This is a genomic window from Gilliamella sp. wkB7, from assembly GCF_001693435.1.
In the GTDB taxonomy this organism is placed as follows: Bacteria; Pseudomonadota; Gammaproteobacteria; order Enterobacterales; family Orbaceae; genus Gilliamella; species Gilliamella apicola_N.
Genome location: NZ_CM004509.1, coordinates 2191514 through 2249184, shown reverse-complemented (window position 1 = coordinate 2249184; position 57671 = coordinate 2191514). Strand labels below are relative to the sequence as shown.

The window sequence follows — 57671 nt, the reverse complement described above, 5'->3', positions numbered from 1 at the left end:
AAACATTAATGACCGTTTCTGATAGTGAAGATCCAAATTTTGATGGTTATTTATTTGATTCTATTCCAGTTAGTATTGTTAACCAATAGACAATAAAAAATCAGCATTGTTTATAGATCTTTTCGTTTAGAAAATTAAGTAAATAAAAATCATTGAGGAGATTTATATGGAACAAACGATGCGTTGGTTTGGACCAAATGACCCAGTATCACTAGATGATATCAAACAGGCTGGAGCAACTGGAATTGTTACAGCTTTGCACCATATTCCAAATGGCGAAATATGGACAGTTGAAGAAATACAAAAACGAAAAGCAATTATTGAAGAAAAAGGATTAATATGGTCTGTTGTTGAAAGTATTCCTGTTCATGAAGAGATCAAAACGCATTCAGGAAAGGTTAAACAGCATATCGCAAATTACCAGCAATCAATTCGTAATCTAGCAGCTTGTGGCATTGATACTGTTTGTTACAATTTTATGCCTGTGTTAGATTGGACTCGCACCGATCTTGCTTATGAGCTACCAGACGGTTCAAAAGCTTTACGTTTCGATCAAACTGCATTTGCTGCATTTGACCTTTATATTTTAGAAAGAATTAATGCCGAAAAAGATTACTCAAAAGAAGATATCGATTTAGCAAAAGCTTATTTTGAGAAAATGACTCAAGCAGATAAAGACAAACTAATTGCTAATATCATTGCAGGTTTACCTGGGGCAGAAGAAGGCTATTCTTTGGAACAATTTAGAGCACATTTGGCGACGTATGATGGCATCGATAAGGCCAAATTACGCGAAAATTATGCCTACTTTTTAAAAGCTATCGTCCCCGTTGCTGAAGAAGTAGGTGTGGTATTAACGGTGCATCCAGATGATCCTCCTCGACCAATTTTAGGTTTACCGCGTATTGTGTCAACCATCGAAGATATGCAATGGATAAAAGATACGGTAGATAGTATTCATAATGGATTTTGCTTTTGCACTGGTTCTTACGGTGTGCGAGATGATAATGATTTAGCCATAATGGCTGAAAAATTTGCTGACCGTGTTCATTTTATTCACTTACGTGCAACGGTTCGCGAACAAAATCCACTTTCTTTCCACGAAGGTGACCATTTAGGTGGTGATGTGGATATGTATGCAGTAATCAAAGCACTCGTTACTGAAGAACAGCGCCGTAAAAAAGCAGGAATTAAACGTTCTATTCCCGTTCGTCCAGATCATGGACACCAAATGTTAGATGATCTTAAAAAGAAAACCAATCCAGGTTATTCGTGTATAGGTCGCTTACGCGGTTTAGCAGAAATTCGTGGTATTGAATATGCCATTAAGCGTGCATTTTTTGAATAATATCTATTTCTCTGTATTAAAAAACACTCATTTTAAATGGGTGTTTTTTTTTACATAATAATGAATAAAGTCTAGTTATGTATTGCATCTAGATAAATATAATTAAGAATCCTCTATACTGCATACAAATGCTGTATTAATCCACGTAATGATCCTGTGGCATTTAACACGGCGCGAATAATAATTTACAACAGTAATTTAATTATTTAAATTTAATCATGCATTTAATAAACAATTTTAATCGGTCAAATAATCAAATCAATCTTATGATATTTAAATTTGCCTATTTTTATAATATGGTTAAAAAACTAATATAACCAATTTAATAGAAATACTATTTAAAAAAGTTAAATTGAATGTATAAAAGCAAAATAATTATTAAAAATGCTAAGTAATATTTAAAATAATCTTATTATTGAAGATGATTAGAGAAAATCATGAACCTAAGTTTTAAATTATAAAATGCTATCAAAATTTTACTGTTTTGACTTTTCCTCCCATTCCGCGTTATATTAATAACGATATTATCTACATCTATATCGTTAAGCAGTCTTTTCAAAAGCAGTTTAAACATAAGAGGTGTAATATGGGTATCTTAAATAGTATTTTTTCTAAAATATTTCCAAGTGCACAAGCAGCAGTAGGTAATGTTACTGATGCTGTAAAGAATCAAGTCAATAATATTACTGGTAATAACAAAGATACAGCATCAACTAGTCAAGATCAAAATCAACAGAACCAGCAGAATCAACAAAACCAAACCAATCAACAAAGTACAGGAAATCAAACATCTGCATCAAATGTTGATGTTATGACAATTCTTGAAGACTTAGCTAAAAAATTCCCTGAAAAACTAAACTGGAAGACATCAATTGTTGATCTTTTAAAACTTTTAGGCTTAGATAACAGTTTAGATGCGCGTAAAAAATTAGCTAAAGAGCTTGATTATACAGGGAGTACCGATGATACAGCAGCTATGAATACATGGTTAATTAAAGCTGTAATGAAAAAAATTGCAGAAAAAGGCGGGAATGTAGCTCACCTTTTCTCTTAAAACTGAAGACAAAAATACGCCAAATCCACCTGCTAATATAGGTGGATTTTTTATTAAAAACGCTATGTTATCGGTCAGATAATCATCAAGCCTATTCACTAGGCTTTAAAAGCATGCAATCGATTCATCGCAGCTTCAATACCATCAGATAATAAAATTTCAGTACAACGCACTGACTCATCAATCGCTTTATCAATCAACTCTTGTTCAGATTTAGATGGCTTGTTTAAAACATAGCCTACCACTTTATTTTTATCGCCAGGATGACCGATACCAATTCTTAAGCGATAAAAATTCAAATTATTACCTAATTTACTGGCAATATCTTTCAAACCATTATGCCCACCATGGCTGCCACCAAATTTGAATTTGGCAATACCTGGATTAAGATCAAGTTCATCATGTGCAACAAGAATTTCTTCTGGTTTAATCTGATAAAATGTAGCCATAGCCTGCACTGCTTTACCGCTTAAATTCATAAAGGTTGTTGGCACTAATAAACGTACATCATGACCAGAAAGAGTTATCCTTGAACTGTAACCAAAAAATTTGGGTTCATTTTTTAATGATTGATGATATCGTTCTGCCAATTGATCAACAAACCACGCACCCGCGTTATGGCGAGTTGCAGCATATTCATTGCCTGGATTAGCAAGTCCTACAATAAGTTTAATAGTTGTCATGATAATTCGATAATATGTGTTGCTATAAGTGAAAAAGCCCCAAAAAAGGGGCTAGTAACCATAATGCTAAAATCAATTAGTAATGAAACATTGCTGAAATTGATTCTTCATTGCTGATGCGACGAATTGCCTCAGCAAGCATACCTGATAAAGTTAATTGGCGCACATTTTTCAATGCTTTAACTTCAGCAGTTAATGGAATTGTGTCACAAACAACAATTTCATCAATAGCACTGTTTTTAATGTTACTGACGGCTTTGCCTGAAAAAATTGGATGCGTTGCATAAGCATACACTCTTTTAGCTCCGCGCGCTTTCAAAGCATCGGCCGCTTTACAAAGTGTACCTGCGGTATCAATCATATCATCAACTAAGATACAATCTCTATCAGCAACATCACCAATAATATTCATCACTTCTGCTTCATTAGCACGCTGACGACGTTTGTCAATGATGGCCATGTCTGTATCATTTAAAAGTTTTGCAATCGCACGCGCACGAACAACACCACCAATATCAGGTGATACCACAATTGGGCGTTCAAAATCACGTTGCAACATGTCTTCTAAAATAACTGGACTACCAAATACGTTATCAACAGGCACATCAAAGAAACCTTGAATCTGTTCAGCATGAAGATCGACTGTCAATACTCTATCAACACCAACGGTTGATAAAAAGTCAGCGACGACTTTAGCGGTAATAGGCACACGAGCAGAACGAACTCGACGATCTTGCCTCGCATAACCAAAATATGGAATAACAGCAGTAATACGACCCGCAGATGCACGACGCATTGCATCAATCATTACTAGTAATTCCATTAAATTGTCATTGGTTGGCGCGCAAGTTGATTGAATAATAAAAACATCTTCACCACGGACATTTTCATTAATTTGGACATTTACTTCACCATCACTAAAACGGCCTACGACAATGTCACCAAGAGAAGTATAAAGACGATTAGCTATACGTTTTGCTAGTTCGGGTGTGGCATTACCAGCAAAAAGCTTCATATCAGGCACGAGAAATCCTCAAGCATGTTATTATGATTACTTTATTCGTAATCGGTTAAATCGGAGCCATAATTATATAATTATTTATCCATCATGCTCAACCATAATATAAAAATTTAACAAAAATATTTGATATATATATCAAAATTGCGAATTAAAAAAATTTGCCTTTAAGATACTTTGGCTGAGAACCCAAAATCGAGTAAACTAACACTCAAATCCATTAATAAATTTTACAAAATTCCACAATCTAAGTAGATAACGTGATGAACGAAAAATTAAATAGCAATAACCCAGAAATCAAATCCAAAAGAACTATCCGAAGTTTTGTATTACGACAAGGTCGTTTAACTAAAGGTCAAGAACAAGCATTAAACAATTTATGGCCACTATTTGGCATTGAATATCATTCAAACTCACCTATATGCTTTGATGAAAATAAACCTGTCGTTTTAGAAATAGGATTCGGCATGGGCGCATCATTAGTTGAAATGGCTCGAAATGCACCAGATAAAAACTTTCTAGGCATTGAAGTTCATAAGCCAGGTGTTGGCGCTTGTTTAATGGCTATTGAAGAAAACCAATTATCTAATTTAAAAGTAATGTGTCATGATGCGGTTGAAGTTTTAGAAAACATGATCCCTAATCATTCATTAGACAAAGTGCAAATCTTCTTTCCCGATCCATGGCATAAAGCAAGACACAACAAACGCCGCATTATTCAGCCACAATTTGTACAATTAATTCGGCAAAAATTAAAAGTAGACGGTATATTACATTTAGCGACCGACTGGCAAAATTATGCTGAACATATGTTAGAGGTTTTAACCGAAGCTGAAGGTTTTGAAAATTTATCAGCAACAGGCGACTACATTCCGAGACCCGAAGAGCGCCCTATTACCAAATTTGAAAAACGTGGCCAAAATTTAGGTCATGGCGTTTGGGATTTACAGTTCAGAAAAAAATAGCGTAATAAGGAGCCATTATGCAAAATAAAACAATTAATTTAATTTGTCATCGTCGTTCAATTCGGTCTTACCAATCAACGGCATTAACCAACGAGCAGATAGAATCACTTGTTCAAGCTGCACAATCGGCTCCAAGCTCCAATTTTTTACAATGCGCTACAATAATTAGAATCACTGATAGCGAGAATCGCTCAAAACTAGCACATTATTCGGGGGATCAAAGCTATATAAATCAAGCTTCTGAATTTTGGGTATTCTGTGCCGATTTTAATCGGCATTTTCAAATTGATCCAACTATTCCTCTTGAAAAAGCAGAACAACTTTTAGTGGGTTGCATTGATACTGCTTTTATGGCACAAAATACCGTTATTGCAGCGGAATCATTAGGTTTAGGCACGGTTTATATTGGTGGATTACGCAACAATATTGAGAAAGTAACACAATTACTTGCCTTACCTAAATATGTTCTTCCGCTTTTTGGGCTTTGTATTGGTTATCCTGACCAAAATCCAGATATAAAACCAAGATTACCGAAAGAATTAGTTTTTTTTGAAAATCACTATCAACCAATCAATCATCAATTATTAGCACAATATGATACTCAGATGCGTCAATACTATGGTCATCGACTGACTAATCAAAAAACAAATGGTTGGAGTGATAAAATTGCAGAAACAATTATCAAAGGGCAACGAGATTTCATTTTAAATTATTTGCATAAACAAGGATGGATAACTAAATGAACAACAATCAATACCAATTAGACAAAGTCGTTATATTAAGTCGTCACGGTATACGCACTCCGTTACAAAACACACTAGCATTTTTAGAAAAGTCCAGTCCATTAAAATGGCCTAGCTGGGATCATGCTTATGGTTATTTAACGACACGAGGTGGTGTATTAGAAGCTTTCTTTGGACATTATCTATCACAATGGCTTGAACAAAAAAATATTAATATTGAACCAGAAAATCCAGATATCTATGTTTATGCTAACAGCCTTCAAAGAACGGTAGCAACAGCCCAATTCTTGGTTAATGGCGCTTTTGCGGGTTATGATATTCCTATCCATCACAAATATACCATTGAAAAAATGGATCCGATTTTTGATCCAAGTGTGCAAGATGATTCTCCAGAACTAAAACAAGCTGTATTAAACGATATTGAAGAGGCTGATAAAGCTGGGGCAATTTTTAAAAATTTAGCGCCTGCTTATCAAATGGTTTCAGATATATTGGAGTATCCGCATTCACAATTATATGCTCAATATCAATGTGATTTTGCTGATATTCCTTATGAACTCTATTTTAAGAAAAATGAAGAACCTGAATTACATGGCCCATTAGCTATCGGAATTTGTGCTGTTGATGCTTTCTTATTACAATATTATTCTGCATTTCCAAAAGATCAGATTGCGTGGGGAAAAATCACCAGCCAAGAACAATGGCAACAAATAATACAAATTCGTAACCACTATATTGATTTAGTATTTCATTCGAAAACCATTGCTCAACATATTAGTAAACTATTAATCAATAAAATAGATGATTTACTGCATAATAAACAGCACAAGGTGAACTTACTTGTTGGTCACGATAGTACCATTGCAGCATTGCTCGGTGCTTTAGATTTTGCACCATACCAACTACCAAACCAATGTGAAAATACCCCAATCGGAGGAATGGTTATCTTCCAACGTTATCGCCATATATCATCTGGCAAATACTTTTTTAAAGCCGAATACGTTTATCAAAGTTTTGAACAACTTTATACTGGCCAGGCAATCGATATCAATAATCCACCACAACACTATCAATTACAATTGGAAAATGCTTCTTTCAATAGTGATGGTTATTATGATTGGGTAGATTTTGCAAAACGTTTGAACAATAATGAGTAGTCTATTAATTTTCTACAAGAAATAGATTCCACCGACACCCATCGGTGGAAAATTTGCTCTTTTTTCTGAGTGAATGCTCACAGATATAATCGCCTACTTTTATGAATTTTTCTTACAATAATTAAGTTAAAATACCCCAATAAAAGATTTCTAACAATAAGCTGTTCCCAAAAACATACTGAGACAGAATATGCATAGCATATTTACTGAAAACTGCTTATTTTTCAAATTGAAATAAAATAAACACAAATTTAAAATTAGCTTTTACTATGATTCAATACAATACTAAGAAAAAATTTATTGATCATTAGGTTGAAAAAGTCCATCTATTTAGTTGAATCAGATCATTAACTATCACAAGTACAATAGTAAATTGAGTATATTCATATCACAACGATTTTAAATTCATTTTTAATCTTCGCATAAAGAAGTTTGAAATCAATCTAATAAATGATAATCCATTAAATATCTTTTTCGTTAATTATTGTAATCGATTTCATAAATTATTTTTTTTTGAGTAAATCAGCGAGCGAAAGGATTAACAAAATTTATTATATTCGCATAATTATTGATTGAATTCCTACTATGTTAGTTATCATTACCTTAAACAGAAAGAAATTTAATATAAAAATATACTGAAACATTAGTGTAACCTGAAACTTTTTAACAAATAACAGAAAAACCCGAAATGTAATCGATTTCATAAAATGTTATCTAGATCACTTTTTGGGAATATATAAAGTGATAGTATCAATTTAAAACAATAACTTTTTAGATAAATAAAAGTGTAAATGATGCTAAATCATTTAAAGCTAAACAAAGGAAGTTCATTATGAATCAAAACATTACCTCATCACTGTATAATAAGAATTATTGGGTGTTTAGCCTCTACTTTTTCCTCTACTTTTTTATTATGGGAGCCTATTTCCCATTTTTTCCTGTTTGGTTGAAAATGGTTGGACTAGATCAAGCAAGTACAGGATACGTTTTTTCATTTATTTCATTATTTGCGTTAGTTTTCCAACCTATTTTTGGCTTGATTTCAGATAAATTGGGATTAAAAAAGCATCTTCTTTGGATTATTACCCTGCTATTAGTATTGTTTGGACCATTCTTCATTTTCATATTTGGCCCTCTACTCAAATTTAATATCACACTAGGCGCAATTGTGGGTGGATTTTATCTAGGTATAGTGTTTAGTGGTGGGGCACCAGCAATAGAAGCTTTAGTTGAAAAAATTAGTCGTCGTAGCGGTTTCGAATTTGGTCGCAGTCGTATGTTTGGTTGTTTTGGATGGGCGATTTGTGCTTCGTTTGTTGGGATTATGATATCAAAAAACGTCAATGCTGTTTATTGGTTATGCTCTGGATTTGCACTGATTCTTCTAGTTTTAGTCAAGATCGCCGATCCAGCAAAAACCTCAACAACTGATGTTGTTGAAAAAATGGGATTAAATAAGCCTGAACCTTTCAATCTGAAACTGGCTTTAGATTTACTCAGTATGCGTAAAACATGGTTCTTTATGCTTTATATTGTTGGAGTGGCATGTACTTATGATGTGTTTGACCAACAGTTTGCTAACTTTTTTACTTCATTCTTTTCTAGTGAACAAGTTGGTCGTGAGGCATTTGGTTATGTCACAACACTTGGTGAATTTTTAAATGCTACGGTAATGTTTTTTGCGCCAATAATTGTGATGAAAATCGGCAGTAAAAACACCTTATTGATTGCGGGTGCAATCATGTCAATTCGTATAACCGGCTCAGCGTTTGCTAGCACTGCAATTGAAGTAATAATATTAAAAACATTGCATATGTTTGAAGCACCATTATTACTTGTTGGTGCCTTTAAATATATCACTACACATTTCCCTATCCGCTTATCAGCAACCGTTTACTTAATTGCATTTTGTTTTGCAAAACAATTATCTATCATGTTTATGTCTACTTTTGCGGGTTTGATGTATGTTAAAATCGGTTTTGAAGGGGCTTATTTAGTCCTTGGCTTCATCGCATTTAGTTTTACACTGATTTCTTCTTTTACGTTATCAGGATGTGGACCATGGGATGTTTTTAAATATACAAGAAATCAGGAATCAGATAATTAATCTAGATTCACTAAACATAATTAGCTTAAATTAAGGTATTTAGATGAAAATATTAGTAACTGGTGGTTGTGGATATATAGGTAGCCATACTTGTGTCCAACTAATTCAATCAGGCTATACACCAATTATTATTGACAATTTATTCAATAGTAAAGCCTCAGTATTAGAAAGAATACAAACTATCACAGGGAAACCTGTTGTCTTTTACCAAGGGGATGTTTGTGATGCAAAATTATTAGCAACAATTTTTAAAGAACATGACATCAAAGCCGTTATTCACTTCGCTGGTTTAAAAGCTGTTGGTGAATCGGTATACAAGCCACTTGAATACTATAAAAATAACGTGTATGGCAGCATTGCTTTAATGGAAGCGATGCGTGATGCTGGCGTGAAACAATTGGTATTCAGTTCTTCAGCTACCGTCTACGGTGAATTAGCACCTGTTCCTTATGTTGAAACGTTACCGCAAGGATTACCTACTAGTCCATATGGTAAAAGTAAACTTATGGTAGAACAATGTATGATGGATTTAGCCGTTGCCGAACCTGATTGGTCACTAACACTGCTACGCTATTTTAACCCAGTTGGTGCTCATCCTAGTGGGTTAATGGGTGAAGATCCTTTAGGCATTCCAAATAATCTGATGCCTTATATTACTCAAGTTGCAGTGGGTAAACGAGAGTCACTCGCTGTATTTGGTAATGATTATCCAACTGAAGATGGCACTTGTGTACGTGATTTTATTCATGTTGTGGATTTGGCTGACGGGCACATTGCCGCTCTAAAGGCTGATCAAAATAAAGCTGGAATTCATATTTATAATTTAGGTTCCGGTGTTGGCTACAGTGTTTTACAAGTTATTAAAGCTTTTGAAAAAGCCTCTGGTAAACCACTTAATTGGCATTTTGCACCTCGCAGAGCAGGTGATTTACCGGCTTTCTGGGCTGATGCTAACAAAGCTAAGCAAATATTAGGCTGGAAAACCAAACTTACGCTTGATGATATGGTAAAAGATTCATGGAATTGGCAATCTAATAATCCACAAGGTTATCCTGATTGAATTATAGTTTGAGAATAATAGCAGCAAAATCATAATTGAAGAGGTAAAAATGGATATTTTTAACCCAATTGATCATCCTCATCGTCGTTATAATCCATTGACGAATCAATGGGTACTTGTTTCACCACATAGAGCAAAACGCCCTTGGCAAGGACAACAAGAAGAGATAAATGAGGAGCAAAAACCAAGTCACGATCCAACTTGTTTTTTGTGTGCAGGTAACAAGCGAGTCACGGGTGATATCAATCCTGATTATAAAGGGACATTTGTATTTACCAATGATTTTGCTGCGTTAATGGAAGATACGCCAAATTCACCAATTAACGATGATCCACTGTTCCAAATGCAAAGCGCTAAAGGCACCAGCCGTGTTATCTGTTTTTCACCAGATCACAGTAAAACTTTGCCAGAACTGGATTTATCTGCCATTGAAAGAGTGATTAAAACATGGATCACTCAACAGCAGGAATTAAGTAAAAAATATCCTTGGGTACAAGTCTTCGAAAATAAGGGGTCAGTAATGGGGTGCTCTAACCCTCACCCGCATGGACAAATTTGGGCAAATAGTTTTTTACCCAACGAAATTGTACGTGAAGATCTCAATATGCGTAATTATTATGAAAAATATCAACGTAATCTATTAATTGATTATGTTGAAAAAGAACTAATAAATCGTGAACGAATTGTCGTTGAAACACAATATTGGTTGGCGGTGGTTCCTTTTTGGGCAATCTGGCCATTTGAAACACTTCTGTTACCCAAAACACATATTCCACAATTAACTCTGTTAACAAGCGATCAACAAAGTGATTTAGCTATTGCACTCAAAAAATTAACTAGTCGTTACGATAATTTATTTCACTGTTCTTTTCCTTATTCAATGGGTTGGCATGGTGCACCATTTATGGAAAATAAAAATGACTATTGGCAAGTTCATGCTCACTTTTATCCGCCTTTGTTACGTTCAGCGACAGTCAAAAAATTTATGGTCGGTTACGAAATGCTAGCCGAAGTACAACGAGATTTAACGCCAGAACAGGCAGCCGAAAGACTGCGTAATGTAAGTGATGTTCATTTATAAATGATATAAAGGATAAGTAGATGAAAGAATTAATTAATAAAACTTCGCAAGCATTTGAAACTAAATTTGGCTATAAACCAGATACGTTGATACAAGCACCAGGACGCGTAAATTTAATCGGGGAACATACAGATTATAATGACGGATTTGTGCTACCTTGCGCTATTAATTATCAAACAGTAATCAGCTGTCATAAACGTTCAGATAACCTGATTCGGGTCATTGCGGTTGACTATAATAATGAGCAAGATGAATTTTCATTGGATTTTACCATTGAAAAACATCCAAAATACCAATGGGCCAACTATGTACGCGGCGTAGTCAAACATCTAAAAAAACATACTGATAATATTCATGGCGTTGACCTCGCCATTAGTGGTAATGTACCACAAGGTGCGGGATTAAGCTCATCAGCATCCCTTGAAGTTGCTGTAGCTAAAATGTTCCAAGTTTTATATGATTTGCCATTAGATGGCACTCAATTAGCTTTGATTGGTCAAGAAGCCGAAAATCAATTTGTTGGTTGTAATTGCGGTATTATGGATCAACTTATCTCTGCACTGGGACAAACACAACATGCCTTATTGATTGACTGCCGATCGTTAGAAGCATTCCCTGTATCAATACCCGAAGATTTTGCAGTAGTAATTATTAACTCAAATATCAAACGTGGTTTAGTCGATAGCGAATACAATAGTCGCCGGCAACAATGCGAAGCAGCAGCTAAAGCTCTTGGGGTAAAAGCGTTACGCGATGTAACGTTAGATGAATTGAAAAAAATTGAAAGTAAGCTTGATCCTATTGTTTTTAAACGCGCTCGTCACATAATCACTGAAAATGAACGTACCTTAAAAGCCGCTTCAGCGTTGGCAAACAGCGACTATACATTTTTATCAAATCTTATGGCGCAAAGCCATAACTCTATGCGTGATGATTTTGAAATCACTGTGCCCGCCATTGATTATCTGGTTGAAATAATTCACAATAAACTTGGTGATCAAGGTGGTGTCCGCATGACAGGTGGCGGTTTTGGCGGTTGTGTCGTCGCACTCGTACCAAAAAATAAAGTTGATGATATCAAAGCAGTGGTTAATGATAATTATGCTAAAAAATTTGGTATCAAAGAAGATTTTTATGTTTGTAAACCAAGTAAAGGAGTGCACGCTTTATGCCTATAAAACAGATTATTAAACTTTCAAATAAACAGGGTATGAGCATTAAACTCTCAAACTGGGGAGCAATTTGGCTTTCATGTGAACTACCCGTTGCAGGACAAAATCGAGAAGTCTTACTTGGTTGTAAAACCTTTGAACAATATGCACAGCAAGATGCCTATCTAGGCGCGACCATTGGGCGATATGCTAACCGAATTGCAAACGCGACCATCAAGGTCAACAAAAAAAGCTACTCACTGACTGCAAATCAAGGAGTAAACCAACTGCATGGTGGCAAATTAGGGTTTGATAAACAACTGTGGCACATCCAATCTCAAGCTGACAAGCAGGTCACCTTTGCATTGATTTCTCCAGATGGAGATCAAGGATTCCCTGGTGAGCTCAAGATCGAAGTAACCTATAAACTCACTGATGACAATCAAGTTATTATCTCTTTTAATGCTATCACGACCAAAACAACCCCAGTCAATCTAACCAATCATGCTTATTTTAATTTGGATGGAGAAACTAGCAAAGATATCCTTAATCATACCTTACAAGTGAATGCTGACTTTTATTTACCCGTCGATCGCGACGGTATCCCAAACAGTGATTTAGTTAGCGTTAGCCAAAACGATATGGATTTACGTATACCAAGGCTAATCTCTGATAAATTACTCCAAAGCCCAGAAAGACAAATCACGAGTGGTTATGATCATGCTTATTTATTAGATAAATCACAACCCATTGCCGCTTATCTACTATCCGCCGATAAAAAAGTGAAGATGAATGTGACAACGACCCTACCTGCACTACAAATCTATACGGGTAATTTTTTACAACATACACCGAACAGGCTTAATGGTGAATATCATAATTTTGCGGGTATCGCGTTAGAAGCGCAGTTTCTACCAGATAGTCCAAATCATCCCGATTGGCCACAACCCAGCTGTTTTTTAGAACCTAATCAAACTTATCATCATCAAATTTGTTACCAGTTTATGATAGATAAGTTATGAGATAACTAATTACGGATGAACGATCATTGTGTTCATCCATAAAAAATAGTGTAAAAGTTTTTTAGTTTTAAAAACAATATATATGGACGGATTGTTATTGAATTTTTATATTTAAAACAAGATAACAAATCCTTTAAATTTATTTATCTGAATTAAGAAAATCAATTACAGAAGAAACAAATAAACTTCTCCCTTTTTCAAGCACTAGCTATATAGGGTAAAATTAACAACAAAATTATCATACCTCTTTTAATTAGTCTAATTACTTCAATATCCTTTATTTCTATCAATAACTTCTAAAGTTAACAATATTCAATTACTTTATTTTAGATTACCGCTAAATTTAAACAAGATTTTTGGCTAGTTTACTAACAATCCAAGCTAAAATTAGGTATGATATTCACATCTTTGCTAATGGATTAACTAATAAATGAAAAGCAAAACTTTAACCGCTATCTTTCCTGGAACTTTTGATCCAATTACTAATGGGCATATTGATCTCATTACTCGAGCATCATTACTTTTTCCTCGTTTAATTGTTGCAGTTGCAGAAAATCCTAATAAAAATACCCTTTTCACCTTAGAAGAACGGGTTAATTTAGCTTCGACTGCGGTTGAACACCTACTAAATGTTGAAGTAATTGGTTTCGATAATTTAATGGCTAATTTTGCTCAAACACATAATGCGACCGTGGTTGTTCGTGGTGTGCGTACAACGCATGATTTTGAATATGAAAGGCAATTAGCTGAAATGAATCGCGCATTAAAGCCAGATTTAGATACTATATTTTTGATGCCATCAATTGCAATGGGCTTTATTTCATCAACTATTGTTAAAGATGTGGCTTACCATGGTGGCAATATTACCAATTTAGTGCCTGTCCATGTTAAAAAAGAATTGTTACAACGACTTACTTAGATTTTAAACTTACGATTATGGTTAAATTTTACACCCCACCTAAAAAAAAGCTCACCTCACAAAAATTGACCGTTACTGTTTCGTCGCTTGATGCCTTTGGACAAGGCGTTGCTAGCCATAACGGAAAAACAATTTTTATCAAGTCAGCCTTACCTGATGAAACGGTTGATATTAAGTTGACTGAAGATAAAAAAAATTACGCAAAAGCGACTGTCATAAAATATTACAATCAAAGTAACGAACGGGTTAAACCTCAATGTGAGTATTATCAAAAATGTGGAGGTTGTGAACTACAACATATCTCATCGCATTTACAACAGCAAGCCAAATATTCAGCGCTTATTAACTTATTACAAAAAGAGGGTGGACAAAATTTAGCTAGTGTCATTAAAGATTCGCCCCAAATTATTGCAGATCAACCTTACCATTATCGCAGGCGGGCAAGATTAGCAATTAATCTAGTTAAAGGTGAATTATTTATTGGATTTCGTCAAGCTGAATCAAATCAAATAATCAATATTGCGCATTGTCCGATATTAGTTGAACAATTAGATATATTACTTGCCCCATTACAAAATTGCTTACGCAAAATTACCCAAAAAAAAGCGCTCGGCCACATTGAATTAATTGCCGTTGATAGTGGTGTGATTATTGTATTAAGGCATACCTTGCCAATGACATCTCAAGATACCGAGTTATTGAAACAGTTTGCTCAAGAGCAGAACATTTCACTCTATTTTTATGGTGAAGAGTTAGTCCATATTACTGGAAACAAAGAACACTATTATTTAATCAATCATTTAAAGTTAACCTTTAGTCCACTTGATTTTATTCAAGTAAACAGCAAAATTAATCAAAAAATGATTAATCAAGCTTTGGAATGGTTAACATTAAAACCAACAGATAATGTATTAGATCTATTTTGTGGAATGGGTAATTTTTCATTGCCAATGGCAACATTAAGCAAATCGGTTACTGGGATTGAAGGCATCGGTGCACTGGTTGAAAAAGCCAAATTCAATGCACAATTAAATAACAAAGAAATTTGTGCCAAAACACATTTTTTAATCAATAACTTAGATGATAAACAGCAATTTAACACATGGAATCATGCTACATTTGAAAAAGTATTATTAGATCCTGCAAGAGCAGGCGCTTATAATGCTGCAGCAGAAATTGTGAAGATAGCACCCGAAAAGATTGTTTACATCTCGTGCAACCCTGCTACTCTAGCAAGAGACTGTAAGCAATTTATTGATAAAGGATATAAAATTGCTCAAGTTGCTATTTTGGATATGTTTCCGCAAACTAAGCACATTGAATCAATGTTGCTGCTAACGAAGTAGGATAGTAATTATGGTATCAGTTAGAGGAGCCCATCAACACAGTGAAGAGCATTATTCTCTTGCACAATTTGATATTGAAAGATGGACCAGTCAAGAATTATTATTAACCAATCCGACCTCTTATAAAAAGTTCAAAGAAGTTTGGGATTTTTGTTTTGAAAACAGTGCTGGTGCGCCAGAACAGATCCACTGCTTTCAAAATGCGATTGAAATGGTCGAAATTTTATCAACGCTCAATATGGATATTAATAGTCTATGTGCCGCGTTATTACTTCCTTTTGTTGATACCAAAATTATTCGTCGAGAAGATATTCCTGAAGATTTCGATCGCGAAATTTCAAATATTATTTCCAGCATCGTAAGAATGAAAGAAATTCGCCATTTACGAGCAATTCGTAATGGCAGTGCGACAACTGAACAAATTGATAGTATTCGTCGCATGTTATTAGCTATGGTCAATGATTTTCGTAGTGTCGTCATCAAATTAGCTGAACGCATTACTTATTTACGAGATTTAATCTCTGCACCACAAGAAGAGCAGGTTTTAGCGGCTAAAGAGTGCTTTAATATCTATGCACCACTTGCAAATCGTCTAGGTATTGGTCAACTCAAATGGGAACTTGAAGATTTTTGTTTCCGTTACTTATATCCTGATGAATATCGCCTTATCGCTAAAAAGCTACATGAAAAGCGCCTAGATCGTGAGCTGTATATTGATCAATTTGTTGAACACCTACAAGATTTAATGAATAAAGATCACATTCGTGCAGAAGTCTATGGTCGCCCTAAACACATTTATAGTATCTGGCGCAAAATGGAGCGTAAGCATCTGCAATTTGAAGATCTTTATGATATTCGTGCAGTAAGAATTATTTGCGATCGTATTGAAGATTGTTATAACGCTTTAGGTATTGTTCATAGCCATTATAAACATATCGCCAAAGAGTTTGACGACTATGTTGCCAATCCAAAACCTAATGGTTATCAATCCATTCATACGGTTGTTTATGGACCACAACATAAAACGATTGAAATTCAAATCCGAACAGAACAAATGCACAATGACGCAGAGCTAGGTGTTGCTGCGCATTGGAAATATAAAGAAGGCAGTACCGATAAAATGACTGCTTATGATCAGCGAATTTCTTGGTTACGTAAACTTCTAACTTGGCAACAAGAGATGTCTGAAAGTGGTGAAATTCAAGAAGCTGTACGCAGCCAAATTTTTGATGATCGAGTCTATGTTTTTACACCGAAAGGCGATGTCGTGGATTTACCCGCTGGTTCAACTCCGCTTGATTTTGCTTATCATATCCACAGTGATGTCGGCCACCGCTGTATTGGTGCTAAAGTAGGTGGTCGCATTGTACCTTTTACCTACAATTTAAAAATGGGCGACCAAGTTGAAGTTATTACCCAAAAGCAACCTAATCCAAGTCGCGATTGGCTGAATCCAAATACAGGATTTGTTAACAGTAGTCGTGCAAGAGCTAAAATTCAGGCATGGTTTAAAAAACAAGATCGCGATAAAAACATCGCCTCCGGCGAGCAAATTTTACAAAATGAACTTGAGCCGTTAAATATTACTTTAAAAAGTGTCGAAAAAATACTGATCAATAAATACAATGCCCACTCATTTGTCGAAGTACTTGCAGGTATTGGCAGTGGTGATATTAGAATTAACCAGTTAGTTAATTTTATTAATGCTCAATTTAATAAACCGACTGCGGAACAAGAAGATGAGGCTGTCTTAAAACAAATTGCCCAAAAATCAACTACACAAGCTAAGAATAACAACAAAACGGGGAATAAAAAAGGCAGTGAAATCATTATTGAAGGTGTAGGCAACTTAATGTATACCATTGCTAATTGCTGTCGCCCTATCCCTGGTGATCCTATTGCTGGTTTTGTAACGCAAGGCCGCGGCATTTCAATCCACCGCGCAGATTGCGAGCAGTTACAAGAATTAAAAAATCATGCTCCTGAACGCATCACTAACGCCGTTTGGAATGATAATACTCACTCAGGTTATACCATGGTTACCCAAATCGTTGCCAATGACCGCAGCGGTTTATTAAGAGATATCACCACCATATTGGCTAACGAAAAAGTTAATGTTCTTGGCCTAATAAGCCGTTCTGATATGAAGCAACAATTAGCGACCATTGAGGTAGACATGGAAATCTTTGATCAGGATTCTTTAAATCGTATACTCAATAAAATTAAGCAACTACCTGATGTTATTGAAGCCAAACGTTTTCAAAGCTAGCAACTAATCAATCGCCACGCTTAAGTGGCGATAATGCATTACACGTTATTTTCGTTGTAAAATTTCAAATTGATATGGATAGCTATTTTTTTCATCAGTTTGATGATCTTGTTGATAAATTACTTGCCATTGCTCGGGTAAATAATCGGGAAAATAGGTATCCCCTTGCAATTCAGCATCAATATGCGTTAAATAAAGCCGATCAATTAATGGCAAGACTTGCTGATAAATATTACCTCCGCCAATAATAAAAACTTCATCAGGTTGTTGCGCTTGGGCAAGAGATATTGCCTCATCAATCGATTTTACCCAGCTTACATTAGAAATTTTATTATCACTTGGCTCTATTTGTCTTGAAATAACAATGTTGTGACGATTAGGAAGTGGTCTACCAATTGATTCAAACGTTTTTCGCCCCATAATAACAGGCTTATTGAGCGTGTTTTTTTTAAACCACGCCAAATCAGCAGGTAAATGCCAAGGCATTTGATTATTTAGGCCAATAACACGATTATGTGCCATAGCAACAATAACACTTAAAATCATAGTAATTACACGTATCCTAAAGATTTAATTCGTTGATTCACATTTTCTGGAAAAATAGTTTGACTCCAAAGCCTACGGCTTAGAGAAAGTAAAGGTTCTGTCTGTCCGGAAACTATCCAATTCGCTAATTCAGTTGCTACATCAGGATATATTGTTGGTTTAGGAGAAGGTAAGCTCAACCAATACTTAAGTTTAATACTATTCAAATTCTCCATAACAGTAGCCATATCTAAAGTGTGTAAACACTGTGCATTATAGATTTGCTCAAATTGCCCTGATACAGGCTTAGTCAAAATCTTTTTACCTAATACTAACGCTTCAGAAATTAGGGCAAAACCTGTGTTGGAAATAATACCAGAACAACTCACTAAAGCATGGGTAAAGTTATCACGACCAAGAGGCTGAAAAGTGATATTCTTTTGTTGAGACTGTTGCTTTATATCTGGATGAAAACAGATAAATTGATGATCTGGGAATTGTTGTAACAATTGTGTAATTTCATCTAATGCCTCAAATGGCAAATAAACAATGATATTTCCATCTTCGGTAGGTGTAACGTCAAAGGTGTCAATCATTGGCGGAATCAATTTATGCCCAAAATGAAACCAATGTAAGCCAATAGGATTAGTGACAGGCGCATAATACTTCATAATCACATTCGCTATCAAACCATATTCTTTAGGCTTGAGATATTGGCATACGGCTTGATTACTGATACCTAAGCAGTTTCGATGCTGATAGTGAGCAGCCCATGCACTAACTGGTTCAAAATCACTAATAATACAATCATATTTGGACAAATCAAGTTCACGCACATCTTTTACGAGTCGAAAAGCTCGAATTCGTTGTACCGTTTTACGAAAGTTGATTTTACCATTCAATGTTGCAAAAGAGACACCACGATAAGTAGTATAGTTGCCAAAGGCTTGCATATCAAAATAGTCTTTAGGATCACGACCGCTGAAAATATAGTCAACATCAGCACCAGCTACTTTTAAAGCTTTTGCTAACGTTCGGCAACGACTGACATGGCCATTTCCTGTTCCTTGAACGCCAAAGAGAATTTTCATATCAATATTTTTTGATGATTGTAATTGACAAATATAATAACAGAACACTTAATTATTAGCTCCATTATTTTAAGCAGATAGTACAAATAATTATAATCAATCACCATTAATAGCAATTTTGATTAAAAATTTGAAAAACATTTGTAAAATTTATTTATAAATCAATTAACTGATAAATATTTAGTGGTGATAAGTCACCTCTTTTTGTTATAAATAACAACTTCTAAAATTTATTCTTACTAATAAAAAATCCATTAATTCATTTCGGTAACAATCAACAAATCAATTGGAATATTTAAAAAATTAATCAGTTTTTACCTAACAAATACGATTATTTATTTCCGTTATTAATAACAATTATCTTATTAAAAAAGATTGCCTTTTGATGAAAGTTTATTGATTAGCATAATTTTTAGATTAAATTATTTAACAATCCCCTAACTCATCAAATCTATGCAATAAATTTCAATGCGATACAAATGATTGTAAAAATAGTTGATCATTGATAAATGATTCAGCATTTAATAATGGTTTTCTGTATGAATAATGTTAATGATGGCTCACCCTAAACTGCAATTAATATTTTAAATATATTGGATTTTTATTTTCTTATGAGCCATTAGCATTTTCAATATATGTAAAAATGGTATAAATCAGATACTTTTTTAAGTAAAATAAGTGTATATATTATCCATTTGATGAATAGTGAGATTTTACATGTCATTAAGATTCATCCATAAACAAACATATCTTATTGTAATAATAGCAATAATTTTATTTCTATTTGTTTATTCTGTAAGACATTTATCTATCATCATAAATTCATCTTTGCCTGTTGCTGTGGTTTCACAACATAACTCATCCATGTTAGAAGTCAGTAATAACCATGATAGTTGTTATCTTTTAACAAAAAAATCAGAATGTTTATCAAATTGTACCGTTTTTAGCCATTGTTCACTCTGTAATATGCTTATACCAAATATTGTATTGAATGTTGAGTTTTCACCACACCGTGAACAATATCTTTCATATAACTTTGCTCCACAATTTAAAGAATTTATTCCTGAATTAAAACCACCAAAAATTGCTTAATTAAATGATTCAGTTGCATTGGCAACAAAAATTAGTTTAAACAATTATCACAAAAATGACTGTTTTTTGTTATTAATTCTATCATTAATAACAAAATGGCCTTATTTATCTTAAAAATGATGAAAGGAATATTATGAAGCGTCGAATTTTTTTATTAAATCTTACTGCAGCTATAAGTGGTTTAGCCGTTACCAAAGCCTTTGCCAAAATGGATCACTCTGCGATGAGTAATACCATATGTGAAACCAATTCTGATGAATGTCAAAAGGGGGATAGAATGCACCACGAACATATGAATATGAATATGAATATGAACATGAGTCATAACAAAAAGTCACAAAAACTTTTACCTACTTCAGCATTACCACAAGGTCAAGATTTACCAGAGTTAGTTCGTTTAAAAAATACAAGTGACCAGCCAGGAACATTCGAAGCAAATCTGGAAGCAAAACCTGTTAAAATAAAATTAACACCACAATTAACAACAGAATTTTGGGCATATAATGACACTATTCCGGGCCCTGCGATTGAAGCTTTCGAAGGCGATAAAATTAAAATAACCGTCAAAAACAGTATACCGCAAGCTACAACGGTACATTGGCATGGTTTACTCATTCCATCCAATCAAGATGGTAATCCACAAGACGAAATCCCTGCTGGTAGTAGCCGAACTTATGAATTTACTATTCCAGAAGGCAATGCAGGTACATATTGGTACCATCCACATGGGCATGAAACTGTTTCCGAACAGATTGCACGAGGATTAGCCGGAATGTTTATTGTACGCAGTAAAAAAGATCCACTGGCCTCTTTTCCTGAACAAAACTGGTTCTTTTCTGATTTAAAATTAACCGATAAAGGTGAAATTGCCGATAATTCAATGGTTGATTGGATGAATGGACGCGAAGGTCAATTTGTATTAATTAATGGTGCTTATCGTCCTAAAATTACCGTAAAAAGTGCAACTAGAGTGCGTATTTGGAATGCGTGTTCTGGACGTTATCTTAATTTATCAATTCCTGGCTGTGATGTTTACTTGGTTGGCACTGATGGAGGATTGATGCCTAATCCTGTTCAACTAAATTCACCACTATTATTGTCACCAGCTGAACGCGCTGAATTGGTTATTGTTCCTAAACAATCAGGTACAGTATATTTACAATCAATTGGATATGATCGAGGCAAAATGGGCAATGTACCACCTGAGCAAGATATCCTACTTGGCGAATTAGCTTTGACAGAATCATCCCCTATAACCTTACCGTCAACGTTACGAGAATTGCCAAAATTAGGACAAGCAACTGCCCATAAAACACTTGAATATACCGAAGTTATGGATGTAAAAGAGCCTCGAGGAGGTATGCTATTTTTAATTAATGGCAAACGCCATGATATGCAACGAATTGATTTAGAAAGTAAAATTCATGAAGTTGAAGAATGGACAATTTTTAATAACTCTCACATGGATCATAACTTTCATATACATGGTGCACAGTTTACCATCGTTTCACATGAATTAAATGGTAAAAAGAATCCACCTAAATATGCTGCATTAAAAGATACCATTAATCTGCGCCCACATGAAAAAATCACCATAAAAATTCAACAAAATATGCTTGGATTACGCATGTATCATTGCCATATAGTTGAACATGAAACACTTGGTATGATGGGCCAATTGATGGTGAAATAATTTGATCAACTTTCCCCCTCTTTTTTTAACTATTATTTATTAAAATTAGAGGTGGGATATTTTTTTAATACAGAAAAAGGCAATAGACAAAGTTTAAGGATTAGAATAATTTCTTTTTAATCTATTTTAATTAATAGCTATTAAGGTCTAGTTTATTCCCATTTGGGCTTCGATCAATTTAAATCCATTTATCATAAGTTTTTCGATGGGTGGATGTTATACTATTCCTCGTTAAATATTACTTTATTTATATAAATTACCTCTTATTTATAATTGGGCTTATTAACTTTATTTGCTTATCATTTCATTGCCTACAATAATCGCTTAACTTGTTGTAATAATTGTTTTTGATTTTGACAAAAAATGCTAATATACTCCCGAAATGATCATAATTAATTATTGGCAAAAAATCAGCAAACGCTTGATTATTAACACGGCTTTATCGCACTTATTATTAGGTGTGATTGCTGCTGGGTTTGGATTGTATCAAGAAAACGCTTTACCTGCGCAATCGTCAGCGTCCCAAGTTGGTATTATTACCATTACCCGAATTGTACAAGATCATCAAGCTCCAATAACAACAACATCACAAACATTAGTCTTAGCGCAAAAAAGGCAATATTATAGGTTAATTACACCATTAAATTACCGTGATGTTAGTCCAAATCCAATTATTCGATTATCACCTAATAATGGCATAAGAGCTGGACCTAACACTACTGCTTAATGAGCTTACCACTTAATTAAATTAAATTTTTATAAAGGCATAAGCCTTACTATTTCTATTAAAAAGAACAAGAGAAAAATCATGTTATTAAAACTATTAACCAAAGTATTTGGTAGTCGAAATGAACGCGTATTAAAAATGATGCGTAAACGCGTTGAAAGAATTAATGCACTTGAACCGCAAATTGAAGCCTTAAGCGATGAACAGTTAAAAGCTAAAACTACAGAATTTAAACAAAAAATCGCTGAAGGCGCTAAGTTAGATGATATTTTAGAAGAAGCCTTTGCTGTTGTACGTGAGGCAAGTAAACGTGTGTTTGGTATGCGCCATTTTGACGTACAACTTATTGGTGGTATGGTATTAAATGAACGTTGCATTGCTGAAATGCGTACAGGTGAAGGTAAAACTTTAACTGCAACCTTACCTGCTTATTTAAATGCGTTAACAGGTAAAGGCGTACATGTTGTGACAGTAAATGATTACTTAGCACAGCGCGATGCTGAAAATAATCGTCCATTATTCGAATTTTTAGGATTATCTGTTGGTATCAATCTACCTAATATGCCACCGCATATGAAACGTGAAGCTTACAATGCCGATATTACATATGGGACCAATAATGAATATGGCTTTGACTACTTACGCGATAATATGGTATTTACTAAAGATTCTCGTGTACAACGCCCTCTGCATTATGCTTTAGTCGATGAAGTTGACTCAATTCTAATTGATGAGGCAAGAACACCTCTTATCATTTCAGGACAAGCTGAAGATAGTTCTGACCGATATGTTAGTGTTAATAAAATCATTCCATATCTAATTCAACAAGAAAAAGAAGACTCCGATCAATTTCAGGGTGATGGTGACTTTTCTATCGATGAAAAAACACGTCAAGCCAATTTGACTGAACGTGGATTAGTGAAAGTTGAAGAATTACTTATTAAAAATGGAATTATGAAAGGTGACGAATCACTTTATGCGCCAAGTAATATTGTATTAATGCATCATGTCAATGCAGCATTACGTGCTCATCACCTATTCCATAAAGATGTGGATTACATTGTCAGAGATAATGAAATTGTTATTGTCGATGAGCATACTGGTCGTACAATGGATGGGCGACGTTGGTCTGATGGTTTACATCAAGCCGTTGAAGCTAAAGAGCATGTTAAAATCCAAAATGAAAACCAAACATTAGCATCAATTACTTTCCAAAACTATTTCCGTTTGTACGAAAAATTAGCAGGCATGACAGGGACTGCTGACACTGAAGCATTTGAGTTCAACCAGATTTATGGTTTAGATACCATTGTTATTCCAACCAATCGTCCAATGATACGTAAAGATCAACCTGATCTTGTTTATATGACAGAAAAAGAGAAGATCAATGCGATTGTGACTGATGTACAAGCTTGTGTAGAACGCGGACAACCCGTTTTAGTTGGTACAGCCTCAATTGAAAAATCTGAATTAGTGTCATCCGCATTTAAAAAAGCGGGTATCAAGCATAACGTACTTAATGCTAAATTCCATGCTCAAGAAGCAGAAATAATCGCTCAAGCAGGTAGTAAAGGTGCAGTAACCATTGCAACAAACATGGCTGGTCGTGGTACCGATATTATGCTTGGTGGTAACTGGCAAAGCGATATAGCAAAACTTGAAGCACCTACTCCTGAAGATATCGAAAAAGCCAAACAAGAATGGCAAGCAAAACACGAAGAAGTGATTGCACTTGGAGGACTTTATATTTTAGGTACCGAACGTCATGAATCACGTCGAATAGATAACCAACTTCGTGGACGTGCCGGTCGTCAAGGAGATCCAGGGGCATCACGCTTTTACCTATCGTTGGAAGATCCATTAATGCGAATTTTTGCTTCCGATCGTGTGGGTAACATGATGCGTAAACTAGGTATGAAAGAAGGTGAAGCCATTGAGCATCCTTGGGTAACCAAAGCCATTGCTAATGCTCAAAAGAAAGTTGAAAGCCGAAACTTTGATATTCGTAAACAATTACTTGAATACGATGATGTTGCAAACGATCAACGTAAAGCAATCTATCGCCAACGTAATGAATTACTTGATAACTCCGATATTAAAGAAACGATTGATTCAATCCGTGGTGATGTCTTTAATGCATTAATTGATCAATATATTCCACCACAATCTATTGAAGAAATGTGGGATGTTGCAGGCCTTGAAACAGCACTTAAAAGCGATTTTGATTTAGATTTACCTATTACTAAATGGTTAGATGAAGAACAAAATCTTCATGAAGAAACATTACGTGAACGTATTTTACAAATAGCTCAAGATACCTATATCGCAAAAGAAAATACTGCTGGTTCTGAAGCATTCAGACAGTTTGAAAAAAGCGTTATGTTACAAACACTTGATACTTTATGGAAAGAACATCTAGCAGCGATGGATTATTTACGTCAAGGTATTCATTTACGTGGCTACGCACAAAAAGATCCAAAACAAGAATATAAACGTGAATCATTTAATATGTTTGCTAGCATGCTAGAAGCATTAAAATATGATGTAATAGGGATATTAAGTCGCGTTCAGATTCGTTCTCAAGAAGAAGTCGATGAAGCCGAACGTCAACGTTTAGCCGAAATGGAAAAATTAATGGCAAGACAACAAGCCAACCATGAAGAGGTAACAAATATGGGCAGTGAAAGTAAAGAACAATCAGCAGGAACTTCATCACAACCAATAGTAAGAAACCAAGCTAAAGTGGGACGTAATGACCCATGTCCTTGTGGTTCAGGTAAAAAATATAAACATTGCCATGGCGCTGTTCACTAAGGCAAAAATTTAGTATCATCAAGCAATATTGATATTAAATAACCGACTAAACTCGGTACTAAAATTACTAGGGAAAGTACCAACTTTCCCTGATTTTAATCACAAATAGACAGGATTATGAAAAAACATACTGAAATTGCCGTAGGTATTATTCGTTCACAAGATTGTCAAATCTTTATAACTCAACGCGGTGAAGACTCACATCTTGCTGGTTTTTGGGAATTTCCAGGTGGAAAGATTGAAGTAGGTGAAACCCCATTTCAAACCTTGCAACGTGAAATAGCTGAAGAAGTTGATATCCAAATTCATCAAGCCCAATTTTTAAATATTTTTAAACATAGTTATGATGATCGTGACATCACCATTCATGCTTATCTTGTTGAAGAATGGGACGGTGTGCCATTTGCTAAAGAAGGCCAACCTAGCCGTTGGGTTGCACAAGAAGATCTTAATGCTGACGAATTTCCTGATGCTAATAGACCGATTATCGAAATGCTTAAAAACTTAGATAAACAGATTTAATTCATTTGTCAGGTCACTTTAAATAGCTTTGAAATATTTTAAAGCCAGAGTACTTTATGTTTTTTTGTCACATTAAAGTAAAACGCTAAGTTATTAATTCCCTCTAATTTACTTATCAACTCTTGCCAAATGGTGTCATAAACGTTACCTATTATCTTAATATTCATTTGAATTATAATTTTTATACGGAAACGTATGCATTACCTGAAACTTTTTGACAAAACTTACGTTAAATTAGTTAGTTTTCATTATTATAAGTTTAATTGTTTGTTTGACTGGTTAAAAAAGGTATAATTTCTGCCTATTTTTTAACATTATAATCAAAAAAATTACTATTTTTGTAAAAGGAATTAAGGTTTAACTATATGAAAGAATATAAAGTAATAATTTATCAAGAAAGTGCATTATCCTCATTACTTTTAGGTACCGCTAACGCTGATCCTTTAAAGTTTTCTACTTTTTTAAATAGATATGCGGCTCAAGGTTGGCGAGTGGTTACGATGGAAAAAGATATACGCCGTTTATATCTATTTTGGCGTAGAGAAGCTTACTTGGTTATACTGGAACGAGAACACGATAATATTAAACCAAACTTTTTCTAATCCAGTAATTAAAAAAGGAATCAATATTTCTATTAACTTTATTGATTCCTAATAATAAATAGATCGAGTCAATAATTAACCTAAAAAGTAAATAAGAAAAATTTTTGTCAAAAAGTTTCAGGTAATGCATACGTTTCAGTATAAAAACCTATTTTTTACATTGTAATTTTTGCTCAGCCAAAGCTAAAAATACAATACCAATAATAATACATAATCCACCCAATAAACGAGTTAATGTTATTTGTTCATTAAAAACGATCACTGAAACTAGCATAACGGTCAGTACTTGTAGATGTGAAGCAGCAAACGCTGGTCCTACAGGCGCTTTTTTCAATAAAACCATCCAAGTCATAAATGCGCCTGTATAGCCTAAGATGACTAAATATGCCCAACCATGACTAAAAATACGGATTAACCAATCGAAACTAATTTCGAATGGTAAAGCTGATAATGCGGTTAATTTGAAAGTAGTTTGACCAAATGTATCAAAAAATAACAATAAGATAAAACCGATGATATAAAATTTTTTCATTAGGTAAGTCCTACTAATATCACGCCGACAGTAATAAAAAATATACCAATAAGACGAAATGCTGTTAGATGTTCTTTAAATAAAATTCGCCCAGCAACCATAACTGTGATGATATTAAACGATCCTAATAGAATACCTTGCGATAATGGAACTTCACTTAAAAAAGCCAGCCAAAAAATAAAGCCAACAAAATAGGTACCAAACCCCAACCAAAGCCAAAAATTACCAAACAATTTTTGCCAATAGTGTAAACCTTGTTGATGTTTTGAAGTTATTGCAGCATATTTAAATGCAATTTGTCCGACAGTATCACAAAATAGATTTACTAACCAAAGAGTAATAATTAAGGCTGACATGGCTGACAAATTCCATGGATTTCAAGCACACTGTGTTTTATCAAGAAGTCACTTTGTCGCGCTAATTGCTTAAGTTGTGTTTCGATATCTTGAGAATGTTTTTCAATGATCTGTTGACACTTGTCACAAATAAACAGTATTGAAATATGCTCTGGATCATGAAAATGTGGGCAAATAATAAAACTATTCGACGATTCAACTTTATGGATAAAACCTTGTTCAAGCAAAAATTCTAACGCACGATAAATCGTTGGCGGCTTTGCTTGTGGTTCACTGATTTTAAGCAAATCTAAAAGATCATATGCACTCATTGCTTTATTTGCTTTCAACATAATATCTAACACTGTTCGACGCTGTGTTGTCAATTTAATACCACGCTTCTTGCATAAAGTTTCAATTTTTTCAATTAGCAGATTATGCATTCTGTTTCCTTTGCCTCAATAAATTATTTTTTTGCTGCTCTTCTTCGTCTTATTTCTTTAGGATCATTAATTAATGGACGATAGATTTCAATACGATCGCCATTTTTCACTAAATCATTAAGATCACAACGTTTACCATAAATACCAATCAAGTGTTCATCTAATTTTATCTGACATATCGATAAGATATTGGATTTTGTGATTGCTTGCAAGACATTCGTTTGCTCATCAACATCACAATTAATTATTGTTGGATTATTAGGTAGTGCATAAACAATTTGAATACTGTTCATCTTAATAAATCTGCCTTGCTCTTTGTGAAAATGCATTAACCATATTAGACATCACCTCTTTAAATACTGGAGTGAAAGCAATATCAAGTAACTTATTTTTGAATTCAAAATTCAACTCAAAACTAATTTTACTTTTATTTTCCCCTAATGAAGTAAACTGCCATTTTCCCGATAGGTATTTAAACGGGCCGTCTAACAAACTCATTTCAATAGAATGAGGCTGATTAATTTTGTTTAGTGTTGTAAAAGATTTCTTAAAACCTAATTTTTCAACTTCAATAAATGCCGCCATTAAATTATCTTGTTTTCTAATAATGCCAGTTGCGATACAATCAGGTACAAATTCTGGATAGAGAGTAATATCATTGACCAAAGCAAACATTTGCTCAATTGAATAAGGCTCGATAACCTCGTGAAAAACATGTGCCATAATAATAAAATAAAAGTTAAAATTAGTGGCATATAGTACCACGTAACTTTATAATATCGCACATTATGACTAAGAAAAAATTACACAAGCCAGGTTCGGCAACTATAGCATTAAATAAACGCGCACGCCATGAGTACTTTATTGAACAGGAAATTGAGGCAGGATTATCCTTGCAAGGCTGGGAAGTAAAATCATTGCGTGCAGGTAAAGCCAATATAAGTGATAGTTATGTATTACTTAAAGATGGTGAAGCATGGTTATTTGGTGCAACAATTACACCGCTGAATGTTGCGTCAACACATGTGGTGTGTGAACCTATGCGCAATCGAAAATTATTATTAAATGAACGTGAGCTTAACTCATTATTTGGTCAAATCAATCGTCAAGGTTATACCGTTGTTGCCCTTTCTTTATATTGGAAAAATGCTTGGGCAAAAGTAAAAATTGGTGTTGCTAAAGGTAAAAAAGAGTACGATAAACGCACCGATATCAAAGAACGTCAATGGCAAGTTGATAAAGCCCGTATTATGAAAAACGCTAATCGTTAATCATTGTGTAATTCATCACTCAATGATCAATTTAATGATGGCGTATTATTTGTGGTTTGATAAAAATTTCATGGTTTTTTAACTCTTTAAAGTTAAGTAAATCATCGATCACATCAACACAAACATGCGCCATACTTTGAAAATCCTGTGCAATGGCATCAATTGGATAATAAGAGTAATCTAGATAGATGTTGTAGTCATAAGAACATATGCAAATTTCTTTCGGATCTAACTTTATTTCCACTAAATAACTAAGCACTTCTTGTAACAGATTCCCTGACGGTGTAAAAATCGCTTTTGGTAAACGCCCTAATTTGTTATGCAGATTTTTAAGCAAATCGTATCCTTTATTTGGACAGTAGTCATCACTCACTAACCATTCTGGATTAACGGCTAAACCAGCATTCTTAAGTCCTTGTTTAAATCCTTTAAGCCTTGCATCAATCGATGTGAGTTGCGTGTCACAACCAATAAAATAAAATTCATCTAATTGTTTGGCATAAGGTTGAATTAATTCAGCGACCGAATCCAATGATTCACTTGTGATAAAAGGTAAGGAGGTATCTTTAAGATAGCGGTCAAAAAATAGTACCGGGGTATGTTGATTAATACTTACATAAAAATCATCACTGTCTAAAGATGTCACCACAATCATCGCATCTACTTTGCGCTCAACTAAATTTTGAGCGACGTTAACTTCGACGTCTTTATTATAATGACTACAAGTAATTAATAATTGGATGTTTTTTTGCCTAAACGATGCCTCTAAATGATGCAAAAACATTGAAAAAAAAGAGTTCGACATATCAGGAACAATAACACCTACCGTATTGGTACTATTGGCTTTTATCAAATATTGGCGAATATGCGATTGATCACTGTATTGTTGAGCAATGGCTAATACCCGTTGCCGTGTCTGTGGTGAAATACGATATTTTTTATCTCGTTTATTAAAGATATGACTGACGGTCGTTGCCGACACGCCAGCCAAACGAGCAATATCATTGATTTTTAATTTATTACTCGCCATTTACTGCTCTCTTAATTATCGTGGTGTACGTTGTTGTTTATTCGGGAATACCGGATTATGGTTTTCCGATGGGCTCTGATACCAATAAGCAACACTGGCAATATCATCGCAACGTTCATATAATCTTATATCATCATTACCAATTTGTTGAAAAGCAAGTTTGATATTTTTATGGAACGCAATTGGATCTGGTAAATGCCAACGATATAAGCCATGCATTGGTAAGCTATCATCACCAAAACCGTGTACTGGGTTAGAATCTCCAGTTTGGAAAAAATCACGTGTTGCATCACGATTGGTTTGATATGGATATCCCATAAACAATGTTTGGAAACATTTCGCTTTTGGCCGACCTTGACTATCGCGGTTATGAAATGCCCATGCGCCACCAAAATAGTCTTCTGAGCCAGTTGAATGCTGAGTTGGATAATCGCTATCGCCATCTAGATAGAATTTAAACTCACCTTCCCCCCACCAATAACGCTCAAGAGCGGTCAATGCTAAGTAAGTACCAACATAATAGCCATGACCTTCAACATTGTCTAATATTACATAGTCTTGTGCATAATTAGTGACGCGCTGTCTACGCCATTGTGCATGGAAATAAAGCGGTGCTTCAAACGGTTTTGGCATGATTGCATAATTAATAGTAAAGAAGAAATGCTGTAAATCAGCTTCATGCTCATTTTGAATTTCAATGCGCGCTTTTTTATTAAATGGCATTCTAAAATAGCTATTAAAACCACCTGTTGGATTAACAACAATTGGCACTGAATTAATATCACACCTTGCTCCAAAACCATTACAGAAAAAATCACCAATTGGGCTTTCAACAGAAGGAACCTTTTCATCATCCCAATAAATACGAATCACTACATCACGAAGTACAAAACTACCGCGATGCGTTCTGTCGGTTAAGGTAAACCACATATGACGAATTTCAGCTGGACCTGTGATCTCAGCAATTGTTACCGTTTCACCTGCTGGAATCGAAATACAACCTTGTCCTTTACGGCTTGGACCTAATGCACTGCCTTTCATACAAGATTTACCTTTTTCACCGGTCATATTTTCTGGCGAAATGGTTCGAGTTTGTTCAAAGTGAAATTGTGTTACAGAATTATATATGTTCATTGTGAATCCTTACTAACGTTATTAAATTCTATTAATGAAAATTGAAAACAGTTTTAATTTATTTAACTTCTGGCTTATCTTCAATATTGACACTTTTTCTATCACGACTTAAGAAGAAGATAGCAAAAATCATAAAGCCTAATACAACTAAACCAAGATTATTAAATGTTGTTGCTGCACCTGCTTTATCATAAAAATCACCAACTAAAGTTGAAAATAAAATGACCCCTACTGAACCTGCAACCTGATAGCCAATTAAAAAAACAGTCGCAGATAATCGAGCATTAAAGTTATTATCAATATATTTGAACACTGAAACCAAAATGGTTGAAATTTCTAAGCAGTGCATAAGTTTAATCACTGAGATAATTGCAATGCTGCTTACATGACCCGTTAAGAAGATACGAGAAGCCGAAACAAATGCGGCAAAAATCAATGCATTTTTTGCACCGACACGATTCACCACAAATGGTACACAAAACATAACTGCGGCTTCTAAAAAGACTTGGAATGAATTTAAAACACCATACAAACGATATCCATCATTGACATCTTCAAACTGTTGTGTGAAATAAACAGGGAATAACTGTTGATCATAAATATTATAAAGGCTGTAAGTTCCGAGTACATAGATAACAAATATCCAGAATTTTTTAAGGGTAAAAACAGAGAGGATCTCATTAAAACTGAGTTTATCCTTTTTCTGGAACACGGCTTCGGTTGATTTACTTAAATCAGGCTTGAAGTTGAGATTAAGAATCATGAAACAAACACCAACACCCGATGCTGCCCAAAAATTTAGGTGAGGATTAATACTAATCAAAATACCCGCAATAAAGGTACCGACAGCATAAGCAATACATCCCCATGTTCGACACTGACCAAACTCAAAACCAAACGCCCGGCTGATTTTTTCGCAGTAGGAATCAATTAGCCCCATGCCAGCAATCCAACCAAATCCTAAAAAGAAACTACCGAAAATCACACCAAGATAAAAATTATGGCGCAATAATGGTTCATACACATAAATTAATGCTGGAGCAGCGCAAGTAATAATAATACTTTGAAACCAGACAAGGTGTTTTTTTAGCACTAATTTATCTTGATAAATACCATACAGAATCATAATGATTAACGAAATAAAGTAGTTAAACGAATAAATAATGCCGGTCTGTTTTGCGCTTAAGCCTATCTCCTTACTTAGCCATATAGCATAAAAGGAAAAAACGAAACTTCCCGCTGCGTAATACATAATGCTATAAAACGAGGCAAACCAATAAGTTGGTTTTTTATAAAATGCACTAGTCATAATTTATCCTATAAAGAGTTAAGTACACATTTGAGTATGAATAGCTAAAAATTTAGCTTTAACGGCTTTATTAGATAAATGTGATCAACTTCAAAGTTATTTTACTAAAGTAATGTAAATAAGAATTACAAGCGACCTTGTTATTAAAGCTCTGCTGAGTTTATTGTTGACTAATTAGGCAATATAAAAACACTTACAGACTCTGTAGTTTGGCGATCATTAGCAGCAAAATTAGCCACACTATTATCTATTGGTTCCCATTTACCATTTCAATAAAGAAGATTTGTTGCATACCCATGCGCAGCAGGATTTATCAACAATTAAGTCAATTTCAATCATTCAAATAACAATGCGGTATAAATTTGTAATGAATATTGAATGGATTTTAATGTACTTATCAGTGGGTGGAATAAAATAGCTAAATAGCTAAATTGCTAAATTGCTAAATTGCTAAATTGCTATAATGGATTATGGATGTAATTATTACCACTGATAAATAGTAAATAATTATTTTATTGTATTATGCGCTATCTATTTTCCAATGGAATATTATTAATTAACGTTTTTTTATAAAAAATAACCGCTACAAAAGCGGTTATTTACCAAGAATCAACTTTCTTTCAAATAGAATTTGAAAGATCATCTATAATGTGCTCAAACTTTCAATTTAATTAATTTGCCATCCTGCTTCACAAATGACTGATTGACGTAAACATCACTACTATTTTTAACACAAAGCGGCTCACTTACAACATTATCGATAATAACGTTATTAAATAAAATACTCTGTGCATTTTCGATAAAAAATCCTTTACCAGCCTCAGGTTTAACATCCTTAAACATATCAACTTCACCTGCTTCAGCATTGATTTGCATTGATACTCGAATATTATCAAACGAAATATTGGCAATTGGCGATTCAGGAATGCCATATAAAAAACCAGCATAGGCACGCACATTTTTGGCGATAATGTTTGAAAAACTAATATTATGGCAAGCTGGGGTTGCTTCATTTATTGGCAGAGGATCTTTATTCCAAACAATTGGATCGTTACCTTTTGGTCCGCAGTAATAGTAATAATTCATTACAAAGGCTGATAGTACTTCATCCATAACAATATTACTAAAAGTAATATCTGAAATGGTACCACCGCGACCTCGACGTGTTTTGAATCTCACACCACGATCCGTTTTTTGAAATACACAATTAGTAATAGTGACATTACGAATACTACCACTCATCTCACTACCCAATACTACCGCACCATGACCATGAATCATGTTACAGTTAGTAATTAAAATGTTTTCGCAAGGGCTTTTATCTGCTGTCTCCTCAGTACCCGCTTTAATTGCGATGCAATCATCACCCACATCAATATAACAATTTGAAATTCTGACATTACGGCAAGACTCAGGATTAATACCATCGGTATTAGGTGAATCTGCTGGATTTAAAATCGATATATTATCAATCACCACATTATTTGACTCCATTGGATGGACCGTCCAACTTGGAGACTGGGTTAAAAACACTTTTTCAATAGTTATACGTTGGCAAAAATCAAAACCAATCAAGTAAGGTCTTGGATACTTTAGGGTATCACGATTATGACGGAAAGTATGCCACCATTTAGCACCATTGCCATCAATTTTACCGCCACCGGTGATAATGACATTTTCAAGATCTTGACCGTAAATACAAGGCATATAGACATCTTGTTTTACCCCCTCCCAACGTGAATGCACGATTGGGTAATCTTGTTCATTATCTGAAAATAATAAAGTCGCATTCTGTTCAATAACTAAAGTTAAATTACTGCAAAGCTTGATTGCGCCTGTTAAATAAGTTCCCACTGGAACGATAAGCGTTCCTCCACCTTGTTGTTCAATATGTTGTATTGCATTGGCAAAAGCAACTGTATTAAGTGTTTTGCCATTACCTATTGCACCAAAATCTTCAACAGATACCATTGTCATTGTTGCTTCCTTTTGCATTTTAACGCGAACTGTCGCCCATTATAGATTACAGTTCTCATTGTTATTTGGATAAGTAGGCTGGTTAATTTTAGCCTTGAGTGGATAGTTTTAAAGAGTTACACCACTTTTTAATATCGCTAGATTTCTGAAATTATTTATCTCATTGCGTGTTTGCTGACCATTAGCAACCAGTACGATATAATCAATAAATTCAATTAATAACTGTTGCATAGAAGTACCCTCAATGAGTTTGCCAGCATTAAAGTCAATCCAATTTCCTTTTTTGTTTGCTAATTGTGTATTAGTAGCAATTTTTACCGTTGGTACGATTCCACCATAAGGAGTTCCGCGACCTGTAGTAAATAGCACCATATGACATCCTGCTGCTGATAAAGCCCCTGTAGCCACGGCATCATTACCAGGCGCACTGAGTAAATTGAGTCCATGCTTTGTTAGTCTTTCACCATATTTCAAGACATCAATCACTTCACTTCCGCCAGCTTTTTGCGTACAACCAAGGGATTTTTCTTCTAAGGTTGTTATCCCTCCCGCTTTGTTACCTGGAGACGGATTTTCATAAATAGGCTGATTGTTTGAGATAAAATACTGTTTAAAATCGTTGATCATAAGCACGGTTTTATCGAAAGTAGGCTCGTCAACGCAGTGAGACATCAAAATATTTTCTGCACCGAACATTTCAGGTACTTCGGTAAGAACACTGGTTCCTCCATGGGCAATGACATAATCCGAAAACAACCCTAGCATCGGATTAGCAGTGATTCCTGAAAAACCATCTGATCCGCCACACTCTAAACCAAATTTTAATTCGCTTAACCGCCCTACTTCGCGTTTGTCTTGCTTCATAATGGCATAAAGTTCTCTTAGCAGCGTCAATGCACAAGCAACTTCATCGGCTTCTTGTTGAGCAATCAGGAATCTAACACGCGACTCATCATAATCACCAAGATCGGCTTTAAATTCTGAGATTTGATTATTTTCACATCCAAGTCCAATAACTAATACAGCCCCCGCATTAGGGTGTTTAACAAGATCTTGTAATATTATTTTGGTGTTTTTATGATCTTGTCCAAGTTGTGAACAACCATAAGGATGTTCAAGTACGGTAATGCCATCAATTTCTAATTGATTATTGAGTTCATCACAAAACTGTTTAACAATTTGCTGCGCAATACCATTAATACATGTTACCGTTGGTATAATCCAAAGTTCATTACGGATACCAACTTCACCGTTTTTTCGGCGGTAAATGTTGACTGGCTTATCAGCTATTTCATGCAGCGACTGATTTTTGGATAAATTAGGTTGATACTTATAATTATTAATATCATTTAGATTGGTTTTTAAATTGTGTGAATGAATATGTTCACCCATTTTAATTAAACAAGTGGCATGACCTATTGGTAAACCATATTTAATAATATTTTCATTAGGCTCAATATCTTTAAGGGCAAATTTATGCCCTTGTTTGATCGCTTGTGGTAAATCGATGGTGTTTCCATCGATTATAATATTATCTTCATGTGCTTCTATATCAGATAATGCCACAGCGACATTATCTTCATTATTAATTTTTATAAATTTTACCATTGCTCCACTCATTTTATTTGCTACCAGTAACACATTTTTCAATTGCACTGCGCATACCTTCTTGAGTAATGACAGTTAAATATTGTGTCAATGTTTGTGCTAATTGCGGAATATTTAGCAAATCGCAATCCCAATGAGCACTATCACTAAGTACTGTTTCCACTAATTGCGCAAGTGTTTCATTACCACTACTGACATTGGACCAGCCAGTACTAAAGCGCTCTAACCAAATTGCATCGTCTTGTAATGGATAATTTTGGTTATTTCTTACACCTCGATAAAAAGCAATTAAAGCTGCAAAAGAGAAGACTAAATGCTTAGGTAACACACTTTTTGCTTTTTGATAAGCGAGCAATTGCGGAAGTATACGTGTTTTAAACTTGGTCATACTATTTAGAGCAATTGACATTAATTGGTGCTCAATAAATGGATTTTTAAAACGATTGATAACTGACTGCGCAAAATCAACTAATTCTTGATGTGGCAAATCTAAAACTGGAATAATTTCATCAAAAATTGTCTCTTTGATATATTCTAAAATTTGCGAATCATTCATTGATTCACCAACCGTATCAATTCCTGCTAGATAAGCTACTGGAACCAGTGCTGTATGCGCACCATTTAAAATTGCAACTTTACGCTCTTTATAGGGTTTAATATCATCGACAATTTTGATATTAATGTTGCATTTATCCAAATTCAATTTTTGCGCTAGCCATTGTGGGCCTTGGATAACAAAAAGATAGAAATATTCTGCTGAATCAATAAAGTTATCTTTATAACCTAATTCCGATTCTAATTCAGCAATTTGAGCTTTAGGATAACCTGGGACAATCCTATCAACCAATGTTGAGCAAAATACATTATCGTTTTCTAACCAAGCAATAAATTTGTCTGACAAATTCCACTGGTTAGCATATTTTAAGACCAATTTTTTTAGTGCATCGCCATTATAATCAATTAACTCACATGGAATAATGATTAAACCACTCTCTTTGCTTCCAGAAAAATGGTTAAATCTTTCATATAAGAAAGCCGTTAATTTAGCTGGATAGCTTGTAGCAGGTTGGTCTGTAAGTTTATCGCTTTCAACATAGCTGATACCGGCTTCAGTGGTGTTAGAAAAAATAAATTGAATATTAGGATCTTTGGCTAATGCAAAATACTGGTCATACTGTGTATAGACATTTATCTCACTATTAACGGAACGAATCATCCTAAATTCTTTTACTGTTTCATTGCGTTCATTTAATCCACGAATTAATGTGGTATATAAACCATCTTGAGTATTTAATGATGGTGGAAAGTCTGTATTAAGTGGGCGAATAATTGCTACACCCGCATCAAGATCGGTTTTTTCATTTAAAATATCCAATTGCCAATCTAAAAATGCACGTAAAAAATTACCTTCGCCAAATTGTACAACACGCGTGGTGTATTTAGCGCCGGGAAAATCAATTCTGTTCAATGTTTTCATTACTATTACTCTAATATATTAATTTAATTCGATACCAAAATAGTTTTTCGCATTATCAAAACTAATATTTTTGACCATTTGACCTAATAACTCGATATCACGAGGTGCTTCACCATCTTCTACCCAGCGACCAATCATACGACATAAAATGCGTCTAAAATATTCATGACGAGTATAAGAAAGGAAACTGCGGCTATCGGTTAACATTCCAACAAAACGACTTAATAAACCAAGCTGAGCCAGTTGGGTCATTTGGCGAATCATGCCGTCTTTTTGATCGTTAAACCACCAACCTGAACCAAATTGCATTTTGCCTTGTATTCCTTCTCCTTGGAAATTACCTATCATCGTTCCCAAAATCTCATTATCAGATGGATTTAAGCAATAGAGAATTGTTTTAGGTAGAGCATTTTGTTTAGCTTGTGCATCTAATAGTCGAGATAATGGTTGAGCAATGGGTGAATCATTAATAGAATCAAAACCAACATCAGGCCCCATTAGATTAAACATTCTTGAATTGTTATTACGTAAAGCGCCAATATGATATTGCTGAACCCATCCACGTTTGTTGTATTCGCTGCCTAAATAAATAATAACCGCAGTCTTGAATTGAGCGACTTCTTTCGAAGTTAGATTTGCTCCAGTTAGTCGTTTAGTTAAAATTGCATCTAATTCTTTTTCTGTCGCTTCTTCATAAACGACCGTATCTAAGGCGTGATCAGAAACTTTACAACCATGTGCAGCGAAATGATCCATACGTTTTGCTAACGCCTGACAAAGTTGGTGGAAACTTGAGATATTAATATCCGAAACAGTTGATAATTTTTCGATATAGGCTACAAAAAATTCAGAATCTATATTAAACGCTTTATCTGGTCGCCAGCTTGGCAAAACTTTAATATCAAATGAACTATCTTGAGAAATGGTTTTATGGTGAACTAAATCATCAATTGGATCATCAGTTGTGCCGACCATTTTTACATTCATTTTTTTCATAATGCTACGTGCAGTAAATTCTTTAGTTTCAAGCATTGCATTACATTTATTCCAAATGGTTTCAGCGGTGGCTGGTGATAGTAAAATATCATCGATACCAAATGGTCTACGTAATTCTAAATGTGTCCAATGATAAAGTGGATTACCGATTGTATGAGGCACCGTTTCAGCCCAAGCTTTGAATTTTTCAAAATCATTTACCTCGCTGCCAGTACAAAACTTCTCCGGCACACCATTAGTACGCATGGCACGCCATTTGTAGTGATCACCTTTTAACCAGATGTCGTACAAATTTTTAAATTGATAATCTTGTGCAATTTGTTCTGGTGGTAAGTGGCAGTGATAATCAAAAATCGGCTGTTGTGCCGCATAATTGTGATAAAGTTGACGAGAAAATTCAGTATCAAGTAAAAAGTCTTCAGTTAAAAAACGCATATTATTCTCCATAAACCGTGTTTATCTATTTAATTGCACATGCCAATAACATGCGCAACTCGATTAATTTATTGTTGCTCAGTTGTTGATGGTGCTTTTAAAATTGTCCATACCGCTAACGCAGCTAAAAGGTCAAGACAACTTAAAATGACAAATAATGGGCTAAAACCAACAGATTCCGCAAGCGCGCCCACAATTAAAGCAAAGATAGTACTAGCAAGCCATGCTGCCATACCTGTAAAACCATTAGCAGTTGCAACTTCATTTCGACCAAATACATCGGATGATAATGTAATTAATGCACCAGATAATGCTTGGTGAGCGAATCCACCAATACAAAATAAGAAGATAGCAACATAAGGATTTGCAAACAGCCCAATTAACCCAGGTGCAATCATTAATACGCCACCAACAGTAACAACTAATTTGCGCGAGTTAATCAAACTGACGTTAAAATATTTTTGGAAAAATGGCGCCATATAGCCACCGAGTATACAACCAAAATCAGCAAACAACATTGGCATCCAAGCAAAAATCGCAATCTGTTTTAAGTCAAAACCATAAACCGTAGACATAAATAATGGGATCCATGCGTTAAAGGTTCCCCATGCAGGTTCAGCTAAAAACCTTGGGATGGCAATGCCCCAAAAGCGACGAGTACTTACGATTTTATACGCAGGTAATTTGGTAGTGTTTGATGTTTGGTGACTAACTTCTTGCCCTGATAAAATGTATTTTCTTTCTTCTTCTGATAATCGTTTTTGGTTAGTTGGATGACGATAAAGAGCAAACCAAAATAACCCCCAAATAAAGCTAAGTAAACCACAAATAACAAACGCTAATTGCCAACTGTGTAACCATATTGCTCCGGCAACTAATGGCGGTGCGATCATTGCTCCAACGGATGATCCTAAATTAAACCAACCAACAGCGATTGATCTTTCTTTTGCCGGAAACCATTCACTTGTTGCTTTTAAACCAGCAGGTATCATAGCCGCTTCGGCAGCTCCAACAGCGCCACGCGTAAACGCAAGCCCCACCCAACTGCCAGAAAATGCGGTACTGATACAGAAAACTGACCATAATAAAGCAAATACCGCATAACCTACGCGTGTGCCAAGTAAGTCAAGAACATACCCCGCTACAGGTTGCATTACGGTATAACAGGCTGAATAAGCTGCAACAACATATGAATATTGTTGAGTTGTCATACCCATGACTTCATTAAGCACTGGGGCAGCAACTGCAATTGAATTTCGAGTTAAATAACCAAGAATTGTGCCAATAGTCACTAACGCTATCATATACCAGCGAAGATTTTTTATTGTTTTGTACATTTTATGCTCCATACACATTATGAATTTTGGCGCATATTAACATGTCAGTCAACTTAAAAAGTTGACATACATCACAGAACATAGCAAATAACCACAATAAAAATCCGGTTGTTCATTTGTCCGTCTTATTGAAAAATTATCTGACAAGATTATAAAATTTTAATTCAAGCTTGTTTAACTCTAAGCAATTAGATGTTATTTTAAGTACCAAACTTGAATTATGGAACTACTCAAAAATTATTATGACCCAAGAACAGAATGAACATCAGCGTCTTTATCAAGTTATCGCTACAGAATTAAAAAACCGAATTATCAATGGCGTTTATCCTGTAGGCAGCAAATTACCGTCAGAAAGACTCATTTGTGAAGAATTAAAAGTCAGTCGTTCGGTGGTAAGAGAAGCGATTATAATGTTAGAAGTTGAAGGTTTTGTTGATGCTAGAAAAGGGTCTGGTATACATGTTATTGCCAATAAACAGCAAACTATAAATATGATTGCTGACTCACACGGACTCAATTTTGCTACAACAGGACCATTTGAGTTATTACAAGCTCGTCAATTAATCGAAAGTAATATTGCTGAGTTTGCTGCAACTCAGATCACAAAAGATGATATTGTTAAACTATTAGAAATTCAGCACAATGCAAAAAAAGAAGATCACTATCGGGACTCTGATTGGGATCTAAAATTTCACACACAAATTGCCATGATTACGCGTAATACGGCTTTAATAACCATTGTTGAAGAAACATGGCGACAGAGAACCCTAAATCCTTTATGGAAAAAACTCCATGAACATGTACAGCAACAAGATATCGAAAGCTGGTGGGAAGAACATGATAAAATTCTTGAAGCATTAATCAATCGCGATCCTAAAGCAGCCAAATTAGCGATGTGGCAACATTTAGAAAATACGAAAAAAATGTTATTTGATGCAGCGAGTGAAGATTTTGAAACTAAACGCGATCACTATCTGTTTTCAGATAATCCAGTTGTTAGTATTAATGAAAATGAATTTGAATAATTATTGTACTTATTTATACCTTGTTAAATTATAGGTTTTATCAACTGATCTTATATTTTATATGACAGGCGAATAATAGGATCAGGTACTCTGTTTAATTTAAACATAACAAATAAATACCAAAAAAACCTTTTTTATATTTGATAATCGAAATTGGTCAAACCAATACGACATTAAGATACTTCAAAAATGTTCCGATAAAATAATGAAGAAAGTTATTTTATCGGCCGTTTTGGCGACCGCAAATCAATACTATTTTTTTACCCTAAATTATTCAATATTGATGCTAAACAAGCTGATAGTATTTTGAAAATTAATAATATTTTTCATAAAGATTCTACTGAAAAATTGAATAGGCATAACTGAGTTCAGATAAAAGACATTCACTAACATTTTACATAGTAATAATCTTTTATCTGATATCATTATTAAAGATCTATAACTTTTATGATATTCATGACTAACTTTATTAATAACGGTCAAACATAAAAAAACTAACTAGAAGTATGAATGATAAATATCTACACATTCTAATTATCTCTATATAGAACTAACGTTGATCATCAATCGCTATACCCGCTGGTGGCGTAAATTTAAATTTGCCTAAGTCAACTTTGCCAAGTTTTTGGCTAGATAATTCATAGTAGCTACGTTGTCCATCTTCTTCAATAATGGAAAAGTTAGAAATCATGCCAGTTGGTAATACCGAAATAACAAAATCCTGATTAGATCCATCTGTTGGTTTTAATGTAAATGAATCTTGTTTACGAGTCACATTATAAACATTCCAAATAGCATTGTGACTATCAGTTATCAGTAGCATCAATCGATTATCCACTGCTTTTTTTAAATCCATGACACTTACTTGATCAACCGCCGGCGTATATACCCACATATCTGTTCCATCAGATATAATTGAAGTTTCATCCGGTTCATTCATTGTCCAATTAAAATAATAAGGTCTTGTAACCCAAAGTTCTCCTCTCCCCTCTTGTACCAATTGGTTATCAGCTGTTTTCACTTCTTGAGAAAAATGTGCATAAAATCCATCAATTTTATTAAGGCGTTGTTGTAACAACTCTTTATCGCCGGCCCATACTGATACGCTAATCAACAATCCCATTAATAATAAAAACTTTTTCATAACTCATCCTTATGTACTTTATTTGGCAATATTCAAATCAACTTTGATAATTGAATTTGCTTAAAATATTACTGTTTTTTAGTTAGGGGGAAAAGATATTTTCTTTTCTTTTTCACTAATTTCATCTAACAAGTATATAATACCCATAACTTTCTAAAACTGGACTCAATGTGTTATGCCTAGTATGTCTTTTGAATTTACGACAGAAGAATTTAAGCCTTTAGCGGCAAGAATGCGTCCTCGTACGTTATCAGAATATATTGGTCAAACACAGCTTTTAGGTGCAAACAAACCACTACCCAAAGCAATTGCAGCCGGTAATTTACATTCGATGATTTTATGGGGGCCGCCTGGTACAGGTAAAACGACTCTCGCTGAAATTATTGCCCATCATGCTAACGCAAAAGTCGAAAGAGTTTCAGCAGTAACGTCAGGGATCAAAGATATTCGCGAAGCTATTGAAAGAGCAAAAATCAATCAGCAAGCGGGGATTCGTACTATTTTATTTGTTGATGAAGTTCACCGTTTTAACAAAAGTCAACAAGATGCATTTTTACCTTATGTTGAAAATGGTACTGTAACATTTATAGGTGCTACCACTGAAAATCCTTCATTTGAATTAAATTCTGCATTATTATCGCGTGCTCGTGTGTACCTGCTCAAATCATTAACCACAAATGACATTGAGTTAATTTTACAACAAGCAATGGACGATCCACAGCGCGGATATGGTAAGTATAGCATTGAGCTACCCAATGAAACCAAAAAACAGATTGCTGAATTTGTGGGTGGAGATGCTAGACGCGCCCTAAATACCCTTGAACTTTTAGTAGATATGTCTGACGGACAACCTCTTACACCTACATTACTTAAAGAAGTGATAGGTGAACGTAGTGCCCGATTTGATAATCAAGGAGATCGTTATTATGATTTAATTTCTGCTGTTCACAAATCTATTCGAGGTTCAGCTCCTGATGCGGCACTTTACTGGTATGCGAGAATCATTTCAGCAGGTGGTGATCCACTTTATGTTGCCCGTCGATTATTAGCCATAGCGTCAGAAGACGTGGGTAATGCCGATCCAAGAGCAATGCAAGTTGCACTCGCTGCATGGGATTGCTTTACACGTGTTGGTCCGGCTGAAGGTGAACGTGCTATCGCCCAAGCAATTGTCTATCTTGCTTGTGCACCAAAAAGTAATGCCGTGTATTTAGCTTTCAAACAAGCTATGCTCGATGCACAATCAAAGCCTGATTATGATGTTCCAGAACATTTACGTAATGCACCAACAAATTTAATGAAAAAGTTAGGGTACGGAGCTCAGTATCGTTATGCTCATGATGAACCTAATGCGTTTGCAGCAGGAGAAAATTATTTTCCACCTGAACTAGCCAATAGCAAATATTATTATCCAACCACGCGGGGAGCCGAAAAAAATTATAGTGACAAACTTGCTTGGTTAGAATCGCAAAATCAATCCAGCCCAATTCAACGTTATAAATCCTCAAAAGATTAAAATATTTGAAAAATGGTCATCTCATGACAAAGTGATTACTTTCTATTTAACGAAATTAAAAATGTATTTCTTTTAGTGGATGAGTAATTTTCAATAGTTACACAAAGCTTAGTAACGCTTAACTTAATATATTGACAATTTCTTCATAAATATCAATCGCCAAAAACTATTGTTATATTCCGATATTATCAAAATCAATTTAGAAAAAAGTTACAAAGATCATTAATTCATGGCCTAAGATACGTTAATTTTTCTAGTCCATATTTAAAATTGTATGCGACTCAATATATTTAATAATACGTATCATTTACATTAAGAGATATTATTATTGTATATACAATAAATTATAATATTTTAAATAAACAAAAATTGACAAAAATATTGTTTATTAAAAAATATTTATGAGATAGGATCTGCGAATTATATATACGATACCTATTTTTTAAATTATAATTGGCTATATAATTGATTTTTAAAATTTAAATAATATTTTTTTGATAAAAATTAAAAAAAACAGCGATTTTGAATATAATTGATCGACTAGCTGTATTATTTTTATTATAATCAGCTTATTAACCATTCGATATATTGAATGATTAATTGAAAAACAATATACAATATATATATAAAACAAATAATTACATAATAAAAGTAACAATTAACAATTTTAAACATGAAAGTGAATACAATGATCAGATCCTTAAAAACAACTCGGTATGCTTTACTGCTATTACCTTTTTTTCAGTTAAGCTATGCTAACTTAACTATCGAAACAGCTAAAACAATTCAAGGAACACCACCAAGATTTTCAGATGAATTAGAAAATAGTTTAAAAAATACTGGTGAATTAAAACCATTATTCGGTTTGAGCATTAATAATCATAATTATTATAGTGATGAAGAAATAGCTCAAATTCCGGTTCCGATTAACGATCCATTTAAAAATCGACTTACGCCTGCAATAATTAAACAACCTGATGAAAATGAATTTTTTGATAGAGATGGTGATAAGTTATCTTTTTTATCAACTGTAGATGGTATTAACATGGAATGGTTCTATACAGATGCTCAAGGGAAGGAAATATCATTTACACCAGGAGACAGTGATACGTTTTGTTCATTGGCTGCTAAAGGAAAATATGCTCCCTTTAAAGTGAAATTATCTGCTGATTTACTCTTAGTTTCTGAATACGGTGATCCTGATTTTAACAGTTATCCTAATGATGTCATTGATAATAAACCGTCGGCAACATATACTATTATAGAAGATATCGGGGTTTGTTATGCAAGACCATCATTAAAACCTAATGTTCCATCTAGTAATAAATCTCAGTGGATTGCTAAAAATGGTTTCAAAATTCAATCGAATATTGACCCAACAAAAAACTTTCCAAATACTGGTTTTGTTGGAGCTAAATTTGATCTAATCTTATTTGATGAAAATCTTTATTCCGACTATGAGTGGTATGTAAAACAGGGTAGTGATCTTGTAACAGTTATCAAAGATACTAAATCCAATATTCCAACAGTTACGTTCAATGGGCCAGATGCAAAAGATTCAGGAAAAGCTTGGGAGCATGTTATGGGTGGATCTGGTAAAGGATATCTAGTTATTATTGAAGGGAAAAATAATAAAACTGGTAAAACAACCCAATATGCCTTTACTATTACCCAATGGTTTGACGCTTGGAAACAAAACGCAAATACTACTGGTTTAACAGCCCTATTAGGTAGCGTTGCGGAAGTTGTTAATGCATGTGAAAGTAAAAGTGGACATTATCGTGTAAGTCGTACTAATGAGATAAGTAATGCTATTGAAACAAATACGTCTAAAAGTGTTTCATTCACACGTGAAATAGGCACATTAATCAGTGAATGGGGTGATGTTGATCAAAAAAGTTATCCAGGCTCCTTTGGTCCTGAGGTTACTGGTGGTGCTAAAAAACGTTTTTATGTATATAGTGCGGATTTTGATGATGGTGATCCAGAGGATGGAAAGTATTGTGACATACATCTTAACACAGGTGTATATCATTGCCGTGATAGAGAAAAAGAACATAAAAATGCTGTCTGTGCTTCCTTTAAACCATAATATCTAAACGCGGGTCAATTTTCTTAAATATATGACCATCTATAAAAAGATGGTCATTGTCATTTAAATGATTGTTCTTTCCTTTAATACCTTTCATATTATTTATTTCTCTCAAAAATTACTAGGATACCTCTAATAATGATTTATTTAGTATTAAAACTAAATAAATTTTCTATTTCAATGAATTAATTAATAGTTCTATTGATTTTAATCATCTATTTTTCATTTTAATATTTTTGTTTTTCTAATAAACTTAACAATATATCTAGTGATAAACTTTCCTGAGATGCTAAGAATTATTGCCAATATAAGGATAGTAAAGATAAAAGTAGTGTTTGTTAATCGATATATAAACATAAAAATTAGTAATGTTTCTTTCCATAACAATGACTATCCAGTTATAGACTATCATTATCATTTGAATCTTTGTTCTTTTTTTACCCCCTTCCTTTACACATATCTAACTAATAATTATCAATATAACAATTAATAATAGTTAACTTCATTATCAATTTTAAAAAGCATTTAATCCTATTGTTAATACCCTACATCAGTTAATCACATGAATTAACTATTATTTAAGTGTTTTTTCTTTCCGACTGAAACTTAATAATTAAGTTATACTCTATTGTAAATATAGAAAAGTTTACGTAAATAAACTTTTTTATCCAATAAACATTTAATGAAAGAAATAAAATAGTGAAACTGATAACCATTAGCCGTCATATAAAAAGAATTACTTATACTTTACTTTTGTTGCAATTTTCGAACAGTAGTTATGGATATTTTACATCCCAAACAGCACAAACAATTCAAGGATCACGTCCATCTTTATCACAAGAATTGGAGATGAATATTGATAATTTTCAGTTATTTGGTTTAATTATTGAAAATCGCATTTATTATAGTCAGAAAGAAATAGCTGAAATACCGATTCCAACAGCTTATCCATTTGTTAATCGAATAGGACCTTCAATAGTGATTAAACAACCTGATGAAAATGAATTTTTTGATAGGGATGGTGATAAATTAGATTATTTAGTGGTTGACGATGATATTAGTATGGTATGGTACTATACAGATGCTAACAATAATGATATTGAATTTACACCAAAAGATTATGATACGTTTTGTTCATTGGCTGCTGAAAAAAAATATGCACCTTTTAAAGTGAAACTATCTGCTGATTTAGTCCTATTTTCTAAATATGGTGATCCAGATAATAATACCTATCCTAATAACATTATTAAAACGCAACCATCGGTAATATATACAGTTGTTGATGATGTTGGCGTTTGCTTTGCCAGACCTGAATTAAAGCCTAATACTGTTGCTGGTAGTGATAAAGATCAGTGGGATCCAAAATATGGTTTTTTAACTCAATCCAATATTGATCCAACTAAAAACTTTCCGACTACCGGTTTTTATGGTGCTAAATTTGATCTAATTTTATCTAGTGATGGCATCGTCAATAATTATAATTGGCATGTAAAACAAGGTAGTGAACTTGTTAATATTGATGACAGTGATGCAAATGTAGTTACGGTATTGTTTAACGGCCCAGATGCTCAAGATACAGAAAAAGCTTGGGAGCATGTTATGGGGTCAGAAAATGGATACAAAGTTATTATTGAAGGAGTAAATAAAACAAACAATAAAAAAATTCATTATGCATTTACTATAACCAAATGGTTTGATGCTTGGAAACAAAACATGAATACTACTGGTTTAATATCAGTATTAGGTACCGTTGCAGAAGTTGTTGCTGAATGTGAAGCTAAAAAAGGTCATTATCAATTGAGCAATGCTGACGAAATAAGTAATGCTGTTTTGGGATCAAAAGGTTCAGCACAATTTACACGTGAAATCGGTAAATTAATCAGTGAATGGGGAGAAGCAACTCAAAAATCTTATCCTGGCTCTTTTGCTCCTCATACTGGCGGCACTTACAAACGCTTTTATGTATGGGAACCAACAGCAGGAGATGACGGTGAAGGAAAAGTTTGTGATATACATATTGATACCGGTATATATCACTGTCGTGCTAATGAAAAAGAAAATAAAAATGGTGTATGCGCCTCAATACCTAAATAAAGCATTAGTAAGTTTTTTAGCTCTATTTGTAAATAGAGCTTATTTTTATTGAATGTTAACTCTTAAATAATAACTTCAAAAAACGATTCATTAGTAAATTCTTAACTACTCATTTTTTTGTGTTTATTTTAGCCGTCATTTCACATTATCATCATTATATAATCTAAAGTTATCAATTATTTAAAAATTTGTTAACCAGTTTTAGTTCTTAAAATCAATAATATAAATTAATAAATATACTATATATAGTAATTAATTTATTAATAGGCACTATATATTGTATATTTTGATAAATATCAATTATTATATCTTTCACAAGACAACAGGACATTGGATGAAAAATGAATAAATTAATGCTCGTCACTAAACGAGATGGTAAAAAAGAACCGATTAATCTTGATAAGATCCATAAAGTAATTACTTGGGCAGCAGAGGGATTAGAGAATGTTTCAGTTTCCCAAGTTGAGTTGCGCTCACATATCCAATTTTATGATGGCATTCGTACATCTGATATTCATGAAACAATTATTCGAGCCGCAGCCGATCTGATTTCCCAAGAAACACCTGATTATCAATATTTAGCTGCTCGTTTAGCCATTTTTCATTTACGTAAAAAAGCTTTTAATCAATTTACCCCACCGCCTCTTTTTGAACACGTTAAAAAATTAGTAGAGAGTAAACGTTATGACAAACATTTACTTGAAGATTATACTCAAGAAGAGTTTGAACAAATGGATAAGATGATTGATCACTGGCGAGATATGTCTTTTTCCTATGCAGCAGTAAAGCAGCTAGAAGGTAAATATTTAGTACAAAACCGTGTATCAGGTGAAATTTATGAAAGTGCACAATTTTTATATATTTTAGTTGCAGCTTGTCTTTTTGCTAATTACCCAAAAGAGACTCGACTTGATTATATCAAACGTTTTTACGATGCTGTGTCAACATTTAAAATTTCATTGCCAACACCCATTATGGCAGGCGTTAGAACCCCAACACGTCAATTTAGCTCATGTGTCCTTATTGAATGTGATGATAGCCTAGATTCAATTAATGCAACGGCGAGTGCAATTGTCAAATATGTATCACAACGTGCAGGTATTGGTGTCAATGCTGGACGTATTCGTGCTTTAGGGAGTTCAATTCGAGGCGGAGAAGCTTTTCATACTGGATGTATTCCATTTTATAAATATTTTCAAACTGCGGTTAAATCATGTTCACAAGGTGGTGTACGTGGTGGTGCAGCTACTGTATTTTATCCAATATGGCATTTAGAAGTTGAAAGTTTACTTGTTTTACGAAATAACCGTGGTGTTGAAGAAAACCGAGTTCGTCATTTGGATTATGGTGTTCAAATTAATAAGTTAATGTATCAACGGCTGATTAAAAACGAAAATATAACACTATTTAGTCCATCAGATGTGCCCGGACTTTATGATGCATTTTTTGCTGATCAAAATAAATTTGAAACACTTTATCATCAATATGAACAAGACGTAACTATCCGCAAACGTGTAGTAAAAGCAATTGAACTCTTTTCATTGTTAATGCAAGAACGTGCATCAACGGGTCGAATCTATATACAAAATGTTGATCATTGTAATACTCATAGTCCATTCGATGCACAATTAGCGCCTGTCCATCAATCCAATTTATGTATGGAAATTGCGTTACCAACTAAACCTCTTAATAATGTTAATGATGAAAAAGGGGAAATTGCACTTTGTACCCTGTCTGCTTTCAACTTAGGAAAAATTGATTCTCTTGATGATTTTGAAGAATTAGCGGATTTAACCGTACGAGCCCTTGACTCACTGCTTGACTATCAAGATTACCCCGTACCGGCTGCCCGTAACTCATCGATCAATCGTCGAACACTAGGCGTTGGCGTGATCAATTATGCCTACTATTTAGCTAAGCATGGCGTTAAATATTCTGACGGCAGTGCCAATAATTTAACACACCGCACTTTTGAAGCTATGCAATATTATTTGTTAAAAGCTTCTAACAATTTAGCGAAAGAAAAAGGTGCTTGCTCACTATTTAATGAGACAACTTACTCACAAGGTATTTTACCGATTGATACTTATAAAAAAGATTTAGACACCATTAGTAATGAACCATTACATTATGATTGGGAATCATTACGTGAATCAATAAAAACTTATGGTTTACGTAACTCGACTTTATCAGCATTAATGCCGTCAGAAACTTCATCACAAATTTCTAATGCAACTAATGGTATTGAACCTCCTCGCGGTTATATCAGTGTTAAAGCATCAAAAGATGGTATTTTAAGACAAGTGGTGCCAGATTATGAAAATCTAAAAAATGCTTATGAATTGTTATGGCAAATTCCAAATAATACGGGTTATTTGCATTTAGTTGGAATTATGCAGAAATTTATAGATCAATCCATTTCAGCTAATACTAATTATGATCCAACTAAATTTCCAAATGATAAAGTACCAATGAAACAATTATTAGCTGATTTACTGACAGCTTATAAATTTGGCGTAAAAACACTCTATTATCATAATACTCGTGATGGTGCTGAAGATATTCAAGGTGATATCGCATTAACTGGAAGTGACGATGGCTGTGAAGGTGGAGCTTGTAAAATTTAATTAATTTAGATTATAGAAACATTGATACATAGTATCGTATTTAGGGGAATTGATAACCCCCTAATGATTCCCCCCTCTTTTCTAATGACGAAAGGTGGCGGTAAAAGCAACCAAACTCAATTAGGAGTTATTTTATGAGTATGAATTACAGTACCTTTTCGCATGTACATAATGATCAACTTAAAGAGCCAATGTTTCTTGGCCAACCGGTAAATGTTGCACGTTATGATCAACAAAAATATGAAATGTTCGAAAAATTAATCGAAAAACAACTTTCCTTTTTCTGGCGACCAGAAGAAGTGGATATTTCACAAGACCGTATTGATTATGCCGCCTTGCCAGAACATGAAAAACATATATTTATCAGCAATTTAAAATATCAAACCTTGCTTGATTCAATTCAAGGTCGTAGTCCAAATGTAGCGCTGCTACCACTCATTTCTATTCCTGAACTAGAAACATGGGTAGAAACTTGGTCATTTTCAGAAACCATTCACTCTCGTTCATATACACATATCATTCGTAACATTGTTAATGATCCTTCCGTTGTTTTTGACGATATTGTCACAAATAAAGAAATTCAAAAACGCGCAGGCGACATTGCAGGTTATTATGATGATCTCATTAGCTATGCAAGTTACTACAATTTATTAGGTGAAGGCAAACACACGGTTAACAACCGCACCATAACCATAGATCTGCGTGAGCTTAAAAGAAAGCTTTATCTTTGCTTAATGAGTGTTAATGCACTTGAAGCTATTCGTTTTTATGTTAGTTTTGCTTGTTCTTTTGCTTTTGCTGAACGTGAACTAATGGAAGGTAATGCTAAAATTATCAAACTTATTGCTCGTGACGAAGCTCTGCACTTAACTGGTACACAATTTATGATCAACACCTTGCGCAGTGGTGAAGATGATCCTGAAATGGCTGAAATTGCCAAAGAATGTGAACAAGATTGCTACGAGCTGTTTTTGCAAGCGGCCAATCAAGAAAAAGAGTGGGCTGGATATCTATTTGAAAGCGGCTCAATGATTGGTCTAAACAAAGATATCTTATGCCAATATGTCGAATATATCACAAATATCCGCATGCAAGCAGTTGGACTAAAATTACCATTCCAAGTCAAATCCAACCCAATCCCATGGATTAACAATTGGCTTGTTTCTGACAATGTTCAAGTTGCTCCACAAGAAGCTGAAATGAGTTCTTATTTAGTTGGGCAAATTGACGCTGAGATTAACGAAGATGATTTGAGTGATTTTAAATTGTAGTTTTTACTTAAACGTATAGTTAACCTCAAACTTTTTTACAAGAGGAACCTTTAAAGTTCCTTTTTATTCAAAAAATTGTATAAAAATACTAATAATCGTTTTTATAATTTATAACATGATTATTAGTATTTAGTATTTATTATTTAATAATTAATTGATTATCACATACAAATCTAGTATCCATTAACTGACCAATTTACATAACATTGTTTTATCAATTAAATAGGAGGAATTATTTTTAAAACTTATAAACAATTCAAATAACTGTAACTTGACAGTGCTTTAAAATCAGGTAACGATATGACAAATGAATCATCCTAATTTGATATGATGACTATGACTCAAATGCATACGTTTTACCCTAATTCGCCGCTTAATTTTAGCGATGAGCAGATAAATATTGACTACCTCAAACAACAACTTAATGACTTTCAACAATGGTCTGTCACACAATTTAAACAAAATGTCGATATTGATATTTTAGTGCATTTACGCAGCCATTTTATTGATGAGTTGTTGCAACGTTTATGGTGTTATTTTCAAATTCCTGAACAAGTCTCCTCTGTTTTTAAACAAAACCGTATAGCTTTGATTGCCGTTGGCGGATATGGACGGACTGAACTTCATCCATTATCGGATATTGATATATTAATATTAAGTGATTATCCATGTGCTAAAGATATTGAACAAAGAATCAGTGAGTTAATTCGTTTGCTTTGGGATCTTCATTTAGATATAGGTCATAGTGTTAGAACGTTAAAGACTTGTCTACAAGAAGCCAAAAATGATATTACCATAATGACGAACTTGATTGAGTCAAGAATAGTCGCTGGTAATCAATCATTATTAGATGAACTGCGTAAACATATCTTTAGTGATAAGATCTGGCCTTCAGCTTCTTTTTTCCGAGCTAAAGTTAAAGAACAACAAGATCGTCATAAGCAATATCATAGTACCAGTTATAATCTCGAGCCTGATTTAAAAAATAGCCCCGGTGGACTTCGCGATATGCAAATCGTACAGTGGATTGCAATTCGTCATTTTGGTGAAGAATTCTTACAAAAAATAGCTCACTTTGATTATTTAACTCCTGAAGATATTGAAGACTTTAAAACATGTCGAAAATTCTTATGGCGCATGCGCTTTGCACTACATAGTGTCATAACGCGTTATGATAATCGCTTACTGTTTGATCGCCAGTTAAGCATTGCTAATATGCTTGGTTATCAAGGTCAAGGCAATACTCCAGTCGAAAAAATGATGCATGATTATTATTGTGTTGCCTGCAATATTACTGAGCTCAATCAGATGTTATTACAGCTTTTTGATGAGACGATACTGGAGCTCAATCCAAAAAATAAAATATATGATATAGATGAACATTTTCAGATTAGGGAAAAACTCATTGATGTAAAAGATGACAATCTATTTAAAAAAGATCCGGTTATGATTATGCAACTTTTTTATACGATATTGCTTAATCCACAAATTATTGGACTTTATTCAAACACGATTAGACAACTACGTTCAGCGCGAAGACAATTAACCACACTACTCAGTGAAGATGCAAAAGCAAGATCACTGTTTATGAAAATTATTAAACACCCAGATGCGATAAAAAAAGCAATCTTACCAATGCATCAATATGGCATCCTTACTGCCTATATACCAGGTTGGAAACATATTGCGGGGATGATGCAGTTTGATCTGTTCCATGTTTATACCGTTGATGAACACACCATTCGCTTACTGCTTGAACTTGATAGCCTTAAAACAGAATTGGGCAAACAAAGACACCCTAATAGTTCTAAAGTTTTTGCTAAATTATCTAAACCTGAACTACTGGTTATTACTGGTTTATTTCATGATATTGGTAAAGGCTATCATGGTGACCACTCTGAAATAGGTGCTAGATTAGTAGAAAAATTCTGCAAATTACATGAATTAGAGTCTAGAGATACAGATTTAATCATTTGGTTAGTACGTTATCACTTACTTATGTCTGTAACGGCCCAAAGTCGTGATCTGCAAGATCCGGCAGTTATCAGCGAATTTATTCAAATTGTAAAAAGTGAACAACGTTTACAATATTTACTATGTTTGACTGTTGCCGATGTCTGTGCAACAAATGAAACCCTTTGGAATAGTTGGAAGCAAAGCTTAATGCGCCAACTGTATGAAACAGCAAAACGATCGTTTGATTCTGGTATCAATCAAATACCAGAGCAACGAAGCATTGCTCGTCAACATAAACAGGAAGCATTGACTATCTTACTTAAGCAAAATTATGATGAACAGAAAATAAAAAATCTTTGGTTAGATTATCGCATTGACTACTTTCTGCGGTACACGACAGAACAAATTGTCTGGCATGTACAAAATTTATTAACGCATGATTTAAACCAAATACTGGTATCGATTAATCCAAATCCTTATCATGGTGGTACTGAAATAATTATTTATTCGCCTGATAGACCTTATCTGTTTGCTACAGTATGTAATACTCTTAATAATCATAACTTAAGCATCCATGATGCCCTAATTATTACAAATAAAAAAGGATTTGCACTTGATACTTTTATTGTATTAGAGCCGAATGGTCAAACATTACAAAAGGACAGGCATCCAAGCATTATACAAGCGCTAACTAAAGCCCTTCAACAACCAGTTTACAAAGGTGTGACAGTTAAACCACCCAAACAAAGATTACGATCGTTTTTGGTACCAACACAAGTTAATTTTTTATCTGCTTTCAATGAAAAGCAAACGTACATGGAACTGATTGCATTAGATAGACCAGGATTACTTGCATGTGTCGGTGAAGTATTTGCCAATTTAGATTTATCATTGAGTAGTGCTAAAATTGCAACTATCGGCGAACACATTGAGGATTTATTTATCTTAACTGATAAAAATAATAATGCACTTGATGATAATACCTGTTATCAATTACGAGAAGCAATTGTTAATGCTATTGAATTATTAAATTAATTATTCAAATCCAGGATATGGTTTATGCAATTTTTTATTATTTTATTTCCTATTTTTTGTATTTTTATTGTCGGGTTTATTTCCCAGAAAATATTAAAATTTGATGTAGCTAATCTATCAAAAATGTCACTGTATGTGCTTTCGCCTTTTTTAGCATTTAAAACTTTTTATATCCATACACTAACCATTGATTACCTATATTACATTTTTTATATTTTAGGACTTTGCTTATCATTAGTATGCATCATCTCAATTTGGTCAATAATCATGAAATATTCGACTAAAGAACGTTGTGCCATGATTTTAAGCTCTTGTTTTATGAATAACGGTAATTACGGAACCCCTGTACTATTAGTATTTTTTGGTAGCATAGGGTTTGATCTTGGTGTAATTATGATGGTATTACAACAATTTGTGATGAGTACGGTTGGTATTTATTATGCGGTAAAAGGGAGTTCTCATAGTGATATTGTCAGCCAAAAAGATGTTATTAATAAAGTAATCCGTATGCCTGTTGCTTATGGTGCATTTTTAGGTATTATCTTTCAGTTATGCCATATCCCTTTATCTAAATCAATTATGACATCCATTGGCATGATTGGGGATTCATCTATTGTAGTTATTATGATTATTTTAGGAATGCAACTGGCTAAAATAAAGATCACACAGCTTGATTACCCTAAACTTTCATTTTCATTATTAACCCGCATGATAATTTCACCATTGGTCGCCGCTTGTATGGTCTACTTTATGCCAATTTTACCTGTTTATAAACAAGTATTAATTGTATTAGCTGCAATGCCAAGCGCTGCTAATACTACTCTAATGTCGGTCCAATTTGATACCAACCCTGAACTGGTTTCAAGTGCAACGTTAATGAGTACCTTGTTAAGTTTGATAACATTACCAACTGTGCTATGGTTAGTTGACGCCCCTATTCCTTTTTGATACAAAGTAGCGTTCTTTTTATCGGAGATCGCTAAATCAAACGATAAAAAACCTTATTTTTATTAATAAATAAGGTCATCATCATTCCTAGACATACCATTTAAAAATGGTAATCAATTATAATGTTAAGGACATTGCTATCAATCAATTGACCATAGTAAGATCAATCTTTACCTTGCCACTCTTTTTCAAATTGTTTAACAAATTCAACTAACAAATTATGTCTCGATATAGCCAGTTTTTTGGCCTTTTCTGTGTTCATCATATCTTTAAGTAGAAACAGTTTTTCATAGAAATGATTAATTACAGTATTGGGCAGTTTATAATTTTCTTCATTGATAACCGTTCTTGGTAAAATAGTTGGATCGTGCATAATATTATGTTTATTACCTCCATAATAAAACGTTCGTCCAATCCCTATTGCTCCAATGGCATCTAAGCGATCAGCATCTTGTACAATTTGCCCTTCTAACGATAATGTTTTTTTACCAATTAGATTTTTTCGATAAGACATATTTTCAATAATATCAAATATCATTTTTATATCATCACTTAAAATGTTAAGTGAGTTTAGATAATTATATAATTCATTTGTCGCTTGATTGACATCATTAATAACTTTTTCATCAATGACATCATGCAGATAAGCACTTAAAATTACGATAAAGGCATTAGCTTTTGGTTCGCAAGGTAAAATTTTTTTTGCTAATCCAACTACGCGCTCAATATGTGCCATGTCATGACCTGAAAAATCATTAGCAAGCTTTTGCTTAACATAAACTCTTATTTTTTCAATAATCTGATATTGTTCTTGTGTTAATTCAATTGATTGGTCTGTGCTCATTTAATTTATAATTATCCATTTAATTAATGTGAAAATAGCAATTTAAAAATTTTGGTAAAGATTTTGCTAAACCTAAATTAAATAGATTACCACAATTGGATGGCTATTAATTTAATTAAGCTTGAAAATATTAAGTTATTAGATAATTCATTATTCTTTGATTTGTGTTTAACAATAATCATTAATTCGATTCCATTAATCTGCTCCTTTAGCCTATTCAACATTCAATAAATAGACAATTATTGT

The 57671-nt window shown here is 33.9% G+C and carries 48 protein-coding genes (1 of these 48 cut by a window edge); 29 read left to right on the top strand and 19 right to left on the bottom strand.

The genetic code is table 11. The annotated features are described in order from the left end of the window. From A9G17_RS09900 to A9G17_RS09890, 3 genes are all read left to right on the top strand, one after another. Positions 1-89 carry the 3' portion of a GntR family transcriptional regulator gene (locus A9G17_RS09900; RefSeq protein ID WP_065738560.1) on the top strand. It extends 673 nt beyond the left edge of the window, so 89 of the gene's 762 nt are visible here — the last part of the coding sequence; its start codon lies off the left edge, out of view; the stop codon is at positions 87-89. A gap of 77 nt (positions 90-166) precedes the next feature. Then, positions 167-1348 carry a mannonate dehydratase gene (gene uxuA, locus A9G17_RS09895; protein ID WP_065738559.1) on the top strand — a complete coding sequence of 394 codons (1182 nt, stop codon included), beginning with the start codon at positions 167-169 and terminating at the stop codon, positions 1346-1348. A 586-nt stretch (positions 1349-1934) separates the two neighbouring features. After that, positions 1935-2402: a DUF3597 domain-containing protein gene (locus A9G17_RS09890; protein WP_065738558.1), complete on the top strand. Its 468-nt coding sequence runs from the start codon at positions 1935-1937 to the stop codon at positions 2400-2402. Positions 2403-2500: 98 nt separating this feature from the next. On the opposite strand, the gene pth is transcribed toward A9G17_RS09890, so the two are convergent. Then, positions 2501-3085 carry an aminoacyl-tRNA hydrolase gene (pth, locus tag A9G17_RS09885; protein ID WP_065738557.1) on the bottom strand — a complete coding sequence of 195 codons (585 nt, stop codon included), beginning with the start codon at positions 3083-3085 and terminating at the stop codon, positions 2501-2503. A gap of 76 nt (positions 3086-3161) precedes the next feature. After that, positions 3162-4109, bottom strand: coding sequence for a ribose-phosphate pyrophosphokinase (locus tag A9G17_RS09880; protein WP_065738556.1), 948 nt, complete (start codon positions 4107-4109; stop codon positions 3162-3164). Positions 4110-4366: 257 nt separating this feature from the next. On the opposite strand from A9G17_RS09880, the gene trmB reads away from it, so the two are divergent. The 11 genes from trmB (at position 4367) to relA (ending at position 17923) form a co-directional block, all read left to right on the top strand. Beyond that, a complete protein-coding gene (gene trmB, locus A9G17_RS09875) occupies positions 4367-5068 on the top strand; it encodes a tRNA (guanosine(46)-N7)-methyltransferase TrmB (protein ID WP_065738555.1) in 702 nt (233 codons plus the stop codon). A gap of 17 nt (positions 5069-5085) precedes the next feature. Further along, entirely contained in the window at positions 5086-5811 is a 726-nt protein-coding gene (gene nfsA, locus A9G17_RS09870; protein WP_065738554.1) for an oxygen-insensitive NADPH nitroreductase, read from the top strand. Then, on the top strand, positions 5808-6968 hold the full coding sequence (locus A9G17_RS09865) for a histidine-type phosphatase (RefSeq protein ID WP_065738553.1): 1161 nt from the start codon (positions 5808-5810) through the stop codon (positions 6966-6968). Before nfsA ends, A9G17_RS09865 begins: the two co-directional genes overlap by 4 nt. An 832-nt stretch (positions 6969-7800) precedes the next feature. Beyond that, positions 7801-9075 carry an MFS transporter gene (locus A9G17_RS09860; RefSeq protein ID WP_065738552.1) on the top strand — a complete coding sequence of 425 codons (1275 nt, stop codon included), beginning with the start codon at positions 7801-7803 and terminating at the stop codon, positions 9073-9075. Positions 9076-9118: 43 nt separating this feature from the next. Continuing rightward, complete coding sequence (galE, locus tag A9G17_RS09855; RefSeq protein ID WP_065738551.1) at positions 9119-10135, top strand: UDP-glucose 4-epimerase GalE; 1017 nt, start codon at positions 9119-9121, stop codon at positions 10133-10135. Between the two features lie 49 nt (positions 10136-10184). After that, positions 10185-11216, top strand: coding sequence for a galactose-1-phosphate uridylyltransferase (galT, locus tag A9G17_RS09850; RefSeq protein WP_065738550.1), 1032 nt, complete (start codon positions 10185-10187; stop codon positions 11214-11216). 20 nt (positions 11217-11236) lie between these two features. After that, positions 11237-12394 carry a galactokinase gene (gene galK, locus A9G17_RS09845; protein ID WP_065738549.1) on the top strand — a complete coding sequence of 386 codons (1158 nt, stop codon included), beginning with the start codon at positions 11237-11239 and terminating at the stop codon, positions 12392-12394. Continuing rightward, positions 12385-13389, top strand: a complete 1005-nt coding sequence (gene galM / locus A9G17_RS09840) for a galactose-1-epimerase (protein ID WP_065738548.1) — start codon at positions 12385-12387, stop codon at positions 13387-13389. The genes galK and galM overlap by 10 nt, the downstream gene beginning before the upstream one ends. Before the next feature lie 430 nt (positions 13390-13819). Beyond that, complete coding sequence (gene coaD, locus A9G17_RS09835) at positions 13820-14308, top strand: pantetheine-phosphate adenylyltransferase (RefSeq protein ID WP_065738547.1); 489 nt, start codon at positions 13820-13822, stop codon at positions 14306-14308. A gap of 17 nt (positions 14309-14325) precedes the next feature. Further along, the gene (gene rlmD, locus A9G17_RS09830) at positions 14326-15654 is read left to right on the top strand and encodes a 23S rRNA (uracil(1939)-C(5))-methyltransferase RlmD (protein WP_065738546.1); all 1329 of its coding nucleotides are present in this window, start codon (positions 14326-14328) and stop codon (positions 15652-15654) included. 10 nt (positions 15655-15664) lie between these two features. Beyond that, positions 15665-17923: a GTP diphosphokinase gene (gene relA / locus A9G17_RS09825; RefSeq protein WP_065738545.1), complete on the top strand. Its 2259-nt coding sequence runs from the start codon at positions 15665-15667 to the stop codon at positions 17921-17923. Positions 17924-17968: 45 nt separating this feature from the next. On the opposite strand, the gene folA is transcribed toward relA, so the two are convergent. Next, positions 17969-18469, bottom strand: a complete 501-nt coding sequence (folA, locus tag A9G17_RS09820) for a type 3 dihydrofolate reductase (protein WP_065738544.1) — start codon at positions 18467-18469, stop codon at positions 17969-17971. A gap of 5 nt (positions 18470-18474) precedes the next feature. Further along, positions 18475-19539 carry an MJ1255/VC2487 family glycosyltransferase gene (locus tag A9G17_RS09815; protein WP_065739142.1) on the bottom strand — a complete coding sequence of 355 codons (1065 nt, stop codon included), beginning with the start codon at positions 19537-19539 and terminating at the stop codon, positions 18475-18477. A 717-nt stretch (positions 19540-20256) separates the two neighbouring features. Here A9G17_RS09815 and A9G17_RS09810 point away from each other — a divergent pair. The 6 genes from A9G17_RS09810 (at position 20257) to A9G17_RS09785 (ending at position 26989) form a co-directional block, all read left to right on the top strand. Then, positions 20257-20631, top strand: a complete 375-nt coding sequence (locus tag A9G17_RS09810) for a hypothetical protein (RefSeq protein ID WP_065738543.1) — start codon at positions 20257-20259, stop codon at positions 20629-20631. 133 nt (positions 20632-20764) lie between these two features. Then, positions 20765-22324, top strand: coding sequence for a multicopper oxidase family protein (locus A9G17_RS09805; protein ID WP_065738542.1), 1560 nt, complete (start codon positions 20765-20767; stop codon positions 22322-22324). Positions 22325-22706: 382 nt separating this feature from the next. Then, entirely contained in the window at positions 22707-23051 is a 345-nt protein-coding gene (locus A9G17_RS09800) for a hypothetical protein (protein ID WP_065738541.1), read from the top strand. Positions 23052-23132: 81 nt separating this feature from the next. Beyond that, a complete protein-coding gene (gene secA, locus A9G17_RS09795) occupies positions 23133-25865 on the top strand; it encodes a preprotein translocase subunit SecA (protein ID WP_065738540.1) in 2733 nt (910 codons plus the stop codon). A 117-nt stretch (positions 25866-25982) separates the two neighbouring features. Beyond that, positions 25983-26387, top strand: coding sequence for an 8-oxo-dGTP diphosphatase MutT (mutT, locus tag A9G17_RS09790; protein WP_065738539.1), 405 nt, complete (start codon positions 25983-25985; stop codon positions 26385-26387). A 365-nt stretch (positions 26388-26752) separates the two neighbouring features. Beyond that, the gene (locus tag A9G17_RS09785) at positions 26753-26989 is read left to right on the top strand and encodes a DUF4177 domain-containing protein (protein ID WP_065738538.1); all 237 of its coding nucleotides are present in this window, start codon (positions 26753-26755) and stop codon (positions 26987-26989) included. A gap of 148 nt (positions 26990-27137) precedes the next feature. On the opposite strand, the gene A9G17_RS09780 is transcribed toward A9G17_RS09785, so the two are convergent. The 5 genes from A9G17_RS09780 to A9G17_RS09760 are packed head-to-tail and all read right to left on the bottom strand — an operon-like array spanning position 27138 to position 29022. Then, positions 27138-27521: a DMT family transporter gene (locus A9G17_RS09780; protein ID WP_065738537.1), complete on the bottom strand. Its 384-nt coding sequence runs from the start codon at positions 27519-27521 to the stop codon at positions 27138-27140. Further along, positions 27521-27877: an EamA family transporter gene (locus A9G17_RS09775; RefSeq protein ID WP_065738536.1), complete on the bottom strand. Its 357-nt coding sequence runs from the start codon at positions 27875-27877 to the stop codon at positions 27521-27523. Before A9G17_RS09775 ends, A9G17_RS09780 begins: the two co-directional genes overlap by 1 nt. Then, a complete protein-coding gene (gene zur, locus A9G17_RS09770) occupies positions 27865-28299 on the bottom strand; it encodes a zinc uptake transcriptional repressor Zur (protein WP_065738535.1) in 435 nt (144 codons plus the stop codon). Before zur ends, A9G17_RS09775 begins: the two co-directional genes overlap by 13 nt. A gap of 23 nt (positions 28300-28322) precedes the next feature. Next, positions 28323-28592 (bottom strand): RnfH family protein, encoded by a 270-nt coding sequence (locus tag A9G17_RS09765; RefSeq protein ID WP_039128148.1) that lies wholly within the window; start codon positions 28590-28592, stop codon positions 28323-28325. Position 28593: 1 nt separating this feature from the next. Beyond that, positions 28594-29022, bottom strand: coding sequence for a type II toxin-antitoxin system RatA family toxin (locus A9G17_RS09760; RefSeq protein WP_065739141.1), 429 nt, complete (start codon positions 29020-29022; stop codon positions 28594-28596). A gap of 65 nt (positions 29023-29087) precedes the next feature. On the opposite strand from A9G17_RS09760, the gene smpB reads away from it, so the two are divergent. Further along, positions 29088-29570 carry an SsrA-binding protein SmpB gene (gene smpB / locus A9G17_RS09755; protein WP_065738534.1) on the top strand — a complete coding sequence of 161 codons (483 nt, stop codon included), beginning with the start codon at positions 29088-29090 and terminating at the stop codon, positions 29568-29570. A gap of 31 nt (positions 29571-29601) precedes the next feature. Here smpB and A9G17_RS09750 read toward each other — a convergent pair whose 3' ends face one another. The 8 genes from A9G17_RS09750 to A9G17_RS09715 form a co-directional block, all read right to left on the bottom strand. After that, positions 29602-30600 carry a substrate-binding domain-containing protein gene (locus A9G17_RS09750; protein WP_065738533.1) on the bottom strand — a complete coding sequence of 333 codons (999 nt, stop codon included), beginning with the start codon at positions 30598-30600 and terminating at the stop codon, positions 29602-29604. A 15-nt stretch (positions 30601-30615) separates the two neighbouring features. Next, a complete protein-coding gene (locus tag A9G17_RS09745; protein ID WP_025316327.1) occupies positions 30616-31734 on the bottom strand; it encodes a glycoside hydrolase family 172 protein in 1119 nt (372 codons plus the stop codon). 58 nt (positions 31735-31792) lie between these two features. Continuing rightward, positions 31793-33043, bottom strand: coding sequence for an oligosaccharide MFS transporter (locus tag A9G17_RS09740; RefSeq protein WP_065738532.1), 1251 nt, complete (start codon positions 33041-33043; stop codon positions 31793-31795). Positions 33044-33697: 654 nt separating this feature from the next. Further along, positions 33698-35020 (bottom strand): glycoside hydrolase family 28 protein, encoded by a 1323-nt coding sequence (locus tag A9G17_RS09735; RefSeq protein ID WP_081301732.1) that lies wholly within the window; start codon positions 35018-35020, stop codon positions 33698-33700. Positions 35021-35128: 108 nt separating this feature from the next. Next, positions 35129-36628, bottom strand: a complete 1500-nt coding sequence (locus A9G17_RS09730) for a UxaA family hydrolase (protein ID WP_065739140.1) — start codon at positions 36626-36628, stop codon at positions 35129-35131. A 13-nt stretch (positions 36629-36641) separates the two neighbouring features. After that, on the bottom strand, positions 36642-38105 hold the full coding sequence (locus A9G17_RS09725; RefSeq protein ID WP_065738530.1) for a tagaturonate reductase: 1464 nt from the start codon (positions 38103-38105) through the stop codon (positions 36642-36644). 18 nt (positions 38106-38123) lie between these two features. Further along, positions 38124-39536: a glucuronate isomerase gene (uxaC, locus tag A9G17_RS09720; RefSeq protein ID WP_065738529.1), complete on the bottom strand. Its 1413-nt coding sequence runs from the start codon at positions 39534-39536 to the stop codon at positions 38124-38126. Positions 39537-39604: 68 nt separating this feature from the next. Beyond that, a complete protein-coding gene (locus tag A9G17_RS09715; protein ID WP_065738528.1) occupies positions 39605-40873 on the bottom strand; it encodes an MFS transporter in 1269 nt (422 codons plus the stop codon). 242 nt (positions 40874-41115) lie between these two features. Between A9G17_RS09715 and exuR the strand changes: the two genes are divergently transcribed. After that, positions 41116-41898 carry a transcriptional regulator ExuR gene (gene exuR, locus A9G17_RS09710; protein ID WP_065738527.1) on the top strand — a complete coding sequence of 261 codons (783 nt, stop codon included), beginning with the start codon at positions 41116-41118 and terminating at the stop codon, positions 41896-41898. Between the two features lie 550 nt (positions 41899-42448). On the opposite strand, the gene lolA is transcribed toward exuR, so the two are convergent. Beyond that, a complete protein-coding gene (lolA, locus tag A9G17_RS09705; RefSeq protein WP_065738526.1) occupies positions 42449-43042 on the bottom strand; it encodes an outer membrane lipoprotein periplasmic chaperone LolA in 594 nt (197 codons plus the stop codon). Positions 43043-43217: 175 nt separating this feature from the next. Here lolA and A9G17_RS09700 point away from each other — a divergent pair, with 175 nt between their 5' ends. The 7 genes from A9G17_RS09700 (at position 43218) to A9G17_RS09670 (ending at position 56581) form a co-directional block, all read left to right on the top strand. After that, a complete protein-coding gene (locus tag A9G17_RS09700) occupies positions 43218-44558 on the top strand; it encodes a replication-associated recombination protein A (RefSeq protein ID WP_065738525.1) in 1341 nt (446 codons plus the stop codon). 688 nt (positions 44559-45246) lie between these two features. Next, entirely contained in the window at positions 45247-46650 is a 1404-nt protein-coding gene (locus A9G17_RS09695) for a hypothetical protein (protein WP_065738524.1), read from the top strand. 699 nt (positions 46651-47349) lie between these two features. Beyond that, entirely contained in the window at positions 47350-48744 is a 1395-nt protein-coding gene (locus A9G17_RS09690; protein ID WP_065738523.1) for a hypothetical protein, read from the top strand. 341 nt (positions 48745-49085) lie between these two features. Further along, positions 49086-51371, top strand: coding sequence for a class 1a ribonucleoside-diphosphate reductase subunit alpha (nrdA, locus tag A9G17_RS09685; RefSeq protein WP_065738522.1), 2286 nt, complete (start codon positions 49086-49088; stop codon positions 51369-51371). Between the two features lie 140 nt (positions 51372-51511). Further along, positions 51512-52642, top strand: coding sequence for a class Ia ribonucleoside-diphosphate reductase subunit beta (nrdB, locus tag A9G17_RS09680; RefSeq protein ID WP_039128970.1), 1131 nt, complete (start codon positions 51512-51514; stop codon positions 52640-52642). A gap of 336 nt (positions 52643-52978) precedes the next feature. Continuing rightward, complete coding sequence (gene glnD / locus A9G17_RS09675; protein ID WP_141677583.1) at positions 52979-55633, top strand: bifunctional uridylyltransferase/uridylyl-removing protein GlnD; 2655 nt, start codon at positions 52979-52981, stop codon at positions 55631-55633. Positions 55634-55657: 24 nt separating this feature from the next. Then, on the top strand, positions 55658-56581 hold the full coding sequence (locus tag A9G17_RS09670) for an AEC family transporter (protein ID WP_065738520.1): 924 nt from the start codon (positions 55658-55660) through the stop codon (positions 56579-56581). A 163-nt stretch (positions 56582-56744) separates the two neighbouring features. Here A9G17_RS09670 and A9G17_RS09665 read toward each other — a convergent pair whose 3' ends face one another. Further along, a complete protein-coding gene (locus A9G17_RS09665) occupies positions 56745-57425 on the bottom strand; it encodes an HD domain-containing protein (RefSeq protein ID WP_065738519.1) in 681 nt (226 codons plus the stop codon). Between the last annotated feature and the right edge of the window lie 246 nt (positions 57426-57671).

Excerpts from the sequence above, each read along its gene's own strand:
- nfsA (WP_065738554.1), top strand. The coding sequence starts at position 5,086 with ATGCAAAATAAAACAATTAATTTAATTTGTCATCGTCGTTCAATTCGG.
- A9G17_RS09715 (WP_065738528.1), bottom strand. The coding sequence starts at position 40,873 with ATGTACAAAACAATAAAAAATCTTCGCTGGTATATGATAGCGTTAGTG.
- uxaC (WP_065738529.1), bottom strand. The coding sequence starts at position 39,536 with ATGCGTTTTTTAACTGAAGACTTTTTACTTGATACTGAATTTTCTCGT.
- pth (WP_065738557.1), bottom strand. The coding sequence starts at position 3,085 with ATGACAACTATTAAACTTATTGTAGGACTTGCTAATCCAGGCAATGAA.
- trmB (WP_065738555.1), top strand. The coding sequence starts at position 4,367 with ATGAACGAAAAATTAAATAGCAATAACCCAGAAATCAAATCCAAAAGA.
- galE (WP_065738551.1), top strand. The coding sequence starts at position 9,119 with ATGAAAATATTAGTAACTGGTGGTTGTGGATATATAGGTAGCCATACT.
- zur (WP_065738535.1), bottom strand. The coding sequence starts at position 28,299 with ATGCATAATCTGCTAATTGAAAAAATTGAAACTTTATGCAAGAAGCGT.
- A9G17_RS09805 (WP_065738542.1), top strand. The coding sequence starts at position 20,765 with ATGAAGCGTCGAATTTTTTTATTAAATCTTACTGCAGCTATAAGTGGT.
- A9G17_RS09700 (WP_065738525.1), top strand. The coding sequence starts at position 43,218 with ATGCCTAGTATGTCTTTTGAATTTACGACAGAAGAATTTAAGCCTTTA.
- A9G17_RS09750 (WP_065738533.1), bottom strand. The coding sequence starts at position 30,600 with ATGGCGAGTAATAAATTAAAAATCAATGATATTGCTCGTTTGGCTGGC.
- A9G17_RS09800 (WP_065738541.1), top strand. The coding sequence starts at position 22,707 with ATGATCATAATTAATTATTGGCAAAAAATCAGCAAACGCTTGATTATT.
- A9G17_RS09740 (WP_065738532.1), bottom strand. The coding sequence starts at position 33,043 with ATGACTAGTGCATTTTATAAAAAACCAACTTATTGGTTTGCCTCGTTT.
- relA (WP_065738545.1), top strand. The coding sequence starts at position 15,665 with ATGGTATCAGTTAGAGGAGCCCATCAACACAGTGAAGAGCATTATTCT.
- A9G17_RS09695 (WP_065738524.1), top strand. The coding sequence starts at position 45,247 with ATGATCAGATCCTTAAAAACAACTCGGTATGCTTTACTGCTATTACCT.
- exuR (WP_065738527.1), top strand. The coding sequence starts at position 41,116 with ATGACCCAAGAACAGAATGAACATCAGCGTCTTTATCAAGTTATCGCT.
- folA (WP_065738544.1), bottom strand. The coding sequence starts at position 18,469 with ATGATTTTAAGTGTTATTGTTGCTATGGCACATAATCGTGTTATTGGC.
- A9G17_RS09890 (WP_065738558.1), top strand. The coding sequence starts at position 1,935 with ATGGGTATCTTAAATAGTATTTTTTCTAAAATATTTCCAAGTGCACAA.
- glnD (WP_141677583.1), top strand. The coding sequence starts at position 52,979 with ATGACTCAAATGCATACGTTTTACCCTAATTCGCCGCTTAATTTTAGC.
- mutT (WP_065738539.1), top strand. The coding sequence starts at position 25,983 with ATGAAAAAACATACTGAAATTGCCGTAGGTATTATTCGTTCACAAGAT.
- secA (WP_065738540.1), top strand. The coding sequence starts at position 23,133 with ATGTTATTAAAACTATTAACCAAAGTATTTGGTAGTCGAAATGAACGC.
- A9G17_RS09785 (WP_065738538.1), top strand. The coding sequence starts at position 26,753 with ATGAAAGAATATAAAGTAATAATTTATCAAGAAAGTGCATTATCCTCA.
- coaD (WP_065738547.1), top strand. The coding sequence starts at position 13,820 with ATGAAAAGCAAAACTTTAACCGCTATCTTTCCTGGAACTTTTGATCCA.
- A9G17_RS09670 (WP_065738520.1), top strand. The coding sequence starts at position 55,658 with ATGCAATTTTTTATTATTTTATTTCCTATTTTTTGTATTTTTATTGTC.
- galM (WP_065738548.1), top strand. The coding sequence starts at position 12,385 with ATGCCTATAAAACAGATTATTAAACTTTCAAATAAACAGGGTATGAGC.
- A9G17_RS09730 (WP_065739140.1), bottom strand. The coding sequence starts at position 36,628 with ATGGTAAAATTTATAAAAATTAATAATGAAGATAATGTCGCTGTGGCA.
- A9G17_RS09775 (WP_065738536.1), bottom strand. The coding sequence starts at position 27,877 with ATGTCAGCCTTAATTATTACTCTTTGGTTAGTAAATCTATTTTGTGAT.
- A9G17_RS09765 (WP_039128148.1), bottom strand. The coding sequence starts at position 28,592 with ATGAACAGTATTCAAATTGTTTATGCACTACCTAATAATCCAACAATA.
- A9G17_RS09860 (WP_065738552.1), top strand. The coding sequence starts at position 7,801 with ATGAATCAAAACATTACCTCATCACTGTATAATAAGAATTATTGGGTG.
- A9G17_RS09865 (WP_065738553.1), top strand. The coding sequence starts at position 5,808 with ATGAACAACAATCAATACCAATTAGACAAAGTCGTTATATTAAGTCGT.
- smpB (WP_065738534.1), top strand. The coding sequence starts at position 29,088 with ATGACTAAGAAAAAATTACACAAGCCAGGTTCGGCAACTATAGCATTA.
- A9G17_RS09815 (WP_065739142.1), bottom strand. The coding sequence starts at position 19,539 with ATGAAAATTCTCTTTGGCGTTCAAGGAACAGGAAATGGCCATGTCAGT.
- galT (WP_065738550.1), top strand. The coding sequence starts at position 10,185 with ATGGATATTTTTAACCCAATTGATCATCCTCATCGTCGTTATAATCCA.
- A9G17_RS09810 (WP_065738543.1), top strand. The coding sequence starts at position 20,257 with ATGTCATTAAGATTCATCCATAAACAAACATATCTTATTGTAATAATA.
- lolA (WP_065738526.1), bottom strand. The coding sequence starts at position 43,042 with ATGAAAAAGTTTTTATTATTAATGGGATTGTTGATTAGCGTATCAGTA.
- galK (WP_065738549.1), top strand. The coding sequence starts at position 11,237 with ATGAAAGAATTAATTAATAAAACTTCGCAAGCATTTGAAACTAAATTT.
- A9G17_RS09760 (WP_065739141.1), bottom strand. The coding sequence starts at position 29,022 with ATGGCACATGTTTTTCACGAGGTTATCGAGCCTTATTCAATTGAGCAA.
- uxuA (WP_065738559.1), top strand. The coding sequence starts at position 167 with ATGGAACAAACGATGCGTTGGTTTGGACCAAATGACCCAGTATCACTA.
- nrdB (WP_039128970.1), top strand. The coding sequence starts at position 51,512 with ATGAATTACAGTACCTTTTCGCATGTACATAATGATCAACTTAAAGAG.
- A9G17_RS09745 (WP_025316327.1), bottom strand. The coding sequence starts at position 31,734 with ATGAACATATATAATTCTGTAACACAATTTCACTTTGAACAAACTCGA.
- nrdA (WP_065738522.1), top strand. The coding sequence starts at position 49,086 with ATGAATAAATTAATGCTCGTCACTAAACGAGATGGTAAAAAAGAACCG.
- A9G17_RS09780 (WP_065738537.1), bottom strand. The coding sequence starts at position 27,521 with ATGAAAAAATTTTATATCATCGGTTTTATCTTATTGTTATTTTTTGAT.
- rlmD (WP_065738546.1), top strand. The coding sequence starts at position 14,326 with ATGGTTAAATTTTACACCCCACCTAAAAAAAAGCTCACCTCACAAAAA.
- A9G17_RS09665 (WP_065738519.1), bottom strand. The coding sequence starts at position 57,425 with ATGAGCACAGACCAATCAATTGAATTAACACAAGAACAATATCAGATT.
- A9G17_RS09725 (WP_065738530.1), bottom strand. The coding sequence starts at position 38,105 with ATGAAAACATTGAACAGAATTGATTTTCCCGGCGCTAAATACACCACG.
- A9G17_RS09735 (WP_081301732.1), bottom strand. The coding sequence starts at position 35,020 with ATGACAATGGTATCTGTTGAAGATTTTGGTGCAATAGGTAATGGCAAA.